A 57,671-nucleotide genomic window follows, 5' to 3' on the forward strand; every position below is an offset into this window, starting at 1 on the left:
ACCTCCATTGCCATGGGGCAGGCGACAGAAAGCGTGCAAACCAGCGCCACATGGACAACTGCGTCTTCTGAAGAGGACGGGTTTGCCAAAGGCATTGAACGGTTTGTGCTCGGAGAGGACTGATATCATGACCGGACAGAACACCCGCACTGGCAAGGTTGCCGTTTTTGCAGACAGAGAAGCCGCCACACGCCATCTGGCAGACTGGCTGTTGCAGGAGGCGCTGGCCAAAAAGGACGGGCCGTTCAGCATTGCCCTTTCCGGCGGCAGCACGCCGCAACTGCTGTACAGCATGATGGCGTCCGAGCCGTATGCCAGCCGCTTCCCCTGGGCGCGCATGGAATTCTTTCTGGGTGATGACCGCTTTCTGGCGCATGACCATGAAGACAGCAATTCCGGCATGCTCCAGCGCCTGTTGTTCTCCCATGTGCCGGTGCCAGCAGAAAATGTGCATCTCATCCCCACGGCTGGCACCGCGGAAGAGGCCGCCAAAGAATATGATGCCGAACTGAAAAAGTTTTACGGGGCCGACACGCTCCAGCCCGGCAAACCGCTGTTTGATGTCAATCTGCTCGGGCTGGGCAGCGATGGCCATACGGCCTCCCTGTTCCCCGGCCAGCCGGTGCTGAAGGAACGCACGGCATGGGTTTCCACCTGCGTGCCGCCCGTCGCTCCCTACACCCGCCTGACCATGACCTACCCGGCCATTGATGCCAGCCGCCATGTTGTCTTTCTGGTGGAAGGTGCGTCCAAGCGGGAGACCGTGGCCAAAGTCCGCGCGCAGGACCCCGCCTGCCCGGCCAGCGCCATTACCGCCATGGGGGATCTGACCTGGGTGCTGGACCGTGACGCCGCCCCCGCAGACGTATAAAACACGCACGGCCTGACCAGATCTGACCGATAAAAAACAAGAACAAGGAACAGCTCCATGACCGACAAAACACCAGACCCCGCCGCCAACCTGAAACAGCAAGCCGCCATCAAGGCCGCAGCACTGGTGCAGGACGGGATGGCTGTCGGTCTTGGAACAGGCTCCACAGCGTTTTTTGTCGTGGCGGAACTGGGCCGCCGCGTGCGGGAGGAAGGGCTGAAAATCTGCGCCATTCCCACCTCCGACGCCACGGAAGCACAGGCGCGGGAAGAAGGCATTCCGCTCACCACCTTTGGCGCACATCCGGAGCTGGACATCACCATTGATGGCGCGGATGAGATCGAGCCGCGCACGCTCAACCTCGTCAAAGGTCGCGGCGGCGCGCTGCTGCGGGAAAAAATTGTGGCCTCCGCCGCAAAGCAGTTTGTGATTGTGGCCGACAGCAGCAAGTATGTTGACCATCTGGGCATGCTCTGCCCGGTGCCGGTGGAAGTCATTCCCTTCGGCTGGGAGAACGTTGCCGTCCAGTTGGGCCGCATGGGCGCGCACGTCACCCCGCGTAAACACCGGGATGGGTCTTTTTATCTGACGGATGAAAAGAACCTGATCATGGATTGCGTGTTCGGCCCGATTGAAGACCCGCACAAGCTGGGCACGGACATCCACAGCCTTGTGGGTGTAGTGGAACACGGGCTGTTTATTGGCATGGCCACGCAGGCCATTACCGCAGGCCCTGAGGGCATTCGCGTCATTACCCCCACCGTGTCTGACGGGCTGATTGCCACCCCCGCGCTGGACCCGGCAGAGCCTGCCACCCGCGTGCCGCCCGTGCCGAACGAGAACGGCAGCAGCAAGACCGTCCTGCCGACGCAGCCTGTGGCGGAAGGCATTAAAAAGCGCCTACTGGTGATTATGGGCGTTTCAGGCTCCGGCAAAACCACCATAGCGGAAGGTCTGCGCAATGAGCTGGGCTGGCCTTTTCAGGAAGGGGATGACCTGCACCCCGCCGCCAATGTTGCCAAAATGGCCGCCAGCATCCCGCTGAATGATGAAGACCGCTGGCCCTGGCTGGCGCGTTGCCAGGAATGGCTGGCCGAGTGTGAACGGGCTGGCACAGGCGGGATTCTCACCTGCTCCGCACTCAAACATTCCTACCGGGATGTGCTGCGCAAAGGCGGGCTGGACCCCATCTTTATCTATCTGCACACAACGGAATCCGTTCTGCTGGAACGGCTGAAGCGCCGGCGGGGTCATTACATGCCCCCCACCCTGCTGCCCAGCCAGTTGCAGACACTGGAAGCACCCGGGACAGATGAGCATGCCCTCAGCATCTCCGCAGAGGCCAATCCGACTGAAACCATTGCGGAAATTCTGTCCTATCTGAAAACCGCCTGATTGAAGACAAAGGGGAACGCGCCGTGGGCCATAATTACGCAAAACCGCTGACATCTGGCCAGAAGATGGAACGGTTGCTCACGCGCATTCCCCCCTCATGGGCCATAAAGATGGAGCGCGTGACAGGCTCCGCCACATGGCGCGCCACAGTTCACGCACCGGAAGCCACCGAGGGCACGTGGAGTGACGCGCATCAGGACCCCGCGGATGCGCTGGAAGACGCATGGCGGCGCAACCGGACGGTGCTGGCTTAACGCACCCGCCCGCGTTTGCGGGGCTGGCCGGTGAGCGGGTTGATCTGCTCCCGGCGCGGCGGTTTGGGCGTGGCGTCCGGCACCACATGGCAGGGCACACCCTCCGCCCGGCGCGCTGCGGCAAAGCGTTCCGCGTGCGTTAATTGCGCGGCCTGATACAGCACTTTACCCCCCAGCATTACCTTGTGTTGTCGCACCGGTTCTTCCCTTTTCGTGTTCGGAGAGCCGCCATATTGCACCCGTGCCTTCTGTATTCTAACGTATATAATACGATCAGGTCCGGGATACTCATGCGCTCTCTCATGCTCCGTTGCAGACTGCTCTGCTCCTCATCCCTCATGCTCAGCCTGCTGGGCGTGGGGCTGGCTGTCCCTCTGGCTGTGTCCGGTCAGGCTGCCGCACAAGCAGCGCATCCGGCGGAAGGCCCCGGTGCGCACGTTGTCGCGCAGGCCGTAGCCACCATGCCGGCGGTGAATAATATCCCGGTCTACCCCCGCACGGTTACGGATATGAGTGGCACCAGCGTTGCGCTGGACAAAAGTGCCCTCAACATTGCGGACCTCTGGTTTGCCCATAACGAGATTACCGTCATGCTGGGCGGGGCGGAGCGCATCAAGGTCTCGGCAGACAAACCGGCGGACCTGCCCTGGCTGTTCAAGGTCGCCCCGATGCTGCGCTCGGCGGAAACCGGCATCCACCCGGACAGTGTGAACCCGGAAGACCTGCTGAACCGCCATATCGGGCTGGTGTTTGTGCCTACCCACGCCAAGGCGGAAGAGCTGCGCAAAACCGGCCTGCCCACGCTGGATGCGCATTACACCACGCTGCCGCAGATGCTCACCTCCGTGGACATGACCGCCGACGCCCTGGCCACGCCTTATGCGCATGAGATCGCCAGCGAATATCGCCAGAAGCTGGAGGCGTTACAGCAGATTCTGCATGCCCGCACCGCCTCTCTGCCCGCGTCTGCCCGCCCGCGTGTGCTGCATATTGCCCGCCTTAACCCCCTGCAGATTGACGGCACGGATACGCTGATTGATGCGTGGATTCAGGCGGCTGGCGGTCGGAATGCGGCGGCAGAAGTTTCCGGCAACCATCGCCCCGTCACGTTTGAGCAGATTGCGGCCTGGAACCCGGATATGATTGTCATCGGGGCCAATGCCGGAACGCTGGCGGCAGACGCACCGCTGCGCACCCTCTCAGCCTTCCAGAACGGCAAGGCCTGGACCAACCCACAAGGCGTGTTCCCGTGGGATCGCTACGGCTGTGAAGTCCTGCTTCAGCTGGAATGGGCTGCACAGCACTTCCAGCCAGAGATTTTCAAGGACATCGACCTGCGCCGGGACCTGAAAGCGTTCTACAAGCAGTTCTTCCGCTACACTCTGACGGATGACGACGTAACGCGGATTCTGGCAGGCCAGCCTCCCGCCACGCCCTGAGCATAGCCCCCGCGCCTGAGTGCGGATGGGGAACGCTGCGGGACTGACGCCGTTCTCTTACTGTTGGAATGAAATTAGCCCTTCCCTCCCGCAGGAGAAAACAGGCATTAGGGACAGCGTGAGACACCAGACAGACGCCCCTCTGCCTGTTTCAGCGCCGCCATGACCGGCTTGCTGGACCATATGCGCACCCACAACACGCCGCCCCGGCTTCTGGCGGCGCTCAGGGCGCTTGTCCGTAAAGATACTCTGTGGCTTATCGCACTGGCCGCCCTTGTTGGCGTGCTGGCGGGTGGTGTTGTCAGCCTGATGACCACCGCAACCTTCCTCGCACATCATCTGCTGGCCCCCGGGTCTGGCCGCCTGTCCGGGCTGACCACCGTCAACCCGGTGCGCGCCCTGCTGGTGCCCATGTGTGGCGGGCTGCTGCTGGGGCTGACCAGCCTGTATCTGGCCCGCAAAACCCGCTTCCGCCCGGCAGACCCGATTGAGGCCAACGCCCTGCACGGGGGCCGCATGTCCTTTCGGGACAGTCTGATTCTGGCCGGACAGACCATTCTCTCCAATGGCTGCGGGGCGTCACTGGGGCTGGAGGCCGGGTTCAGTCAGTTGGGTGCGGCCTTTGGCTCCCGCATCGGGCGGCAGTTGCGCATGCACCGGGCGGATGTGCGCCTGCTGGTCGGCTGCGGGGCCGCCGGGGCCATCGGGGCCGCGTTTGATGCGCCTCTGGCCGGGGCGTTCTATGCGTTTGAACTGATTATTGGCTCCTACACCTTTACCGCGCTGGCTCCGGTGGCGCTGGCTGCCATCTGCGGCATTGGCGTGGTGCATCTGACCGGCACCGTGCTGCCGCCCGTCTGGGTGGCCACACCGCAGGGCATCCCGCTTCTGGCGTATTTCCCCATTATCCTGCTGGGCATTTTTGCCGGACTGGTGGGGGTGATGCTGATGCGCGGCGTCACGCTGACGGAATACACCTTCCAGCGCCTGCCGATGCCGGTCTGGATGCGCCCCGCGCTGGGTGGCCTGCTGGTGGGTGGGCTGGCGCTGATTTCCCCCTCCGTGCTCTCCTCCGGCCACATGGCCATGCGGGCCGGACTGATCAGCTCGCCGCCCTTCATGCTCGCCCTCGGCCTGCTGGGACTTAAGGCGCTGGCCTCCGCCATTTCCATTGGCTCGGGCTTTCGCGGCGGGCTGTTTTTTGCCTCGCTGTATCTGGGAGTGCTGACGGGCGCGGTCTTTGCCGGAGCGCTCGCTCCGCTGGCCGTGCTGCCGGTTTCCGTCTGCACCATTGTAGGCATGTGCGCGCTGGCCGTGGCCGTTATTGGCGGCCCCATGACCATGATCTTTCTGGCGCTGGAGACGACCGGCAGCCTGCCGCTGACGGGCGCTGTGGTGGTCTCGGCCATTGTGTCCTCCATGACGGTGCGGCGGACCTTTGGCTACTCCTTCGCCACATGGCGCTTCCATTTGCGCGGGGAAAATATCCGCTCCGGCGTGGATGTGGGCTGGATGCGCACGCTGACGGTGGAGCGGATGATGCGCACGGAAGTCGCCACCTYCCCCGCCACGGAAACCGTGCAGGCTGCCCGCCTCGCCTTCCCCAACCAGACGCCGCGCTACATCATCCTGTGTGATGAACAGAACCATTATAAAGGACTGGTGGAAAACGTTCTGTTTCACGCCAGTCGCGTGCCGGAAACCACGCCACTGGCTGAGCTTGTGGCCCCCGATGATCTGGCGCTGACCCCGACCCTCTCACTCTCCACCGCCATTGATACGTTCGAGCGGCTGGCCCGCCCGGCACTGGCTGTGGTGGATGACGACAACCACATTCTCGGCCTGCTGAGCGAACGCTACGTGCTGCGCCGCTATGCGGAAGAACTGGAACGCACCCGGCGGGAACTGGCGGGGGAAAAATACCGGGTTTAACCGGGTGTGCACTTTGCACCATTTGACGCGTTGATGATTTCAGTCAGGAGAACCCTCTATGCCTCGCCCCGCTTCTCTGAAGACCCTGCTGCTGGCCTGCGCCCCGGCTGCTCTGGCCCTCGGGCTGGCTGGCCCCGCCCTGAGCGCCCCGACCGCTAAAACCGCACCTGCCACCACGCCCGCTTTAGATGCTGCCGCTCTGGCTGTGCGGGCTGAGCTGAAATCCGTCGGGGCTGCGCGCTTTACCGCCCCGGATTACAAGTCCGGTGTGGTGCGCCATATGGTGATGTTCACCTTCCGCCCCGGCACCACAGCGGCACAGCGCGCGGAGGTCACCCGGCGCTTTATAGCCCTCACCACCCTCTCCCGCAGGCCGGACGGCAAGACAGTCGTGACGTCCATTGAGACCGGGGCGCAGAACAGCGGGGAAAATGCAGACCTCGGTCTGGAGCAGGGCTATCTGGTCACCTTCCAGTCTGAAGGGGACAGGAACTTTTACGTCGGCCGCCCGATTGTCACCGAGGCAGGGCACTTTGACCCGGCGCATGATACCTTCAAAACCTTTGCCGGACCGTATCTGGCCAAGGTCGTGGTGTTTGACTTTACGCCCACCGCCCCGGCGGCCCCTTAAGCCGGCGGTCTTTCCCGCACGGAACGGGAGGCCGCACCAACGCAAACGCATATCTGTGATCTGGTATGGATACAGAACAGTGTTATAACACATCATCCTTTTTAAGCCTGATCCAGACGGAGCCTTTTCTTTATGACCGCCCCAGCCCAGACCCCGGCGAACCAGTCTCTTCTGGGCCGCCTGAAGGACATTGCCGGACACAGCCACGTGCTGACCAGCGAGGCCGAAACCTACCGCTTCCGCCATGGCTTCCGCTTTGGCGCGGGCAAGGTGCTGGCCGTGGTGCAGCCCGGCACGCTGGTGGAACTCTGGCGGGTGGCGCAGGCCTGTGTGGATGCGGGCAAGATTATCATCATGCAGGCCGCCAATACCGGCCTGACGGGTGGCTCCACGCCGGATGGGAATGATTATGACCGTGAGATCGTGCTCATCAGCACCCTCCGGCTGACCGGCGCGCATATGATTGGCGGCGGCAAGCAGGTTGTCTGCCTGCCCGGCGCCACGCTGTATGAACTGGAAAACATGCTGGGCGCCATTGGGCGGGAACCGCATTCCGTTATCGGTTCATCCTGCATTGGCGCGTCCGTTCTGGGCGGCATCAGCAACAACTCGGGCGGGGCGCTGGTGCAGCGTGGGCCGGCCTATACGGAAATGGCCGTGTTTGGTCAGGTGGGGGAAGACGGTAAGCTCCAGCTCGTCAACCATCTGGGCATCCAGCTTGGGAATGACCCGGAAGCCATTCTGAACAAGCTGCAGGCTGGCACGTTCTCCGATGCCGACATCGACTGGGATGCCGGCCGCGGGCATGACAACAACTACATCACTCACGTGCGCGATATTGATGCGGACACCCCCGCCCGCTTTAACGCGGACCCGGCCCGCTGGCATGAAGCCGCAGGCTGCGCGGGCAAGCTGGTGGTGTTTGCCGTGCGTCTGGACACCTTCCCCGCAGCAAAAGACCCGGCAGTGTTCTACATCGGTTCCAACAGCACGGACGAGCTGGAAGACCTCCGCCGCCATATGCTGACAGGGTTTGAAGAACTGCCAATTTCAGGCGAATACATCCACCGCGATGCGTTCAACATTGCCGAGAAATACGGCAAGGACACGTTTGCAGTCATCCGCAAATTCGGCACGAAATTCCTGCCGAAAATGTTCGCCATGAAGTCCCGCTTTGACATTTTTGCCAAACAGTTCGGCTTCCTGCCTGAAAACCTGAGTGACCGCATCATGCAGGCGCTCAGCGTGTTCATCCCCAACCAGCTGCCCAGCCGGATGCTGGAATATCGGGACAAGTTTGAACACCACCTGATGCTGAAAACCTCCGCCACGCTGGCAGGCCCGATGAAGGCCTATCTGGAGCAGTTCTTCAGCAAGGCGACCGGTGAATTCTTTGAATGCACGCCCGATGAAGGCTCCCGCGCCTTCCTGCACCGCTTTGCTGCTGCCGGTGCCGCTGTGCGCTACCGCGCCGTGCATCACCGTGAGGCGGAAGACATTGTGGCGCTGGACGTTGCCCTGCGCCGCAACGACCGCAACTGGTTTGAAAGACTGCCGAAAGAGATTGAAGACAAGATTATCGTCAAACTCTATTACGGCCACTTCCTGTGCCATGTGATGCATCAGGATTACGTCATCAAAAAAGGCTACAACGCCATGGCTGTGGAGCACAGCATGCTCCCCGGCCTGGACCAGCGCGGCGCGCGCTACCCGGCGGAACATAATGTGGGCCATCTCTATCAGGCCCCCGATGTCATGCTGGCGCATTACCGGGAGCTGGACCCCTGCAACTGCATGAACCCCGGCATTGGTCTGGCCACTAAAAAGAAGAACTGGGTGGCGGAGAGCGTCTAAAACGCGATAGAGAGGTCCGGCCCTTCCCTGTTACCGGACCTCTCGCTTTATGCTCCAGATCGACAGCCTCGTGTTCAACGCATGGGGACGCCAGTTTTTTAATCGTGCCAGCGTCAGCCTGCCCAACCCCTCCAAGGTCTCTCTTGTGGGGCGGAACGGGGTTGGGAAATCGACGCTGTTCAAGCTGATTAAAGGCGAGTTGCAGCCGGACTCCGGTGAAATTTCCATCCCCAAGGCTGCCCGCATTGCGGCGGTGGATCAGGAACATCCGGCCACGGATGTCACCTTGCTGGAAACCATTCTGGCAGCAGATCTGGAACGCGCCACGCTGATGGCCGAGCTGGAAACCGCCGAACCGGAGCGCATGGGCGATATCTGGATGCGGCTGATTGAAATTGATGCCGACAGCGCCCCCTCCCGCGCGGCGGAAATTCTGAACGGCCTTGGCTTCTCCACCGAAGATCTGGACCGCCCGATGGCGGAATTCTCCGGTGGCTGGCGGATGCGTGTGGCACTGGCCGCCGCCCTGTTCTCCGAGCCTGACCTGCTGCTGCTGGATGAACCGACCAACTATCTGGACCTTGAAGGCGCGCTCTGGCTGGAAGCCCGGCTGGAACGCTATCCGCATTGCGCGCTGATTATCAGCCATGACCGTGAACTGCTGAACAACTCAGTGGATTTCACGCTGCATGTCACGGAAGGCAAGCTGGAACTCTATACCGGCGGCTATGATTCCTTTGAGCATCAGCGGGCAGAAAAAATTCGCCTGCAAAGTGCCACGCGCGCCAAGCAGGAAGCCGAGCGGGCACATCTGCAATCCTTCGTGGATCGCTTTAAAGCCTCCGCCGCCAAGGCCGCGCAGGCCCAGAGCCGCGTGAAACGTCTGGCCAAGCTGACGCCGATTGAAACCACCATCGAGGCACAGGTTTCCCCCTTCATCCTGCCCTCTCCGCCCCGCCCGCTGGCCCCGCCGCTGCTGCGGCTGGAAAATGTGGAAGTGGGGTACGGGGATGACCCTGCCATTCTGAAAGACCTTGATCTGCGGCTGGACGTGGATGACCGCATCGGCCTGCTGGGCGTGAACGGGGCGGGTAAATCCACCTTTGCCAAGCTGGTGGCGGGTGCGCTGGAAGCACGCTCCGGCCGCGTGTCCCGCTCCGCGCGGCTGGAAGTAGGCTGGTTCCATCAGCATCAGATTGAAGCGCTGGACCCGCAGCAGACCCCGCTGGATATTATGCGGGAAGCACGGCCAACGGACAGTGACCAGTCTCACCGCTCCCGGCTGGCACAGTTTGGTATCCATTTTGAAAAGCAGGGCACTAAAGTGGAGGCGCTGTCCGGTGGGGAGCGCGCCCGCCTGCTGCTGAACATGGTCGCCATGGCCGCCCCGCATCTGCTGATTCTGGATGAACCGACCAACCATCTGGATATCGACAGCCGCCGCGCCCTGCTGGACGCGCTGAATGCGTATGAAGGCGCTGTGCTGCTGATTACCCATGATCGCTCACTGATGGAGCTGGTCGCGGACCGCCTGTGGCTGGCGGCAGACAACACCATTGTGCCGTTTGATGGCGATATGGACGACTACGCCCGCTTTGTGATTGAACGCGCCCGTGGCGGGACAGCTGCCCCCTCGCAGCGTGCTGCGAAGGACAAGCGAAACAAAAAAGAGAAAAAAGAGAAGAAGAAAAAGTCCTGAACAGGGCGTAGGACGGACCCTTGGCGCAGATTGCCATCTCCCCCAGCCTTGCGCTGGATGACGCGGAACTCTCCTTTACTTACATTCTGGCGTCCGGCCCCGGCGGCCAGAATGTGAACAAGGTCGCCACCGCAGCGCAGTTGCGGTTTGATGCTGCCAATTCGCCCTCCCTGCCCGAGCGGGTGCGCACCCGCCTGCTCACACTGGCAGGCAGCCGGGCCACGCGGGACGGGGTGATTGTCATCACTGCTCGCAATTACCGCACCCAGCAGCAGAACCGGGAAGACGCCACCCAGCGTCTGGCCGAACTGATCCGGCAGGCCGCGCATAAGCAGGCCTACCGGGTGCCTACCCGCCCCAGCAAAGGCGCACGCCAGCGGCGGCTGGACGGCAAATCCCGCCGCTCCAGCATCAAGCAGGGGCGCAGTAAGAAATTTGACGATTAGACATAGAACTTCTTTATTAGTCACATAATAAAAGTTTCTAGGGCTATAGTTCATATTGAAAATACGTTTGTTTATTTTGACATCCATCAAATAAAAAACACGATACGCACGCTATACCTTCTTTCAGCAAGACGATCTGTGATGTCGCTTGTCAAAAGGAGATGACGCACCATGCCGAAATCTGTCGTAAATCCCGAATTCCTTCCTGTGCTTGAAAAAATGCCGTCTTTTGATGGCCTTTCGGGCATGTCCCTGCCGGAAGTGCGGGAAACATTCCTGACCTCCGTGCGCCTTATAGAAGGCAAACCTCTGCCGGATGTGGAAGCACAGGAAGAGTATGTGCCCGGCCTGAATAACGCGCCGGATGTGCGTATTCTGACCTACAGCCCCCGCAAACCCGCACCCAGAGCGCCAGCCATGGTCTATATCCACGGCGGCGGCCTTGTGTCCGGCCACCCGGAAGTGGATGACCCAAAATGCCAGCAGCTGGCCAGCAAGATGGGCTTCAAGGTTTTTTCCGTCGATTACCGTCTGGCCCCGGAAGTGAAATATCCCGGCGCTATTGAAGATTGCTATGCTGTGCTGAAATGGGTGCACGAAAACGCCGACAAACTGGGCATTGACCGTGAAAAGGTTGTTGTGGCCGGGGAAAGCGCTGGTGGTGGGCTGAGCGCTGCCCTCTCTCTGATGGCGCGGGACAAGAAAGAGTACAAGCTGGCGTATCAGCTGCTCATCTACCCCATGCTGGATGACCGCACGGCCACGACGTCTGACCCCGCAGCAGACTTTGGCGAGTTTGTCTGGACCCGCTCCGCCAATAAATTTGCATGGCAGGCTTATCTGGGGAACGACGCCGGGGGCGCCAATACGCCCGCTTATGCCTCCGCCGTCCGTGCGAAGGATCTGACAGGGCTGCCCCCCACCTTTATTGGTGTCGGCTCCATGGACCTCTTCCTGTGTGAAGATCTGGATTACGCCAAACGGCTGATGGCCGCAGGTGTGCCAACAGAAGTCATGGTCGTGCCCGGGGCCTATCATGTGTTCGACATGTATGTGCCGGACGCCGAACTCTCCCGCCGCTTTGCTGATGCATACTGCGCGGGCCTGAAGCGGGTTCTGGGTCTGTAATCCCGCTGGCCAGGCGCTGGCGGAAAACCGGTGCCCGGCCTTCGCCTATCCCAGACGTGAAGTGCCCCCCTCTTTTGCCGGATTGAGAAATCGGGCTTCATGCTGCCTCATGGCTTTTCCTCCGCGAGGCGCATTGATGACAGCTTCCCACCGCCCCACTCAGTCCAGCACCATGACGGCCATTTGCTTTGCAGAGCCGGGCGGGCCGGACGTGCTGCATTGTGAAACACTCCCCATCCCACAGCCGGGGCGGGGCGAGGTGCTGGTACGCGTGCAGGCCGCAGGCGTAAACCGGCCAGACCTGATGCAGCGTGCCGGACTTTACCCCCCGCCGCCCGGAGCCAATCCGCGCCTTGGTCTGGAAATTGCCGGGGAGATTGTGGGCTGTGGTGCGCCGCTGGAAGGCACCCCCATGCCGGAAATTGGCAGCACCGTCTGCGCGCTGGCCAATGGTGGCGGCTATGCGGAATATTGTCTGGTGCCTGCCGGGCAATGTCTGCCCTGGCCCAAAGGGTATGATGCCGTGCAGGCCGCCTCCCTGCCGGAAACCTTTTTTACAGTGTGGTCCAACCTGTTCATGCCCGCCCCTCCGGCTGTGGGCCAGCGCGTGCTGATCCACGGCGGGAGCAGCGGCATTGGTGTGACGGCCATCCAGCTGGTACGGGCCTTTGGGGCCATTCCCTACGTTACGGCGGGCAGTGCTGAAAAATGCGCCCTGTGTGAAAAGCTCGGGGCCATTGCCATCAACTACCATGAGGAAGATTTTGCCGCCCGCCTGCGCGAGCTGACGGATGGCAACGGCGTCAACCTCATTCTGGATATGATCGGCGGCGCGTATTTTGACCGCAATATCAAAAGTCTGGCCATGGACGGGCGGCTGGTGATTATCGCCCTGCAAGGCGGAGCCAAGGCGGAACAGGCTGATCTGGCCCGCATCATGACCCGGCGGCTTATCGTCACCGGTAGCACCCTCCGCGGGCGGGATACCGCAACCAAAGCGCGCATTGCGCGGGAATTGCACGCGCAGGTTTGGCCCCTACTGGCCAGCGGCACCATCCGCCCGCGGATTGATACCGTGCTGCCCTTCTCCAAAGCCGCAGAAGCCCACCAGATGATGGAAGACAACAAACATCTGGGCCGCATTATTCTGGTGCCCGACCCAAAAGCCTGATGCGCGGCGGATGCGGGTCTGCTCATGGGGCCATGCCCGCACGGCCATTCCCCTCATGGGGCTTTTTTCGCTACAAGAAGAGATCTGATCCCTCTCTTTGAGAAGCTTCTCTTTTTATGGCCCCATCTTCCTCTCTTGCGGACAGGCTTGCTGATGTCCGCGCCCGCATCACCGCAGCAGCGCACGATGCCGGGCGAGACCCTGCCTCTGTCACTCTGGTGGCGGTCTCCAAATTCCACCCTGCCAGCAGCGTGCAGGAGGCCATTGCCGCAGGCCAGACGGTGTTTGGTGAAAACCGCGTGCAGGAAGCCGCCGCCAAATTCCCGCCCCTGCGGGAGCACAACCCGGCACTGCGCCTGCATCTGATCGGCGGCCTGCAAACCAACAAGGCCAAAGACGCCGTACGCATTGCAGATATGATTGAAAGCCTCGATCGCCCTGCGCTGGCCGATGCCCTCGCCCGCGCAGCGGACAGTGTGGGCCAGATGCCCGAACTGCTGATTGAAGTAAACACGGGCGACGAACCCCAGAAATTCGGCGTCCCGAAAGAAGAAGCCGACAGCTTTATCCGCACCTGCCGTCAGCGTTTTGGCACCAGTTTGCGGGGGCTGATGTGCATCCCGCCAGCGGAAGAAGATCCCGCCCCGCATTTCCGCCTGCTGCGCAGCATGGCGCATACGCACGGCCTGCCGGTGCTCTCCATGGGCATGTCCGCCGATTACCCGATTGCCATTGCCGAGGGCGCGACACTGGTGCGCGTGGGCACAGCCATTTTTGGCCCGCGCCCACCCACCACCTGACGGGCGGAGACCAGATAACTTGCAATTCCCCGGCTACACCCCCTATGCAAACGCCGGGACACATTTTCCCACGAGCGACGTGGAGCCAGAACTGACATGACAGACCCTGCTAAAACCCCCGGAACAGACCCGCAGTCTGGCACCCCACCCCACGCCGCGGCACAACCCGCTCCGGCTCAGGCTGAAAAGCCACAGATTACGGAGTTTGACGCCGACCACCCGCAACATGCTGCCGCCCCTGTGGGCTTTGCCGCTCTGCTGGGTGTGCTGGGCGTTGTGTATGGGGATATCGGGACCAGCCCGCTTTATGCCTTCCGCTCCACAGTGGAAGTGATTTCCGGGCACCATAACGTCGCCCCGTGGGAAATTATGGGGGTCGCCAGTCTTATTTTCTGGACGCTGATCCTCATCGTGACGGTCAAATACGTCATCCTGATCATGCGGGCCGACCATAATGGCGAGGGCGGCATTCTTGCCATCATGTCCCTCGCCCAGCGAATGGCGACCAACCCCAGGACCCGATGGGCACTTGGGCTGGTGGGCATTGTCGGGGCCTGTCTGTTCTTTGGGGATGGCATTATTACCCCGGCCATTTCGGTGCTTTCAGCCATTGAAGGGGTGGAAGTCAGCGTGCCTGCCGCGCATGACTTTGTGATCCCTATTGCCATTCTGGTCATTATCAGTCTGTTCAGCGTGCAGTGGATCGGCACCGGCAAGGTCGGGACCATTTTCGGGCCGGTCATGCTGCTATGGTTCGGCACGCTGGGGGCGCTGGGCGTTGTGCAGATCCTGCATCACCCCGGGGTTTTGATGGCGCTTTCCCCCACCTATGCGCTGGAATTTGTGTTCTATCACGGCCGGCTTTCGTTCCTCGCCCTTGGCTCCGTGGTGCTGTGCGTCACCGGGGCAGAGGCGCTCTATGCTGATATGGGTCATTTTGGCCGCGCGCCCATTCGCTACGCCTGGCTGTTCTTTGTGCTACCCATGCTGGTGCTGAACTATTTTGGCCAGGCCGCGCTGGTCATTGCTGACCCTAAAGCGCTGATAAACCCGTTCTTCCTGATGTGCCCGCACTGGATGCAGGGGCCGATGGTGGTGCTTTCCACCTTCGCTACCGTTATTGCCAGTCAGGCCGGGATTTCGGGCGGCTTCTCTATCTGCCGTCAGCTTATCCAGCTTGGCTACATGCCGCGCCTGCGCATTACCCACACCAATGCGGAAGAAGAAGGCCAGATCTATCTGCCGGACTTCAACCGCTTTCTGGCCGTTGGGGCCGTGCTGCTGGTTGTGGCCTTCCGCAGTTCCGACGCTCTGGCCTCGGCTTACGGCATTGCCGTGACAGGCACCTTTATCTGCACCTCCATTCTGGCCATTGTGGTATTCCGCAAACATTTCAACTGGCCTGTCTGGCAGGTGGCACTTGTGTTTGGCGGCTTCCTGACGCTGGACAGCACCTTCTTTGCCGCCAACGCGCTGAAGATCCCTGATGGCGGCTGGGTGCCGGTGCTGCTAGGCTGTGTGCTGACCCTGATGATGACCACATGGAAAAAGGGCCGTGGCCTGATTGTGGCCCGCCAGCGGCAGGACAGCCTGCCCATGGGCTCCTTCATTGCGCGTCTGCCGCAGTCCCGCATTATCCGGGTGCCGGGCATGGCCGTGTTCATGACGGGCACACCGGACTTTGTGCCGCCCTGCCTGCTGCATAACCTGCGCCACAACAAGATCCTGCATGACCACGTTCTGTTTGTAACCGTGCAGAACCTTGACCAGCCGGAAGCCGACCGTGGCCACCGCGTGGCGGTGGAAGAACTGGCCCCCAATATCTACCGCGTCATCCTGCGGTACGGCTTTATGGAAATGCCGAACATCCCGCGCGCGCTGGAAGACCTGAAGTCCAATGGGGTGGATTTTGACGCCCTGCAGGCCTCTTACTTCACATCCCGCGAACTCATTACCCGCTCCTCCGTGCCGCGTATCTCGCACTGGCGGATGTCCCTGTTCCTGTTCATGGCGCGCAACGCCACCTCCAGCATGGAATTCTTCCGTATTCCGCCGGACCGCGTGGTGCAGCTGGGCGTGAAGGTGGCCATCTGACCGCCCTCGCACCTTCAAGCGCCGAGCCTCTCGCGCTCTACATCCACTGGCCGTTCTGTCTGGCCAAATGCCCGTACTGTGACTTCAACTCACACGTGCGGGAACGGATGCCGGAGGCTCGCTTTGCCGCCGCCCTGCGCACGGAACTGGCGCATGAGGCCGCGCGGCTGGGCCGCCGCAAACTCGGCTCCATCTTCTTTGGCGGAGGCACGCCCTCCCTGATGGCTCCCGAGAGTGTGGCCGCGCTGATTGCCGATGCCACAACGCTTTTCGAGCCGCTGCCCACCCTTGAAATCACGCTGGAAGCCAACCCGACCAGCGTAGAATCTGGCCGCCTGAGCGCCTTCCGGCAGGCGGGAGTGAACCGGGTTTCGCTGGGTATTCAGGCGCTGGATGATGCCTCGCTCAAGTTTCTGGGCCGAGAACATTCAGCCAAACAGGCCCTCGCGGCGCTGGAAATTGCCCGGGGTCTGTTCCCCCGCATTACGTTTGACCTGATTTACGCCCGACCCGGCCAGACGCTGGCGGACTGGCAGGCGGAGCTGGATACCGCACTCAGTCTGGTGGCGGACCATGTCTCGCTCTATCAGCTGACCATTGAACCCGGCACCAAGTTTGAAGCCCTGTATCGCACCGGCGCGTTCACCCTGCCCGATGAAGACACCGCAGCCCGCCTGTATCAGGAAACCAGCGAGGTTACCGCCCGGCACGGTCTGGCAGGGTATGAAGTCTCTAATTACGCCCGCCCCGGCAGTGAAAGCCGCCATAACCTGACTTACTGGCGCTATGGCGATTATCTGGGCCTCGGCCCCGGCGCGCACGGGCGCGTCACGCAAGGCGACGCCCTGTTTGCCACCCGCCGCCACCGTGCGCCGGAACCGTGGGCCGATCTGGTGGAACGCACCGGCACCGGCCAGACCTCGCAGGATGCGCTGGACCCGACGGACCGTGCGCGGGAAATGCTGCTGATGGGCCTGCGCGTCACAGAAGGCATCAACGCCCACCGCTTTACCGCCCGCACCGGCCTGAGCCTGCAGGACGCGCTGGACCCGGTTATTCTGGAAGCCGCTCTTGAAGAAGGCTATCTGGAGCAAACCGCCGAAACCCTCCGCGCCACCCCGGAAGGCCGCCTGCGGCTGGAAGCCCTGCTGGGCGCGCTGGTGCTGTAAGCAGTTCTGCTATTTTTTACACAGCAACTCATGAACAGAGATGACCTGAGATAAGATGATCACCAGAATTCCCCAGAAAGAAAAATCATAAATGCATCTATAGGTTTCACAGATGATGATAAAAATCACAGAAACCAAACAAAAAATAAGAAAAGTCAAAGACCATTTATATCTGGAATTTCCCATTCTCTATAATCCTATCCAATCACTACAATGATGTAATACTTTCCCGCATTTTCAAATGCCACACGAATGCCAGCGTCTGCTATGCCATCCAGGGACTACGTGGCAATGGTTTAAAATACCCGACCTTTATCCACTGCGAATTAAATTTTTACCCAGCCATATTCCCTTCCCATTCCATTTAACGATACGCTTGCGGCATGTTACCCACCCGGGTGCCGTTCTTAACCAACCGAGGCTTTTCATGCGCCAGCGTCCCCCCACCCATCGCCCTCTTCTGCGGCTGACTTCCGCCCTTGCCGCAACGCTGGCCGTGCTGTGCGCCGCCCCCCATGCCCGTGCGGACGAGAAAACCGACGCCCCGGAACTGGTGATTGAAGATAATGACTTTCTCGGTCCGGGCGGGTCAGACATTCAGTCCACCATTCCGCTGCTGGCCAACCCGCATATCAAGGTTCTGGGCTTTACCGTTTGCGCGGGGGATGACTGGGAGAATGCGGAATCCGCCCACCTGCGCCGCTTTCTGGAAATTGCCCACCGTGAGGATATTCCGGTGGCCGATGGCGCTGTGTATCCGCTGATCAACAGCGTGGAACTCATGCGCCTGCGGGAGAAGCAATATGGTGCCATTCCGTGGAAAGGCGCATGGGGTGGCCCCGGCTCCATGGACAATGTGCCCTCCATCCAGCCGCCGCTGCCCAAATTTACAGAAGGCGCGCCCAAAACCCCCGCCATTGCAGAACCGGCGGCCATGTTCCTGATCCGCATGGTGCATGCGCACCCGCATCAGGTGACAATTTATGAAGCAGGCCCGATGACCAATCTGGCACTGGCCATCCGTCTGGACCCAACGTTTGCCGCCACGGCCAAGCAGCTGGTGTTTATGGGTGGGCTGATTGACACCAGCATGATGTCCATCACCGGCAGCGCGAACTTTGCGTCTGATTTTAACATGATTTTTGACCCGGAAGCCGCCCACATCACGCTGACCGCCGCATGGCCGTCCATCACGGTAGTGGGGAATGTTTCCAACGATATCATGATGACAAAGCCCTACATGGCCCGCATTGCCAGCAAGAACACGCCGGTGACGAGCTATATGAGCCGCAATTTCTCACCGCTACCGCTGTGGGATGAAATGGCTGCTGCCATTGCGGCTGATCCGTCACTCGTGAAACAGTCCGTCAAAGCCTATATGGATGTGGAAACCGCCAAGGGCTACAGCTACGGCCACGCGCATGTCTGGCCCAAAAATCTGGCCCCGGTCGCCATGGGCGTGCGGGAAGTAACACTGGTGCAGAAAATTGATGCTGAGAAGTTTCAGGAAAACTTCGTGAAGCAGGCGCAGGGTCTGTAAAGCCCTTCCCTTCACGCCGGCAGGGTGTGCTGGCAAGCCCCACACCCTGCCGCCTTGCCAGCCGGATTTTCAAAATCCGCTCGACTTGCTGTAGGCTGGCAGCATGCTCAACCTCATCAAGCTGGTTGTCGGTGTCAGTTCGGTTGAAGAACTGGCAGAACGGCAGAAAGACCCTCATAACACCCGGCAGCACCCGCAGCACAGCGCGCGCCTTCCGGTGGTGCATACCCGCACCTTTCCGCGCCAGATTGAGGAAATCCTGCAGGGTGGCTCTCTCTATCGGGTTATCAGCGGTTTGATTCAGTGCCGCCAGCAGGTGCTGGACCTGCAAACCGAAACGCGGGCAGATGGCACACAGGGCACACTCATCCTGCTCTCCCCAGAGATCATCCGGGTTGAGCCCCGCGCCATGCGCCCTTTTCAGGGATGGCGTTACCTGAAACCTGCCGATGCCCCACCAGATCTTTCCGGCACACAAAGCTCAAACCTGCCGCCCCATTTGCAGAAAGAGCTGACGCTGCTGGGGCTGTAAAAAGGCATAAAAAAAACCCCTTCTTGCGAAGGGGTTTTTTCAAGCACGGTAAACCGGAAAACTTAGAAGTCCATGCCTGCCTGCAGCAGGAAGGAACGACCGGCATACCAACCGCCATAGGTGGAGTCACTGCTGTTGCTGGCAGCGTTCACCAGGAACGGAGGCTGTTTGTCGGTCAGGTTCTGGATTTCAAACTGGAAATTCCAACGCTTCAGCTTGTAGTTGAACGTCAGGTCCTGCAGCACCATTGCCGGGGTCTTAACGCGGCCGTACCCATCAGACTTGTAGATGGTGTAGGTGCCATCGTTCCAGTGCATCCCACTGATGTACTGCATCATGTAGGTTACGCTGAAGTTGTTATGGTGCCAGGTGAGTGACGCATAGTCACGCACTGTCGGGTTGGACGTCCCCTGTGCCTGATAGGTGATGGACCCCAGATAGTTGTAGTGCTCACCACCCGGAACGGCCTGCTGCTTGTAGCTAACCAGACGCTGGAAGTTGTTTTCCACCATAAACCAGTCGGCTTCAGAAACACGGAAGCGATAGCTCAGATCCCAGTCCACACCACTGGTTGTCAAAGCGCCAAGGTTGGCGTTCAGAGCGGAAACCGTGTTGATCTGGCCATTGCTGAGGCGGTTAATGTTCTGGCACATCGTCGGGCTGGAACCAGTGTAGCAACCGTCAAGCACATACTGCGTGGACAGGGCGCTGATCGTGTTTGACACACGATAATGCCAGAAAGACGCACTGGTGCTCAGACCCGGAATCCAATGCGGCGTAAAGGTCGCGCCAAAGGTGTAAGTCCGCCCCACTTCAGGCTGCAACTTGGAGTTACCACCGTTGAGTGTCGCCACCTGACCGGAACCAGCCTGCTGGAAGCTTGCAGGATTGACACCTTGCTTCAGGCAGTTGGCCATAACTGCAGCCTGACGGCCACCGTAGCTAGTAATCTGCGTCATGTCGCACGGATCATTCGCGCCGTTATAGCTCATGAGCGTGCCGCCATACAGTTCGGACACGCTAGGCTGACGGAAAGAGGTCCCCAGTGTGCCACGGAAGGCCACATCCCGCGTAGGCGCCCAGTTGATACCGGCTTTCCAGTTATAGGTACTGCCAAACGTATTATAGCTGGAATAACGACCCTGCCCGTCAATAGACAGGTTTTTAGCAAATGGCACATTGTGCAGCAGGGTCAGATTACCCTCAAGATAAGCTTCTGATACATTGAAGCCACCACCAGTCGGCAGCACGGTGTTTGTCAGAGAGCCACCCTGCGCAATGAGCGGATCGGGATGATAGCTCATCTGCTCGCCACGATGTTCCATACCCAGCGCGATACCCAGATTACCACCGCCCTTGTACGGCATTTTCACAACCTTATCGTTGTGGATGCGGGCGTTGAAGTCACGCATGGTGTACTGTGAGTGATCGTGCTCGGTATAGTTGGCATACTTGGCAGCTTCAGGTGACAGAGTGCTCAGCGCGCTGGACTGCACACACCCGGCATAACCCACGCAGGAATTCGGGTTATACATCAGGTCAGAGTTGGAATCACCGGGGTTAATAGCGTCCAGTCCCCATTCCCGCAGCAGTTTGTTGTAGTCACCCACACCAGATGTCTGGAAGGTGGACATGGTGGATCCGTAAGTGAAGGATGCATCATACATCCAGCCCGCGATGATTTCGCCGCTTGCACCGACCTTAGCTGTCAGACTGTCGACTGCACTTTCGCTTTTACGATTTCCGAATTCCCCCATACGGCGGTACATCTGCAGTTCTTCACCAGATGTGTTTCCAGGATAATCAGCCGGAATCATAATCGCGCTAGGCAGACTAGACGGTGCCACACTGCCTGTTGCAGGCATGGGTGCCATCTGTGTCCAGGATGTCTTGTGGCTGTACATCACGTTGGAATACAGCGTGAAGTGCTTGTTGAAGTCATAATGGGCATCGCCCATCAGGCTCGCATTCTGCGTGTTGGTCAGCAGCGAGGTATCGTTATTGTAGTTATACCGGCTGGATTTGCTGTACGGGGACAATCCCCCCGCATTATTACTATTATAGAGCGCAGCCCCCGTATTGGGATCAAAAAATGCGCCGCTTGTAGAAATAACGGATCCAAAGGCAGGGTTGAGACTGTCTGTCGTCTGGGGGTTACGAGACCAGGCACGATCTTTCATCATCACACCGCCGACAGTGTCATACTGCCCCATAACCGTGATATTCCCGCGGTCATGGTCGAAATTAAACCCTTTATAGGCGGAAATCAGGCCAGTCTTGTTATCACCACGCTGGGTGATATCCCCACGCAGGTTAACACCCCCGGTATTGATGTTGTGACGCATCTTAATGTTGATCACACCAGACACGGCATCAGCACCGTACAGTTCCGACCCACCATCTTTCAAAATTTCGATAGACTGAATCGCCATCACGGGGATGGTGTTCATGTCCACGCAGGAGCCACCGCTCATCCCGGTCTGGGTCATGCGCTTGCCATCAACCAGCACCAGAACGCGGCTGCTGCCCAGGTTACGCAGATCCGTACAGCCGACGCCTGCGCCACCGTTGGTATCTGCGTTCCCCTGACCGCTGGAACCAATGGACGGCATACGCTGCAGGAAGTCACCCACATTGGTAACACCTGTCTGCTGGATCTCTCTGGACGTGATGATCTGCACCGGGTTCGGGCTGGTGTTACGGCCCTGCCGCAGGTAAGAACCCGTCACTTCCACAGTCTCGGTGCCGCCGGCAGATGAACCCGTGCCACGGGCCTGCTGAATGGTTTTAGCAGAAGAGGTTGTTGCCGGCTTGCCTGCAACTTTCTTCGCCGTGACCTTCTTGGCAGGGGTGCTGGTGGGTGTTGTGCTTTCTACAGCAGGAGAGGTTGCGGTCGCAGCCTGAGCAAAAACAGGTGCACCCGCAGCAAAAACCGGCAACGCATAAAGGAGGGAGAAAGAGAGCGGCAGGCGCTTCTTTCTGCGATCAGTATGGGACATAGGTGTTTCCTGCGCGATATTACATTTTGATTACGTTAGTATCTCCGAATTAAGAAACAGCTCTGCGCGTGTCACGCTTAAATTTCGATACAAAAACCTTTTCTCGAAATATGCGGCATTAAAAACACACCACTATCGTAACGATGTCACTTTGTTTCCGAAACCAGACTCAAATCGATCAAAAATATCTTTTGATTCAATGTTTTCTTTCCGAAAAGAAAAATCGTTTTGAATCCATTCTTTCTGTCACCCAGATGCCACAGAGCTTTCTTGACTCGCTCCTCCCGCGCCCCCTAACCGTGAAAGTAAGAGCCCTCTGGCACGGTGGAATTCTGGCGCGCTCCGGGGGCATTCGAGGAGAAAAAGAATGATCCGTCGCCCCTGGCTTTACGCCGCGACAGCCGCAACCTGCCTCGCGGGCTGGAGCACAGCCGCCACTGCGGCCTCCCTGCCGGCGTCCAACCCGTTTGCCGCAGAAAGCACCCTGCCCTACCACGCCCCGCGCTTTGATCTGATCAAGGACACGGACTACCAGCCCGCGCTTGAGCAGGGCATGGCCGAGCAGGCAGAAGAAATGGAGCGAATCGCCAACAGTTCCGAACCGGCGACGTTTGAAAACACCATTTCTGCCATGGAACGCTCCGGCCGCCTGCTGGACCGCACGCTGGAAACCTTCAGCGGTGTGTATTCCGCCAACACTAATCCTGTTCTTGATAAAGTGCAGGAAGTGGTCGGGCCGAAACTGTCCGCGCATGAAGACAGCATTTTCCTCAATCCCAAACTGTTTGCACGCATCCAGTATCTGCACGCCCGCAAGGACACGCTGGGGCTGAATGCAGAACAGAAGCAGGCTCTGGACGTCTATTACCAGAACTTCGTGCAGGCTGGCGCTCAGCTCTCTGATGATGACAAAGCCAAGCTGCGCGACCTGAACACCCGCCTGTCCAAGCTGGAAACCGTGTTCCAGCAGAAGCTGCTGGCAGGCACCAAAGCCTCCGCTCTGGTCGTGTCGGACAAAGCCAAACTGGCAGGTCTGGATGCCGCCGCCATTACGGCTGCGCAGACGGCTGCCACCGAGCGCAAGCTGGATGGCAAATGGCTCCTGCCGCTGCAGAACACCACGCAGCAGCCCGCCATGGAAACCCTGACGGACCGTGAAACCCGTCAGGCCCTGTTCGAGCAGTCCTGGACCCGCGTGGAAAAAGGCGGTGACGGCGATACGCGCGACACCATTGCCACCATCGCCCAGCTGCGCGCCCAGAAAGCCGCTCTGTTTGGCTACAAGAACTACGCCGCCTATGTGCTGGCAGACCAGATGGCCAAAACGCCGGAAGCCGTCCACAGCTTTATTGCGCAGATTGTCCCGGCCCTTGCTGCGGAACAGAAGCGTGAAGCCGCCGACATCCAGAAGACCATTGCCAAAAGCGGTGCGTCCTTTGAGCTCAAGCCGTGGGACTGGCCCTACTATGCCGGTCAGGTCCGCAAGGCGCGCCTCAATTTTGATGAAAATCAGGTCAAACCCTATTTCGAGCTGAACACCGTTCTGCAGGATGGCGTCTTTTTTGCCGCCAACAGCCTGTATGGCGTCACCTTCAAGCGTCGCACGGACATTCCGACCTACAACTCGGATGTCATGGTGTTTGAAGTCTTCGATAAAGACGGGTCCGAACTCGGCCTGATCTATTTCGATTACTTCCAGCGCGATAACAAGAACGGCGGCGCATGGATGTCCAACTTTGTGGCGCAGTCTGCTCTGCTGGGCACCAAGCCTGTTGTGTACAACGTGGCCAACTTCACCAAACCGGCTCCGGGCGAACCCGCGCTGATCAGCTTTGATGATGTGACCACCATGTTCCATGAATTCGGGCATGCGCTGCACGGCCTGTTTGCCAAACAGACCTACCCGATTATCTCCGGCACCTCCGTGGCGCGGGACTTTGTGGAATTCCCCTCCCAGTTCAACGAACACTGGGCGCTGAACGCCCCGGTGCTGGCCCACTATGCCCGCCATTACAAAACCGGCGCACCGATGCCGGAAAATCTGGTAGCGCTGCTGAAAAAGGCAGCCACCTTCAATCAGGGTTACCGTCTGGGTGAAGTCGTGAGTGCGGCAGAGCTGGATATGGACTGGCACAGCCTTGGTGCCGATGCGCCGAAGCAGGATGTGGATGTGTTTGAAAAATCCGCTCTGAGCAAAATGGGGCTGGAAACAGATCTGGTGCCGCCGCGCTACCGCTCCAGCTACTTCCTGCACATCTGGTCCAACGGCTATTCAGCCGGGTATTATGCTTACCTGTGGACGGAAATGCTGGATGATGACACGTTCGCATGGTTCGAGAAAAACGGTGGCCTGACCCGCAAGAATGGCGAACGCTTCCGTGACATGATCCTCTCCCGCGGCCATACGCAGGATTACGGCCCGATGTTCCGCGCCTTCTATGGCAAGGACCCGGACATTGGCCCGATGCTGACGTTCCGTGGCCTGAACGGTTCCAAAAACTAAGGCCCTGCCCTCAGGGTGTCTCCGGGCACCCGCCTGAGTATTTTTAAGCGGCGGTTATTCTGCGCTTTGCGGAATAACCGCCGTTCCTGTGTACGGACCTTCGCAGAACGTGATACGCCCCAGTGTGAGGTCACACCGCGCATAGCCTCCACGCTCCTGCCGGACCACAGCGCGCCCGGTATAAAGCCCGTAACAGAAGCGCGCTGTGCCGAGCGTGACATCACACAGATGGTAAGCGCCCTCCTGTGGCAGAATAGCCCGCCCGCTATAGGGGCCATCACAGAATGCCGGACGCCCGGTTGTCAGGTCACACCGGGCGATGCCTCCGGGGGTCTTCATGGTACCGCCCGCATCATTTCTCTCGGCCGCCAGACCGGCCTCCCCACACGCACACGCCCCACACAGCGCTATGCACACCACAAGCCGATAGAGCGGGCGTTTTCGTTCCTTTCGTGTGCGCTGCATGGCTTTCTCTCCCAACCGGTTAATGTCCCCTCCGTAGCGTAGCCTGTGCGGGCTGACCATAACGATGCGGTTCTGCCCTTATTCTCCGGCACAACGGCCCTTCCCGTGCCGACCGACCAAACACGGCACATCTTCCCCAACTGTCTGACGGATCCGGGCAAGGCCGCACCTGGGCCGGGAGAAGCCCACCGTTCCCGGCTTTTCTGCGGCCCCTTTTCGCGCTCCATAAAAAAAATCAAAAAATCTGAAAATCTTGCTTGACGGTCCCCGAAAACCCCTCTAGATCAAGGCCCAACGCAGCCTCTTGTCCCGTTCGTCTAGAGGCCTAGGACACCGCCCTTTCACGGCGGCAACACGGGTTCGAATCCCGTACGGGACGCCATATCTTCTCTGAAGATACACTGGCTAGTTTACTAAAAATTCCAGAATTAAAGCGACGATTTTAGATCCATGAAAATGGACCGAAAAGCCGCACGCTTTTTACTCAGGCCTTTCGCCTGATGTGCAAAAAGCCTGAATTTCTCTGGGTTTCTCAGCGTTTTCCACTTCGCTTTGTTCACAAAACGACGTCTGCCGCCTTACGCAAGAATAATCCCGGCAATCGCAGCGCTCATAAAATTGGAAAGCATCCCTGCCAGCACCGCACGGGCGCTGATCTGGGCCAGTTCTGCGCGGCGCTCGGGGCACTGGCTCCCAAAGGCGGCAACAAGAATGCCAATGGAACTCAAATTGGCAAAGCCGCAGAGTGCAAACGTCGCAATCGCTCCACTGCGTGCAGAAAGCGCCCCATTCTGCAGCGACGGGCCGAGATGCAGATAAGCGACAAATTCGTTAATAACGAGCTTCAGCCCCAGCACAGAGCCAACAATCGTGCATTCCCCGGCAGGCACCCCCAGCAGCCAGGCTATGGGGGAAAACAGCAGGCCAAAGAGATATTCCAGCGAGAGGAAAGGCTTGTGAATAGCCTGCCCCAACGCCTGAAACCCACTATTGATCAGAGCAATCAGCCCAATAAAGGCCACCAGTGTTGCCGCCACGGCGACGGCCGTTTTGGTGCCTTTCAAAGCGCCTTCGGTAATGGTTTCAAAAAAGGCCTGATTATAGGAGGAGCGCCCGGCGGCCAGCGTATCCACCGCACTACCGGCTGCGCGAGGAGCGAGGATCTTTGCAAACATCATCCCGCCCGGAATGGCCATGAAAGACGCCGCCACCAGATAATGCGCAGGCACCCCTAACCCGACATAGCCAACCAGCGTTGCGCCGGAAACGGAGGCCACACCGCTACACAGCACACTGAACAGTTCCGTCGGGGCCATGGTCCGCAGGTAAGGGCCTAACGCAACCGGCAGCTCACTCTGGCCGATAAAAATGGTGATGACCGCGCCAAAAGATTCAACCGGCGAGGTGCCCAGAATTTTTTGCAGGATCTTTCCTGTTGTGCGGGCAAAAATCTGCATGACGCCGACATGAAACAGGATGGCAATCAGCGCGCTGACATACACCAGCGAGGGCAGCACCCTAAAGGCAAAGACAAAGCCATCATTCGGGAAGACGGTCGCCATTTTGTCACTGGCCAGTGCGCCAAAAAGGAAACGCGCCCCCTCATCCCCGCAGGAGAGGATTTTTGTCACGCCCTCGGACAGAGACCACAAAATCTGCTGCCCCACAGGCACACGCAGGACAAGCAGACCAATCGCAATCTGCGCCAGCAGGCAGCTCAGAACCGTGCGGAGGCTGATATTTTTACGGTCTTTTGAAAACAAAACCGCAATACCCAGAAGCAGGAGAATACCGAGGCATCCACGACTATGCACTGAATGATCCTTCTCTCAAGGTCTGCATTTCCACACTTCCTGAGCCCATGATGACAAAAAACGTGCCTGCTTTGCGTGCGTGCAACAGGCTTTTACAGATGCGCACCCGCAGCAGCCCATTGGGGAACAAGGAACTGCGCAGGGCAGTTATCCTGCATCTGAGGACTACTGAGGAAAGCATCCGTTTTTGGGAATGTGTCCAGAGAAGCGGGTTTGAGGGTGAACCAGATCTGAGAGAGAACGGCCTCCCCCTGCGGCGTCTTGTTACACTGGAACTGCACACCCCGTTCCGGCAGAGGGCCGGTATCTGCTTCAATCTGGCTGGTCAGCTCGGCTTTTGTAACGCGCGTGCCAGCCTCGGCATTCAGATGCTGTGCTGAGGGAAGCTCTGCAAACCGATCCCGCAGGCGGGACGCGACGGAGAAAAACTGCTCTCCCTCCATCCCGAAACACTGCACATGCTTAGTGTATTCATGCGCCACCAGACTGGAATGCGTATGGGCCATCACCTCTGACAGACGATGCGACAAGCCCTCAGAAAGCGATGGCGATGCAGACGCCGTATCCCCATCATACAGGCTGCACCCTTTGCGCCACCATGTCGTCACGGGTACCTGCGCTCGTATCAGGTCAGACGGACGGGACGCCCAAAGCCCATGCAACCCGATAAGCGGCGTTTGAGGTTGATCGGCCTGACAGCTGTTCCCTTCCGGCCCGGTGCAGAAGCCCGGTTGCCATGTGAGGGCAAGGGTATAATGCCCAAAATCTCCATGCCGGGGCGCTGTGAGCGAGAGATCCCCTGCCCCACCCGCAGGCGGTGCGGAAGGATGCTGAGCACACCCGGACAGCAGAAAACAGGCAGCCATCATGCCGGAAAAAAGAAACTGTACTGCCCGCATAATCTGTTTGATCCTTGCGCAGAAAGGGGAAAGGAAAAAGCGCTATCCTGCTGATGTGCAAAGCTATTAGTGTTGCTTACATCGTGTGCGGTGTCTATGATTTTTATAATGGAAACGTATTGTTTCTCATAAATTGTATAACACTCTGCGCCAGCCAGAACAGCAGCACGACCATCTGAACAGGGAAGACTTTATGACGGAAACTCAGGATTACCCCAAGGTTTACCTTGGTGGAGACCTTGTCTTCAGGAAAAACGCACAACAGCTTTTCACAGCCTTTAAAGAGATCTGTCTGGCCGTCCGCCTGCACGGTGTCTCGCCTTTTGATGGTCAGGATGAGGTCGAAGCCCTGCCGCCCGGCAAAGACACCAGCCTGCTGATAGCCCGGCTGGATCGCGGCCTGATGGATGAGTGTGACGCCGCCCTTTTCTGCATCGATCCCTTTCGCCGCGCTGCGGATATGGACCCCGGCACCGCCGTGGAAATTGGCTATATGGCCGCCCAGAACAAGCCGATGGCTGGCTACACGGTGGATGGCCGCTTTTACCATGAAAAAGTGCAGACCTATTTTGAGCAGGCCTGGCACACACCGCTAACAGAAGAGCGCCCGCACAACGGGGCCAGAGTACGCTGGCTGGATGCGGACAGCATGATCGTACACTCGGAAGGCCTGTTACAAAACGCCATGGTAGAAGGATTCATCCGGCAGGCGGGCGGCGACATCGCGATTGCGGATGATATCCTGAGTGCGTTCCGTGCTGCCGCCTCCGATCTGGCCGGCCTGATTTATGGCGCTGCTGAGAAAAAGGACGCATCTCATGGATGAGAAAACCGTAGCAACCCTGACGCAGAAAGCGCTGGCGGCCCGCAGCAATGCCTACGCGCCCTATTCTCGTTTCCTCGTGGGCGCTGCCTTAATCACAGAAGACGGTCAGGTTTTTTCCGGCTGTAATGTTGAGAACGCTGCCTACCCGGAAGGCGTGTGTGCGGAAGCCGGGGCGATTTCCGCCATGGTGGCCGCAGGCGGGTCCCGCAAGATTGCGACGATTATGGTCGCCGGCAAAGGGCCTGCCCCCTGTTTGCCGTGTGGTGGGTGCCGCCAGAAAATCCGTGAATTTGCAACACAGCGAACCTGCGTTCTGGTTGTGGATGAAAACGGCACGGAGTTGTTTAAAGACGACCTTCATGCCCTCCTGCCCCACTCTTTCGGTCCTGAAAACCTTGAGACTGGCACAGACGAAAACCCGGCCTGACGCGCATTATCAGACAGACTTTTGCAGGAACTCCACATGAAGATTATTATCGATACCGACCCCGGACAGGATGATGCCCTGACCATCCTTCTGGCCCTCGCCAGCCCGGAAATAGAACTTCTGGGTGTGACGACAGTTGCCGGGAACGTGCCCGTTGCGCAAACGACTGAAAACGCCCTCAAGACTCTTGATCTTGCAGGACGCACGGATATTCCCGTGCATGCAGGTGCGGATCGCCCCCTCATTCGTCCGGGTGTGACGGCAACGCATGTGCACGGCAAAACAGGGTTTGAAGGGGTTGATCTGCCCCCGCCGAGCCGGGAAGCAACACCGGGCCATGCGGTTGATTTTATCATCCGCACGGTGATGGAAAACCCGCCGGGTGCCATTACACTTTGCACAATCGGACCTCTGACCAACATTGCCCTCGCTCTGGCCAAAGAGCCTGCATTGCGTGAACGCATTGGGCAGATTGTCATGATGAGTTGCGCATTTTCCGAAGTGGGAAATATTACCCCCACCGGGGAATTCAATATTTATGTGGACCCGCATGCTGCACGCATGGTGTTTGAATCCGGTGTGAAAATTGTGGTATTCCCGCTGGATGTCACGCATCAGCTCCATACCAGCAAGGCGCGGCTTGACCGTATTGAAGCGATCCCCAACCGGATTGGCCCGATTGTGGCCGCATGGCTGCGGTTTGAAAAACGTTTTGAAGCCACAAAATACGGTACGGACGGCGGCCCGCTGCATGACCCCAACACCGTGCTCTGGCTCCTTAAACCCGAACTCTACCGTGGCCGTCAGGTCAATGTCGAAATTGAGACCGACAGTGCGCTGACCTTAGGCATGAGCGTAGTAGACTGGTGGGGCATCACCGATAAAAAGAAAAATGCCTTGTTCATGCGCGAAGTTGACGTAGACGGCGTGTATGATCTGATTGTCGAACGTTTGTCTGCTCTGTAACAAGGCTCTGACCGGAGCATAAACCACGCTCCGGCCAGCCTTATCAAACGCCTGACACGATCACCAAAAAATGCAAAGCATGCCTCACGGCGCTGTTGTGGTAACTGAGGGAATGTGCGTGCGGTAGCGGTCCCAATGCGCGACGAGTTCAGCAATGACCGGTGCACCGGCACGTTCATTGTTATCAAAAGCGACCACCTGCCCCGGCCCTTCGTCTCCCATAGACTTCGTGATGGACATATGGGGCGGGGGCATGCTGAAATTGCTGCCTGAACGCAAAACCATGATCCTCTGAGGGTCAATCACACCAAACCGCGCAAGCAAGCGCATTTCTACCTGATTGGTCTGACTTTCCTCATTGGTCATAACAAACTGACCCTGATTTCTGGTCCACAGACGCACCCAGTCCTCCGCCCATGTATTACGCTGCGCCCCATGCCAGTAGCGGAGCGCACCTAAGGTTTCACCTTCCAGAATGGCAGGCGGCTTCTGGGCATTGGGATACCCGGCCCACTGCGCCCGGCGCTCAGCCAGAGCAGGATCATCCCGCAAAGGCGCAGTGCGGCTCATGATATAAGCCCAATGCTCCAAACCCCTGTTGAGCGGATAGGCTTTTGTGAGTTCCTCCACATCCGTCACAGACCCATAATGATTGGGGTCACTGGGGAGCGTATTGGGTTTATCGGCACCAATCGCATACAGGCCATAAGGCCAGTCTTTGGGGATTGTGCGATCATCTATTTCCCGCAGCGCATCTCCATCCACAACCCAGCGGGCCCATGCAACACTCCCTGCTGAGGCCACATTCGGATTGACCCCGGAAATCCCTGTAAAAATCCAGTATGTATGATGAAGATCAAAATGCCGATCAAGCGCCAGAGCAGCAAGATCTGTCACACCATCTTTTAAAACAAGACCATACACACCGTCTTTGTTGCTCCGCAGAATCTGTGTGGGAATCCCCGTAACGGGCACGCGTTTATCCAGATGCAAACGCTCTACCCAGAACTGATATTCACCCGGAGCATCTCCGGTGTCCGCACCATTTTCCCAGCCAGCAACCACAATCACCTTTGGTTCCAGACGTGGCGCAGCGGTTGCCGCAAAGTAAGGCACCAGAGCAGTGGCCATCACCAGACTACCGCATAAGGCAAGAGCTTTAATTTTTCGCTTCAGGACCATGACATGCCTTTTAGTAAACCTTATCATCCAAAATAGAATGGCAGCATGCCAAAGAGCCTGACATGCCGCCGCTTAACTGCATTAAAATGCGAGAGAGACCGTCCCCGTCATATTAAAGCGCGGGTACAGATAATAGGTAGGCGAACCACTTGCAGAAATTGCGCTGCCATAAACCCCTTTTGCGGCATGCGCATTGTTGGTGAGGCCATAGGCACCTGTCCGCACAAAGCTACCCGTTATATTGTTAAAGTTCAGGCGGAATTTCGGGGATTTAACAAACCCAAAGCTGGGGAAATGATAGCCAACTGTAATGGAGTCCGTGAAATATCCCGGAATTTTCTCATCATTCATGAAGGTTGTGTATTGGGATGAAGTATAATGAACCGCAAAATTACCAAAGAATTTTCCATCATCATACGTCAGACCAATATTGGCCAGAACATGCGGTGCCATAACCGCTCGCTTGCCTTTGGTAGGAAGGTTATCGGCAACGGTCACCCCGTTCAGCAGGCCTGTGGCGGGCAGATTGGAATCCATTGTCGCGTGCAGATACTCAACAGACGCATAGGGGCTGAAATGATAAATCGGATGCGCCGCAATCATTGCATCAAACCCACGCGCGGTCTGGTTCCCTGCATTGATGGTCGTGCTGATCGCCTGATTATTCACATACACGCTGGTGGCAACCAGACGATTGGTGATGGAGTAATTGAAAAAGCTCATGTCAGCCATCAGATACTTATTATCAAACCGCCAGCCTAACTCTTCCTTGATCAGATATTGCGGCTTTGCATTATAAGGATTCCCGACATAGCTCCCTGTCTGCGCATCAAAAACGGAGGACAGTGAGCCGGGGTCCGGCATGCGGTAATCGCCTTCCGCATTCACATAGATCTGGTTGTGCTGATCAATCTTGTAGCCAATCCCCAACTGAGGCAGGGGCACAACGGTGTTTTCTTCTGTGCGTGGTGCGTGGCTGGCATAATTTTTACTCCAGCGGTTGATCATGGACACTTTGAAGCCCGCATTGACTTCCAGCCTGTTGTCCAGATAACGCGCAACATCCCGCACAAAGAGAGAGTGGTTATACCACCCGGAATCACCCTGATATGGCATATACCGGGATCCGTTTTGATAAAGCCCTGTCCCGGCCGCATAAGGGAAGTTCTTGTTCCCGTCTTCTGTTGCGATGGAATACAGATTGTTGACCTGGTTATCCTGATAATCAAACCAGTAGCCCAGAGACAGCGTATTATGGCGATCAATCTTATAGCTCAGTTCTGCCACAGCCCCGGCGTGCGGGCGATACACGCTATAGGTTGAGGTTGTCGGCACGCTCCCGCTCAGCTTTTCCCCATTCGGGCCAAGTGTGACCGAATTTGCGGAGGCATTAAAAAGAGAGCCATTGTAAGAATAACCGCCGTTATAAACATAGTACGGCTTGAAATCGAACGTAAACTTCCTGGGCAGAACAACGTGGACGGGCGCAGTGATAAAGAACTGGTCCCACATATTCCCCACCAGCCCGGAATAGCGGGACGGGTTGGCTGGATTATATTCGGACGTGTAGGAAAATGAGCCACGCCCATTTTTCTTATCAAAGAATTGCTGGGATGTTGGATAAAGCGGCATTGCCGTAAACTGATGGTTCCAGCTGGCAAACAGATTTATGAAAGACCCGTTATCAAAATCCTTACGCGCTCCAAAATCCAGATGCCGCCGTTCATTCGTGCCTGGGCCAATCCAGTTACGCGCATGTTCGTGCGAGAAAGACATATAGCCCCGCACACCACTATTCCCAATATCCCCGCTGTTCACGCGCAAAAATTCGCGCGAGAGGTTATTGCTGCCGTAAGAAAAATCCATCATCCCGCCAAATTTATGATCTGGTGCGATGGTACCTGCATCCATCACACCAGCAGCGGCAGACGTAACAGGAAGATTGATTTCAGCGGACCCGGGCGTGATGCTGACATGGTCAAGGTTTTCTGAATCCACATTCTGGTTCAGATAATATGCCGTTGCCACAGGCACACCGTTGAGCAGAATGCCCATATCAGAATCTGTCAGACTGCGGATATTAATTGCCCCGCCCAGAATGCCAGAGGAGTCATTGGTTGAGACACTGACACTCGGCAGATTTTTAACCAGATCCAGCGCCGTATTTGTCGGACTCTGCATGGCAATAAAACGCTTTGTCACCGTTTGGACAGCATGAGGCGCTGTTTCACGCCGCATCATGCCGCCCCCTCCGGCACGTTTCACAGCAACGTCCACATTTTCACCCACCTGGCTTCGGACCGGTCCTGAGGCCCGGCGAGGAGGCGCATCATGGCCAGCACCCTGTTTAGACTGGACACCAGACGTACGTCCTTTGGGGGCAGAATGATGAGACGGCGCAGCATAGCTGAAATCATGGAACATAACGGTGCTGCCCAGAATAGCAGCAAGAAACCGCCCGTGATGCGTTTTGATAGAAGCCATGATACTGCCCTTGAGAAACTGACCGTGTAGAGGTTCTGGTGAGGTGAACATTAAGAAAGAGGACGCTGCGGGAAGGTCAGTCATTTTGTGCGAATAAGCCTGTTTCACCACATGCGGAAAACGCTGGCTTTTCATAAACCGACGCCATTCTTTAGTTCGTTTTCGTAATAAGTTTTATTATTCAATGTATCCTCATGGGTGGAGCAAGAACAAAAATTGCACTTCATCATCCTCAATTTGAGGGATGGAGAAGAGGGCCGAAAATACACATAACCTCTGCCAATGAAAATCTTCTTCATAGGCAGAGGGGCACGTTACAAAAACTGGTCTGTATGTAAGAGTTTAGTGCTGCGCACCCAGCCATATATGCAGCTGGGACTGAGCCGCCTGCATGGCCTCCTTACGCGCTCCGATTTCACTTAGAGCTTTTGCGGTGGCAATTTTACCACCCGTCGTTTTGCTGGAAGACGGGTCCGCTTCAAGCGCACGCGCTACGTCCGGATTATCAGAATAGGCAGCAATAGCCGCCAGAAATCCATCCTGAGACCAGGGAGCGAGATGCGTCCTGATCTCTGCCTCATGCTGTTTGACCAGCTGCCAGACCAGATCCGGGTTTTCACTCTCATCCGCCACACGGCCCAGCGCCATGGCAATCCGGCCATTGGGAATAGCACCGCTGTAAGCCAGCGTGACGTTTTTCTCAATCAGAGCCGGATTTGTCGCCGCGGCAAGCGCATTGAACAGACGCAGCTTGACCTCTGTTGCCTGCGTGGTACGGACTTTCTCTGCCATGGCAGCATAAGTTTTTTCATCCGCATGCGTCATGGCAATACGCGCCACAACACCCACCAGATCAGGCTTTAAAGAGGCCGGGTCAGCCTGCCAGCGGGCAAAGCGCTTCCCTGCTTCCGCCACGACGGCCGGATCTTCAAACCTGCCGAGTACAGAAATAACGGACGGACGCAGCATGGTATCCAGCACGTTTTCATCTGCTTTCTGATCCCAGCCCTGACGCGCCAGAACGGGTGTCAGCTGCTTACGGGCATAGGCACGGAAGGTTGCGCGGTCCGGGCTGCCTTTCAGATACTGGTCCAGCGTTTCAAACCGGCCAATAATTTCTTCAAGAACAGCAATATCGCTTTCCTGCGCGGAAAGCAGGCTGTCCGCCAGATCCATATAAGCAGAAAGCGGGGCCTGCCCGGAACGGAAAAGGGCAAACTGATCCCCCAGCAGATTGGCTCTATCCACCGGCGCAAAATGTGGTGCGTTTTTCAGCAGAGATGCAAAGGCCGGCGCGCTGTACTGCACACGATAATACCCGCTTTCCCCCAGATTCAGCTTGAGCGGCGCATCACACCCTGCAACGCTGAGCGTCTGCGGTGCTTTACCCAGAACCAGCTTTTGCGTTGCCAGACCCGGGCCACCCGCCACAACAGGCACCATCCATGTCTGGGCCGCCGGATGCGGGTCATGAATGGTAAAGCGGCTTTGTGTCAGGGTATAAACCGTTTTCCCGGCTTTACAGGCAGACGCCACATTGACCAGCGGGATACCAGGCTGTTCGGTAAAGCTGCGAGCGACAGGCCCAACATCCAGACCTGATGTTTTGGACAGCGCCTGCCACAAATCCTGACTGGTGGTGCTGTTATAGGCGTGGGACTTCATGTAAAGACGCATCCCATCACGGAAATGGTCTTCACCCAGCCAGCCTTCCAGCATGCGGATAACCAGTTCACCCTTACCGTAACTGATGCTGTCAAAAGCCGAGTTGGCTTCACTCACATTATGAATGGTCTGCTGAATCGGGTGCGTGGACGGCAGGGCGTCAGTGCCCATGGTTTCCTCACGCGTTTCATGCTGGCGCGGCCAGATGTCCCAGTCCGGGTTCATCTTGTCCGTCGCTTTGATCTCCATCCAGGAGGCAAAGCCTTCGTTCAGCCAGATATTGTCCCACCAGCCCATGGTGACGAGGTCACCCGACCACTGATGCGCCATTTCATGCGCGACAACTTCATAAATCAGCTCACGCGTACGCGGTGTGCTGTTTTTGGGGTCAAACAGCAGGACGTTGTCGATATAGGTTAGCAAACCCCAGTTTTCCATCGCTCCGGCCTGATAGTTACCGGGAATGGCCACCATGTCCATTTTGGGAAGAGGATATTTCACGCCAAAATAGCTGTTATAATAAGGAAGAATTTTTTCCGAGGCATGCAGGGCATACTCTCCCTGCCCCTCCAGACCGGACGGTGCATAGACCGCCAGCGGCGTACCATCCGCCTGCCCCTGCACGGACTTCATATCCCCCGCAACGAGGGCCAGCAGATAGGTGGACATCCGCGGCGTTGTAGCAAAGGAGACGCGCTTCTGGCTCGTGCCCTCCGGCGTGCTCTGCATAACCGGCATATTGCTGACGGCAACAGCCTCTTTTGGCAGCGTGACATTTAGCTGGAAGGTCGCCTTAAAGGCTGGCTCATCCCAGCCGGGGAACATGCGGCGGGCATCGGCCACCTCAAACTGCGTGACCAGCATCCGCTTTGTCTCGCCGGAAGGAGCTGTATAGTCATCCACATAAATGCCGTTCGGCGTCTTCAGGATCGGCCCGGAATAGGTGATGACAAGCGTATGCGCGCCTTTGCTGACCTTTGCCGGAAAATGCAGGGTTGCGGTCTCGGCTGCATCGTCCTGCGTGATGGTGGCTTTCACACCGTTATCCAGAACAGCCTCGGCCAGATGCAGGCCTGCCTGATTGAGTGTGACATCCTCTGTAGGCGTGCGCACATCAACCTGAATAGTTTCCTGCCCGGTCAGTTTCAGGTTATCTATATCCGTTGAGATATTGATACCGTAAGAGACAGGCACAACAGTTTTCGGCAACTGCCCCGCCGCCCGCTGGAAGGAGAACACCTGTTCCGCACAGACCGGGGCGGCCAGCGGCAGCCCTGCCAGCAGGGTTGTCAAAGTCAGAAGCCTACGCATGCACTACCTCTCCTAAAAATCCGTTTATCTTTACGAAATCATTTTGACTTCGGATTATTCCGATCCTACTATCTTAATATATTCACCATTCCGTCAACGGCGGCGGGGTGGCACGGCGCCTTATCCAAAGGCAGAGACGGCACACAGGGCGAATCAACGGCGGTTCGCTGGCTCATGGGAGCGATGGTTTTCCGCGCAGAACTGGCGGACCATCTGGAAGACGTTCTGTGGATAAAGGGTTCCTCAAAGCCGGCCATACCCCGACGCTCATCGCCGCTTTCCTGTATTTTGATGTCTCCTTCATGGTCTGGGTTCTGCTCGGGCCGCTGGGCATTTCCATCGCGCATGACCTGCACCTGAATGCAGGCCAGAAAGGTCTGCTGGTCGCCACCCCGGTTCTGGCCGGCGCAGGCTTGCGCGTGCTGGCCGGCGCGCTGGTGGATGTGTTCGGCCCCCGCCGGGTCGCCATTGGCGCGCAGATCAGCGTTATTCTTGGCCTGTGGCTGACATGGCTTCTGGCCCCGCACACCTACGCCAGCATGTTCTGGGTCGCACTTGTGCTAGGGATTGCCGGAGCCTCCTTCGCCATTGCGCTGCCACTGGCTTCTGTATGGTACCCGCCGCGCTATCAGGGCACTGCGCTGGGCATTGCCGGGGCGGGGAATTCCGGCACGGCCCTTGCCTCCCTGTTCGCCCCCGGTCTGGCCGCCATGCTGGGCTGGCTGAACGTGCTGGGGCTGGCCACCATACCGTTGATGGTCGTGCTGATTGCCTTCCTCTTTCTGGCACGGGAGCCTGCTGCCCGCCCCACCATGCCCAGCCTTGCCGCGTGGGGGCCGATCCTGAAATCCGGCGGCTGCTGGGCGCTGATGTTTTTCTACAGCGTCACCTTTGGCGGCTTTGTCGGGCTGGCTGCCTTCCTGACCATTTACTTCAATGACCAGTATCACCTGCCCCCCGCCATTGCCGGGGCCTGCACTGCTTTTGTGGTGTTTGCCGGGTCCTTCATCCGCCCGGTTGGCGGGGCCATGGCGGACCGCGTGGGCGGTACAAAGGCGCTGATGCTGCTCTACGGGCTCGCCGGGATCATCTTCCTGCTGATCGCGACCGGCCTGCCGTCTGTCTATCTGGCATTCGGCGCATTCTTTCTGGGCATGCTCACACTGGGGCTTGGCAACGGGGCCGTGTTCCAGCTGGTACCCATCCGCTTTCCGCAGCAGGTGGGCATTCTGACAGGACTTGTGGGCATGGCTGGCGGTGTAGGCGGGTTTTACCTTGCCTCGTCCCTCGGGGCCGCCCGCCAGATGACGGGCTCTTACGGGCCCGGCTTTTTAACCTTCGCACTTGTCTGTCTCGTTGCTTGCGGGTGCGTCACGGCGTGTCATCGCCGTTGGACGGAGAACGCACAATGAGACGTGTTACAGGCAGCCTTGTTCTGAGTGTCGCCCTCACCGGCACAGCCTGGGCAGACAACCAGAAGCAGCACAAAGCGCAAAAGCCAGTCCCACCGGCAGCAGCCACACCGCTGGCCCCCGTGGTGCCTGTGCCTGTTCTGGCTATCCCGGACAAAAAGGCAATGCTCAAAGGCTCTCTCTATCACCCGGACTGGCAGATTTTTAACGCCGGGAACAACGCGGCTTCCGGCTTTGGCGTGGTGAATGGTTATGGCCAGACCCGGTGGTCGGAAGACTGGAGCGATCTGGCCCGCACGCCTTCCAGCATTCGGAAAAATGACTGGTTCAATCGCCTGAAATATGTGCGGCTGAATGACAGCGGCAGCATCTGGATGAGCTTTAGCGGCGAAGAGCGCCTGCGCTATATTTTTGAAAATCAGCCCATGCAGGGGCAGGCTGGCAAAACCGATGCCAGCCGTGTCCTGTTGCGCAACCAGTATGGAGCGGACCTGCATCTGGGTGACCATGTGCGCGCCTATGCGGAATTTCTGTATGGCGTAGCAGGCGGGTCCAATACTTACGGCTACCAGACCGGCACCCAGCGTGAAAGTCTGGACCTCCAGCAAGGGCTTCTGGAAGTCAAAGGGCGACTGCTCGGCGCACAGATGGGTGTGATTGGTGGCCGACAGGTCTTTCTGGATGCTCCGGTTTCCATGCAATCCCCGCGCGATCTGACCAACGTGCAGCAAACATGGGACGGCTTCCGTGGCTATGCTGTCTGGAACCGGTTCCGGCTTGACCTGTTCGACTTCATGCAGACCAACAAGCTGCCGCAAAAGGTTTTTGCAGACGGCACCAATTACAATGCCCGCCTGTATGGGGCCTACAGCTCCACAGCTCTGCCCTCCTTCAAATTCATGGGGCAGAAAAGCCAGATGTTCGCGGATCTGTTTTTCCTCGGCTATCTGTATGGCGGAGCAGCAGCCTCCATCCCCACAGCAACGACTGGCGGCACCCAGAAAGGTTCCACCCGCCGGGACAATGTGGGCATGCGGCTGTGGGGCAATGTCGGGCCTTTCAGCACCAGTCTGACCGGTATTTTTCAGGGCGGTGAATTCCGCCCGGCCAAAACTACCCAGAGCACCCGCTCTGTGCGCGCTTATGCCGTGAATGGCAGCATCACGTACACACGCTCCGACTGGGCTGGCAAGCCGGGCTTTGGTGTGCAGGGGGATCTGTTCTCCGGCGGGTCTGACCGCAGTCAGGGCGGTGCCGTCGGCACGTTTGCCACGCCGTTTGTGCCGCTGCCCTATTACAATGACCTCTCGCTCTCTCTGACCTCACAAAATCTGATTGGTGTTGGCCCCATCGCCAACTTTACCATGCTCCCTACCCTGCATCTCAAGCTGCATGTGCCCGTCTTCTGGCGTGCCAGCACGCAGGACGCCATTTATGGCGGGAACGGAAAAATCTATAGCTGGCGCAATAATCTGCATGGCGGCTTTACGGGTGTGATGCCCTACACCCAGCTGTCCTGGAATTTTGCACCGCACTGGGCGTGGACGCACGATATTGAAGGCATCCTGCTCTCCCGCGGGATGCGGGATGTCGGCGCCAAAGAGGGCGCGCTTTACATGCAGACGCTCGAATTCAAGTTTTAAAGGCAGGGGAGAAAACCCATGACCACCAAAGACAACATCATTATTGTCGGCAACGGCATGGTTGGCCATTACTGTGCGGAACAACTCGTCATGCACGGCCTGCACGAAACCCACCAGATTCACGTCTTTGGTGAAGAACGACACCACGCTTATGACCGTGTGCATCTGACCGACTACATGACCGGGCAGGATGCACTGGCCCTGCGGCTGCATCAGGAAGATTTCCATACCGCACACGGCATTACGCTGCACCTGAACAGCCGTATTACTGACATTGACCGTGCGGCAAAAACCGTCACGACAGAAAACGGGAGCCTACCCTACACCACACTCATTCTCGCAACCGGATCTACGCCGTTTGTGCCGCCTGTTCCGGGCAATACCGGCACCGCCGGGCTGGTCTATCGCACATTGGAAGATCTGGACCTGATCCGCGCTGCTGCCGAAGGGGCACAGCATGGCACAGTGATTGGCGGCGGACTGCTGGGGCTGGAAGCGGCCAATGCACTCAAGGTGCTGGGGCTGAATGTCAGTGTGATCCAGCTTGGCACGCATCTGATGTCCGCGCAGCTGGATGAAGAGGGCGGACGCTCCCTGAAAAAGCGAATTGAGGCGCTCGGCATTGATGTGCGCGTCCTGCACCAGACGCAGGAGATCGTGCCCGGCACCACGCACCGCCATAAACTGATTTTTGCTGATGGTTCCTCGCTGGAAACAGACATGGTTGTCTTTTCCGCAGGGATCAAACCGCAAGATCTTCTGGGCCGCGCCTGCGGGCTGGAGATCGGCCCGCGTGGCGGTATTGTCGTGGATAACCAGTGTCGCACGTCCGACCCGAATATTTTTGCCGTTGGCGAATGCGCCTTGTGGGAAGGTCAGGTTTTCGGCCTCGTCGCTCCCGGTTATACCATGGCCCGCACCGTGGCCGCGCTGCTGGCCGGGGATGCAGAAGCCGCCTTTACCGGCGCGGACATGTCCACAAAACTGAAGCTGCAAGGGGTGGATGTCGGCTCGATCGGCGACGCCCACGGGCGGGAACCGGGCTGCACCAGCTATCGCTTTATTGGTGAGGCAGACGGCTCCTACCGTCGCCTTGTGCTTTCAGCGGATGGTAGCCGCGTGACCGGCGCTGTACTGGTCGGCGATAACTCCTACTACGACACCATTTTTCAGTATGTGCAGAACGAAATTGCACCCCCGGCTGACCCGGCAGTGCTGATCCTGCCACGTGGGGAAGGTGCGGAACTGCTTGGCGCAGACGCCCTGCCGGATACCGCAACCATCTGCTCCTGCCATAACGTAACCAAAGGGGCGATCAGCACTGCCATTGAGCAGGGCTGCACGGACCTCGCCACGCTCAAGAAAGATACAAAAGCCAGCACTGGCTGCGGCGGATGTTCCGCGCTGCTGAAAAGCGTTTTTGAAACAGAACTGACCGCACGCGGCATTACGGTTGACCACAGCCTGTGCGAACATTTCTCCTACACCCGGCAGGAACTCTATTCCCTCGTCCGCGTGCATAATATCCGCAGTTTTGAAGACCTGATGGCCCAGTACGGCAATGGCGGTCTGGGCTGCGATATCTGTAAACCGGCAGTCGGCTCCATTCTGGCCTCTGCCTGGAACAAACCCATTACAGACCCGCTCTATATCCCGCTGCAGGATACGAACGACACGTTCATGGGCAACATGCAGAAGAACGGTACCTATTCCGTTGTCCCGCGTATTGCCGGGGGTGAAATTACGCCAGACAAGCTGATTGTTCTGGGGCAGGTTGCCAAAAAATATAACCTCTACACCAAGATTACCGGCGGCCAGCGCGTAGACCTGTTTGGCGCACAGCTGCACCAGCTCCCTGATATCTGGCGGGAACTGCTGGATGCTGGTTTTGAAACGGGGCATGCCTACGGTAAATCCACCCGCACGGTAAAATCCTGCGTCGGCAGCACATGGTGCCGTTATGGCGTGCAGGATAGTGTGGGCAAGGCGCTGGATCTGGAAAACCGCTATAAAGGCCTTCGGTCTCCGCACAAGCTGAAATTTGCAGTCTCCGGCTGCACGCGGGAATGTGCGGAAGCCCAGAGCAAGGACGTTGGTGTGATTGCCACGGAAAATGGCTGGAACCTGTATGTGTGCGGCAATGGCGGCATGCGCCCGCGTCATGCGGAACTGTTTGCAACGGACCTCGATGCGGAAACACTGGTCAAATATATTGACCGTTTCCTGATGTTTTATATCCGCACCGCAGATAAACTCCAGCGCACCTCCGTCTGGCGTGAAAATCTGGAAGGCGGGCTTGAGTATCTGCAAGATGTGATCATCCACGACAGTCTCGGCATCTGTGACGAACTGGAACAGCAGATGCAGCTTGTTGTAGATACCTATCAGTGCGAATGGAAAAACGCTCTGACGGATGAAGAAAAGCTCAAACGCTTCCGCACCTTTGTGAATGATGCGCGCCCAGACCCGAATATTCGCACCGTGCCGGAGCGCGATCAGGTCAAACCCGCGGATAATCAACCGGAGCTGCCGATCTCCGCAGGCCCGGCAGACTGGACTGACCTGTGCGCGCAAAGTGACCTTGTACCCCGCTCCGGCGTGGTTGCGCTCTATAACACCACGCAGATCGCCCTGTTCTATCTGCCTGACGATCAGGGTGAAGACCGGGTTTTTGCCGTGGATAATCATGACCCCTTCTCCCACGCCAATGTGCTGGGGCGTGGTTTGATGGGGGATATCCACGGGCAGCCGGTTGTAGCCTCCCCACTTTACAAGCAGCACTTCAATCTGGAGAACGGCACCTGTCTGGAAGATGCATCCAAATCCATCCACGCCTGGGATGCCCGGCTGCATAAGGGCCGTGTAGAAATCCGTGCCCGTAAAGTGACCGCCCCGGTGGAAGCCGCCATGGCGTAACCCGCATGGCCTGCGCGGAAGAAATCCGGTCTGTCTGCCCGTATTGCGGTGTCGGTTGTGGCATTGTGATGGAGGTGGAAGACAAGAAAATTGTCCGGGTGCGGGGGGATACCGCGCACCCGGCCAATGGCGGACGGCTCTGCACCAAAGGCAGCTCGTGCGACAAACCGGTCACGTCCCCCGCCCGACTGGACTGCGCCCTGCTTCGGCCAGACCGCGCAACACCGCCGACCCCCGTTTCCATGGACGCCGCGATTACGGAAACAGCCCGACGGCTGCGTCATATTCTTGAGACCGATGGACCGGACGCCATTGCGCTTTACGTGTCCGGCCAGATGTCCATGGAGGCTCAATACCTCGCCAACAAGCTGGTGAAAGGCTACCTCCGCACACGGCATATTGAATCCAATTCCCGCCTGTGCATGGCAGCCGCTGGCACGGGGTATAAACTCTCCCTCGGCGCGGATGCGCCCCCCGGCTCTTACGAAGACTTTGACTGCACCAATCTGTTTTTCGTCATCGGGGCGAATATGGCGGATTGTCACCCCATCCTGTTCCTGCGCCTGATGGACCGCAAACGGACCGGTGCAAAACTGATTGTGGTGGACCCACGCCGCACTGCCACAGCGGACAAAGCCGATCTCTTCCTGCAAATCCGCCCCGGCACGGACCTCGCGCTGCTCAATGGCTTGCTGCACCTTCTGGTGGAACATGGTACGCTTGATACGGACTTTATCGCCACCAGCACCACCGGCTGGGAGGACATGCCTGCTTTTCTGGCTGATTACACGCCAGAGCGCGTCGCCAGTCTGACGGGCCTTGCGGAAGACGATATCCGCACCGCCGCTCGCTGGATTGCTGAAGCGGGCGAATGGCTCTCTTTGTGGACCATGGGGCTCAACCAGAGCACCTCCGGCGCATGGCATACCAACGCCTTGTGCAATTTGCATCTGGCCACTGGCGCTATTTGCAAACCGGGGGCCGGGCCATTCTCCCTCACCGGCCAACCCAACGCCATGGGCGGGCGGGAAATGGGCTATATGGGTCCCGGCCTGCCCGGCCAGCGCAGCGCGCTCTCGGCGCAGGACCGTGCGTTTTGTGAAGAACAATGGCACCTGCCCCCCGGCACCATCAGGGATGCAAATAGTGACGGTGCCATCGCCTTGTTTCAGGACATGGCGGAAGGGCACATCAAAGCCTGCTGGATTATCTGCACCAATCCCGTCGCCACCGTGCCCCGGCGCGGCAGGGTTCAGGCCGCGCTTGAAAAAGCCGAGCTTATCATTGTGCAGGATGCCTACGCAGATACGGAAACCGGCCCCTATGCCGATATCCTGCTCCCCGGTGCGCTGTGGGTGGAAGGTGATGGCGTGCAGATCAATTCCGACCGCACCATGACCCTTGCCCGTCAGGCTGTGCCCCCTCCGGGGGATGCCATGCCGGACTGGCAGATTATTGCCCGCGTGGCCTGCGCCATGGGGTTTGCGGAAGGGTTCTCCTTCACGTCCGCTGCCGAAGTGTTTTCTGAGGCCTGTCGTTTTGCAAACCCTCTGACGGGTTATGATATTTCCGGCGTCAGCCACGCCCGCCTGAAAGATGGTCCTGTGCAATGGCCCGTTCCGGCAGGCGATACAGCCCCCCGCCACCCCATCCGCTACCGCCCCAACCCGGACGCGCCGCCTGTGTTTGCCACACCCTCCGGTAAAGCGGTGTTCTTTGCGCGGCCATGGATGCCACGGGACGATGAGCCGGATGAAGACTATCCCTTCCTGCTCAACACCGGCCGCCTGCAACATCAGTGGCACACGCTGACCAAGACAGGCCGGGTCGAGCAGCTCAACAAACTCAACCCCGGTCCTTTCCTTGAACTCACCCCGGATGACGCCAAACGTCTTGGCATTAGCGAAAATGATACGGTTGAAATCCGCTCCCGTCGCGGGAGCGCCACACTCCCGGCTCGTATTTCCCGGCGCATCACCCCCGGCACCTGCTTTGCGCCCTTCCACTGGAATGACCGGTTTGGCAAGGCGCTTTGCATCAACGCCGTCACGCCCGATGCGATTGACCCCGTCTCTCTCCAGCCCGGCATCAAACACTGCGCTGTCTCCCTGACGCGTGTTCAGACTGCCGCCCCTCCCGCACAGGAAAGCACAGAGACCATGCCCACTGAGCAGCTTGCCCGCCATCTGGGTCTCAGCACACAGAAAGCACCTGATTTTACCGGGGAAAGTCTTGGCTGGCTCATCGGTTTTCTGGATGGTCTGCGCATGGCCCCGCCAGAGAACAGCGTGCCGGTAGTGCCACCCTCCGCCCCGCTTTCTGATACACAGAGGGCACACCTCAATGGGCTACTGGCCGGGCTGTATTCCCGCACGCCGGTTGCAACAGCGGCCCTTCCATCCACGGATGCCGCTGCGCCCACTCTCACTCTCTGGTGGGCTTCGCAGACGGGCCGCACGGAAGCACTGGCCGCGCAAACCGCGCTCTGGCTGCGGGAAAATGGACATCCCGTGCGTCTGGCCGAACTGAGCGCGTGTGACCCGGCCACACTCTCCGGCACGGCGCTCTTCCTTGTCTCCACCTTTGGCGATGGCGACCCACCGGACAGTGCTGCTCCGTTCTGGGAAGCTCTCAAAGAACAGGACCTCACCTTGCCTGCCCTCCGCTATGCAGTGCTGGCGCTGGGGGATTCCTCTTACGCTAGCTTCTGCGGGTTTGGTCGCGCGCTGGATGAACGGCTGAGCGCCCTCGGCGGCATCCCCCTCCTGCCCCGCATGGACTGTGAACCGGATTATGAGGACGCTGTAGAAGACTGGCGCCCCCATCTGCTGGCCGCTCTGGGCGGCCCGGCTCCATCTGAAACCAGCCCTGCCCTGCTCGCCCCGGCTCTGGCCCCCGGCATCACCCGCACCACGCCGGCACTGGCCCGTCTCGCCAGCGTCACCCGCCTGACCGGTAATAACCCCGATAAGGAAACATGCCACATTGCACTGGATATTTCCGGCACAGGCGTAACCTATAAAGCAGGCGATGCGCTGGGCGTCTGGCCGCGCAATAATGAAAGCGTTGTGCAGCAGGTTCTGGCCGCCCTGCAGGTGCCCGAAGACACCATGCTGACGCTCCGCCACCACGGCCCCACCCCGCTGGGCGAAGCTTTGCGTCGCTGGTTTGATCTCTCCCGCCCGTCTGCAAAGCTGCTGGAACGTCTGGGCCGCACGGAAAGCGGCTATCTGCCAGACCTCATCGCAACCCTGCCTACCCCCGTGGCACCGGAGGATCTGCCGGCACTCTTCCGGTTGATGCAGCCGCGGCTCTATTCCATTTCTTCCTCCCCCACAGTCTACCCGGACAGCGTGCATCTGACCGTGGGTGTGAACACCTCCCCTTACCCCGGTGTCTCCTCCACATGGCTGGCAGGACTGAACGTGGGTGACGCTGTGCCCGTTTTTGTGCAGCCCACAACGCACTTCCATCTGCCTGCGGACGAGACTGTGCCCGTTATCATGGTCGGGCCGGGCACTGGCATTGCGCCCTTCCGGGCATTTTTGCAGGAACGGGCTGCTAAGAAGGCCTCCGGCCCGAACTGGCTGTTCTTTGGGGAACGACATGAACTTACCGGCTTTTATTACCGCGAAGAACTGGAAGCCTTTATGGCGGAAGGCTGCCTGACGCGGCTGGACACTGCGTTCTCGCGCGATCAGCCTGAACGCATTTATGTGCAGGACCGCATGGAAGAACACGGCGCCATGCTTTGGGACTGGCTGAACCGGGGCGCGTATGTCTACATCTGTGGGGACGCCGCCCGCATGGCGCGGGATGTTGACGGTGCCCTGAAAAGGATTGTCGCACGACATGGATCAATGACAAGCGAGCAGGCAGACGCTTTTATGGCGGGCCTGACCCGTAGCGGTCGTTATCTGCGGGATGTGTATTGAACGAAAGGAGGACGGACCGCATGAAAGTCCTTCTGGCTGATGAAAACTCTCACCGTGCTGGCGCTCTGGCCCGCCTGCTGGAGGCCGAGGCAACGCTGGACGTCATTCTGGTTGAAGACGACACCAGCCTGATTGATGCCGTGCGCCGCCATGCACCGGATATTGTGCTGGTGGATATCAGCCGCGCCGACCGCGATGCGCTGGACAGCGTGCGCGCCCTCTCCGCCTCCGGGCTGGAACGGCCTGTCGCCCTGTTTGTGGATGAAGATGACGAAAGCCTGATGGAAGATGCCTTTGCCGCAGGCGTCTGTTCCTACAATGTGCTGGATGCGCCCGTTACAAACGTCAAACCCCTGCTGCGCGCCGCCATTGCTCTGTATCGTCGCTTTCGGGATACCAATGCGGAACTTCTTGCGGCCCGAAAAACACTTTCAGAACGTGAGACCATAGACCGTGCCAAATTCCTGTTTATGAAGCAGGAACGTTGTAAGGAAGATGAAGCCTATCGCTGGTTCCGCAAACAGGCCATGCAACAGGCGCGAAAAATTATTGATGTTGCCTCAGATTATCTTGCTCACCAGAACAGGAACCCGAAAGAATGAGCACCTCCTGCCGCATTGGCCTGCTGCAACTGGCGGATAGTGCCCCTGTGCTTGTGGCCCGCAGCATGGGCATTTTCACCCGGCACGGGCTGGATGTTGAGGCCGTGGTGGTGCCCTCCTGGGCCAATATTGCGGATGGGCTGGTCTGGAACGGGCTGGATGGCGCGCTGATGTTCCCACCGCTGGCTATTATGACGGCTCTTGGCCAGCGCGGGCGGGCTATTGGTTTGCGTCCGGGCTTTCCGGTTAGCCGTGGTGGCAACACAATTGTGCTGCGCGGGCAGAAAGTCGATCACACGCAGTGGGCTGCGCAAGCGGATAAACACCGGGCTTTTGACAACTGGAAAAATGCTTTAGGCCGCAAGCCGCGCCTTGGTGTGGTTCACCTCTATTCTACACACTACCTTATTCTGTCCCGCTTTCTTAAAAGCCTCTCCATCTCCCATGATACGGAAACCGAAATTGTCATCATGCCACCAGCCCGCATGATTCAGGCTCTTGCCGCTGGTGAGATTGACGGATTTTGCGCAGGGCCACCATGGGGTGCAGATGCACATCTGAAAGATCTGGCATTTATTGTGGCAGGCTCTGCGTCCATTGCACCCGGTCATCTGGAAAAAATGCTGGTGCTGAAAGAACTCTGGAAAAGCCAGAACCCGGACGGGCCCGCCAGGCTACGGGCTGCTCTGACCGAGGCCATTGCCCTGTGTAATGACCCGGCCCACGCACCCGAGATTACGCACCTGCTCAGCAGGCCGCTCAACGCCAACGGGCTGGGCCTGCCGGAAGAGGCTGTGAAAGCCGTGATGCCCGGCTCCCGCGCCATGGCAGACGCCATGAGGTTTGGCGAGCAGAACGGGCACATGGGGGCCTCCTGCGGCTGGATGATTGAAGACATGCAAAACGAGGGCTGGCTACCCTCGACCATGCTGGAAACCCTGCGCACATTGGGCTGGTACGATTGCTAAACAGTCCTTGCGGCGGCATCTTATTTTGGTCGTCTTTTTGTCAGAACTGAAATAAAAAGATAATTCTCATTTTTGTGCATTCCAGAGCCAGAAATCTGTGCTTAAAAACGATTCTCAATAGATCGTTTATTTTTCTATCATTTCATTTCTGACCGCATGAAATGACGTGATGCGTAGCGTGCTACGTTTGGTTACTGGATGCCCGCAAGAAGACAATGGAACAATTATGCGGTGTTACCCTGCATGGAGACCTGCAGGAACGGTATGTAGACTGGAGACTGCCCCTCCCGCTGAGCAAAAAGAGGCAGCAGCGTCTGGAGATTATCCGCAACGCGGGTGTTCTGTTTATCCATGTGCCCAAAAATGCCGGAACAGCCATCTCTCAGGAGCTTTACGGCTGTAGCATGCGGCATGAAAGCATCCGGTATTATCAGAAGCACGCGCCAGATGTTGTGCGCACCATGCCCAGCTTTGCCTTGTGGCGGGACCCGGTTGAACGCTTCCTCTCCTCTTATGACTTCATCCGGAATGGCGGTGGCAGCCATGTCAGCCTGCATCCCGGCTTTGCGGAACGCTATGCAGACCTAACCACTCTGGACCGCATGATTGAGTATGTGGAAGGTACAACCTCCATCTATCAGCTGGACCATGTCCTGCGCCCGCAATACTGGTATCTGACCGACCGCCACGGCGACATGGCCGTGAAAATGCTGTTTGATCTCAAGGATATTGACCGGATCTATCCGTTTGTTCCGGGTCTGCATGCGGGCGAGATCAAGAAAATCAACACCACACAGCGTTTCACTACAGAGCTCAGACCCCTCCAGAAAGAGAAAATCATGGAGCTCTATAAGGAGGATTATAAAATCCGGCGCTCGATCATGCAGGTTGATACGCTTCCTGAAAAATACCGTGCCCCACAAACAATGAGCGCACCGCGCAGCACAGCGCCCGGTTTCTATCCAGCCCTGAACACCAGCGTGTGACCGACGCCTGTAAACCAAGGCTAATTTATGGCCGGCACAAGGTTTACATGCGGCCTCAAGCAAATATGAGCGGGTTTTTTACCTTATTCATCCTATAATATTTATCGTATATTTTTATTATTTTTCATATTTGACATATTACATTTATTTTCAGCTTTGCCCCTTTTAGTAAAAAAAATTCCTCTTATGTTTCTTCCCAGACAGGCGAGAGAGTCTTTTTCTCCCGCTCTGCATAAAGGGTTTTATGATGATGAAAAAAGCTATTCTCCTCGCCGCTGCTCTGGGTGTTGTGGCACCTGTTGTGTCTCATGCGGAAGAACACAAGCACCACCACAACCAGAACAGCGACAACGGCAATTCTGACAACCAGAATAGCAATGATGGTGAAGAAAACGGCAACCGCCGCCATGGTGGTGAGCATCGCGGCCATCGCGGCGGCTCTTCTTCCAACTCTGATAATCAGAACAATCAGGGTGACAACCAGAACTAATCTGGTTCTGACCGCATGAAACAGAAAGGCACTTCTCCGGAGGTGCCTTTTTGCATGCTGCCCGGTTTTTCCCTTGCGTTCCTTTATAAAAGCAGCGTCTTAATAGACGGATTCATGAGGCCTGACTGATACGAGAACAGCACATTTGTCTTCACATCCCACCTCCCCTTCGCCGACACCATCAGAAGCGCACGCTGCCATGACAGATACCCCGCAGGCTATCCATATCCTGATTGTGGAAGATGACCCCGAAATTTGCGGGTTATTGCAGCGCTACCTTCAGCGGCTGGGTTATGAGGTCTCTACAGCCCTTAACCGCGCAGGCATTGATGCCGCAGAAAAGCGCTGCCCTGTTGACCTCACCCTGCTCGACCTCATGCTGCCGGAGGAAGATGGCCGCACGCTGTGCCAGCATCTCCGCAAGACCTCCGCCACGCGCATCATCATGGTCAGCGCGCTGAATGATATTCATGACCGCATTTCCGGACTGGATCTGGGCGCGGATGACTATGTCTCCAAACCGTTTGACCTGGAAGAACTGGCCGCGCGCATCCGCGCTGTACTGAGACGCGCTCAGCCTGAAGCCGCCCAGCCTGAAACCCAGGGCGTTCAGCATTACCGCTTCGATAACTGGCTGTTTGAACCCGCTAAACGCGCGCTCTACGGCAAAACAGGCATCCGCGTGGCGCTGACAGGGTCAGAAACAGATTTGCTGTTAGTCTTCTGCCAGAACGCTCACCATGTGTTTAACCGGACAGAGCTACTGGCCCGCATCCATGGTGATGAGAAGAATGTGGACCCCCGCGCCATTGACCTGCTGATCAGCCGCCTGCGTCGCAAATTGTCGCATGAAGGGCGGCAGCTGGAACTGATCCGCACCATTCGCGGGGGCGGGTATATTTTCGACCCTGACGACGGCAACACATGAAGAAATTTCCGCGGCTCTACCCCCGCACCATCTATGGCCAGATGGTCATGCTGGTGTCCGTGTGCATGTTTCTCACGCTGAGCATTACGTCTTTTTTGCTGTATGCGTTCCGGCCTCTGGTGCCGCCACTGCCAGCCGGACCGTGGACAAATATTCTGGCGATTGAAACCGGAATTGAGGCCCTGCAAGCCGCCCCACCCCAGATCCGGGAAGCCATTGCCCAGAAAATATCCGGCAATGAAATCACGTTTATTGTCGGCCAGCCTGCCCCCTGCGTGGCGGTACCAACCGACCACATCACGGACTTTCTGCAACGCATGCTGGTCTACCGGGGCAATGTGACCCGTCACGCCTTGCGCGCCAAAAGCTGTGCGCCGCATGACGCCGGCATGCCGATCTCCTATCTCTATCTACCGCGCGATAACATCAGCATTCTGGTCTCCAACACTCCCAACCATCATCTTGGCCACATGCTGCGCTGGACCATGCCGCTCACGGTGTCTCTGGTATCTTTGCTGACCATCACGCTCTCGCTCACATTCTGGAGCATCTGGCATATCAGCCGCCCTTTGCGGAACATTGCGACGCAGGCGGATGCATTTGGGTATGACATTGCGCCAGACCCACTGCCCGAGCACGGCCCGACAGAAGTACGGCGCCTCACGCATGCCTTTAATCGCATGCAGGCCCGCATTGCGGCCTCGGCGGAAGAACGCACACGGATGCTCATTGCCATCGGGCATGATCTGCGCACTCCGCTCACCCGCCTGTTCATGCGGCTGGAACTGGGCGGAGAGGAAGCCTCCCCCGCCGCCATGAAGCATGATCTCACCCTGATGAAAAAAATGCTGAATGGGGCGCTGCATTTCCTGCGGGAGCAGACAGATGCCGAAAAAGCAGAAGCGATTGACCTCGCCTCCCTGCTGGAAAGCCTGTGCCATGAATTCAATGTGGTGGGCCATACCATTCACTATACCGGCCCCACGCAGTTAATCTGCATCTGCCAGACCACGGCGCTGGAACGCGCCATTAGCAATCTGATTGAAAACGGCCTGAAATATGGGACGGAAGTTAGAATTACCCTGCGCACCGAAGGACGCCGCGCGCTGATTGATATCAGCGATAACGGCCCCGGAATTCCAGCTAACCTGCTTGCCTCCGCACGCCTGCCCTTCTACCGGCTGGACCCGGCCCGGGCCTCGGATGGCGGGCTGGGACTGGGGCTCTCCATTGCCGATGCCATTATCMCCCGCCACAATGGCCAGCTGTTGCTCAGCAATATTGAGCCACATGGCCTGCGCGCCCATATCTCACTCCCACTCGGCACGCTTCCGGCAGCCTGATAGCTGAAAGCGTGGCCCGTCGACGTCAGGCCGTTCCGACATCCTTCACGGACGCATCAGCCTGTCCCTTCACCCAGTACCCTGATGCCTTGATCCATTGCAGCGGCACCTTGCGGGTTTCCAGAAGATACTGGCGCACGGCTTTTGCCACACGGGCTTCTGCTCCAACCCAGACAAAGGTCCCGTCTTCTATACTTACTGTATCGAGGGTTTTCAGGATATCCTGCGCCTGATCTGCCGCATCCATCGGGCGATGAACCCAATGGGCGCTATGCCGGGCTAACGTGGTAAAAGTCTGCTCATCCTCAACACCCGGCACGGCAATCACCGTTGTCACACTGGCCTGTGCGGGCAGTTCTTCAACACGCCGACCAATGGCTGGAAGAGCGGTTTCATCGCCAATCAGCAGCCAGCGATCAACCGGGCCAGCAATAACCTGCGAGCCTTTGGGGCCGCCAATCTCCAGTGTATCGCCCAGCTGCGCCGCCCGCGCCCATGCTGCGGCAGGCCCTCCCTCATGATTAACAAAATCCAGAACCAGCAGGCCTTTTTCAGCATCATACTGGCGGGGCGTGTAATCCCGACGTGTCATGACGCCATCCAGACCGGGAATAAAAATCTTGATATGATCGTCTGGTGAGGCGCTCACAAACCCGACCAGATCATTCCCGGTCAGAGTAATGCGGATCATATGCGGGGTCAGGCGCTCAACTGCCTCCACACGCAGACTGCGCCGCTGAAGTTCGTGACGCACACGCTGGATTTCAGGAGCGCGGCCTTCGTATCCTGAGACTTGAGTCGTCGTCATACTCTTTTCCTTACTCTCTATAAAACAGGATGTGCCTGCTATCGCGGCACAATTAGTATCTTACGATATGGCTTATGATATAAGTCTCGTCAAGAGTATCCTGTTATGAGGTGGAACGCCACGCGTCGGGCAGGCAGTCGCATCACTCTAATATTTTTAGGAAAAATGCAGTCAGACCACCAGATATACTCGAACGACCTGATAATTCCTTATCACACAACAAGGAGATATCCGGACGGAGACTGACTCCACCCGGATGGCAGGTTATTTCTGCTGCGTGGGTACCGCATTTGTTGCCGGAACAATCGCCGCACTTGTCTGGGGCACCTGCGCGGGCGTTCCAGAAGGTACTGTCGCCGGGGTTACGGCCAGGACTTTTACGGGAAGTGTCGTGCCCGGCGCTACCGTAGGCATTGTGGGGGCCGCGCCGGAAATGGCATCCGTCGAAGAGGCAGGAGCCGGTGCGACTGAAGCTGGTGGCTGTTTGGCAGGCTGCGGCTGGATGAAGGCAGATGTTCTCCAGAAATTAGGCGGTGAGCCACTTGGCACAGCCCGACGGACACAGCCGCGCACAACGCTGGAACAGACGCCATCTGTGCCGACCAGCATGTCATCATCCCCGCTATAGTACACGTCCCGCACTTTACCATCGACGATGCGGAAATCGGCAATGCAGCTATTGCCATCCCCGCCCCCCACATCTCTGACAATATTCACAACGGACTGTACCGGGATCAATGTAGAGGTTGTCGCAGTGCCAATATTGCGGCCACGCTGGTATTCAAAAATTTTAACGTGATCATCAATGGTCTGCGTTTTGGTTGGAATCCCCGCGCATGCCTGAACATCCTGCTCCGTCATGCCAATCATGGTGACCTGAGCCTTATGCGCTGTGCGGGACGCATAATACCCGCACCCGCCCAGGCCCAGCAGCATGGAACCTACAGAAACATGCATAACAGACCTGGCAACAAGGCGCATAACAGCAGTGTTAGTCACGAACAACATCATCTCCATTTCGACCTCAGAATGCACGATCTAACGAATTTCCCGCCGACTGCCAACCTGAACGCAGGGCATACAAGACCATCCGCTTCTGCTGGTGCGCTGATATGACACAGCCGAACAGTCAGAACTGAACACACTTCCGCATTGCTCGTGAGGTACGTCGTAACGCTTTTTATTTTGTCATAACATGCACCTTATGCAGAATTTTCTTATTTTCATATTTTTGAAAATATGATGCTTTTATATCATTATTTATAAAGAGAACTCTGATTTTCTGTTCATAATTTTACTAAGTTTTCTTTGCAGTGCACGTCACCTTATCAAAAAAAACTGGCCTATCTCAAAGCCCTGTCTCTTTTAAGAAACCATGCCACACCCCAACCGCATAAAAGAAATTTTAGCGCCTCCCCCTCACCTCATATCCGACATGAAAAAGCATTCCGCGAAACATGTCATAACAAATCCTAAAAAACTGTTTTTCTCTTTATAAACCGTTAAAATTTTATGAAAAATTATGCCGTCTTCTCATAGTGATTTTCCATACACGTACATTGCTTGACAAACCCACCCTCTGACGATCATCTGAACACCGTCAATTTGAATATTTTGATGTTAAGAAAATAAGTTTCCATTCTGAAAGGGTTATTCATGCGCTTAAACCGCCTTCTTATGGCTGGCACCTGTCTTCTGGCAGGTCTGAGCCTTCCCCCTCTGGCCTCCACCGGCCATGCTGCTACCACGCAGACAGCCGGCCAGCCCGGCACGATGACGGCCTCAGCCCCTCTGCCCGCAGCCTTGAGCCTGCCGGATGCCGGGCGCGCTCTGCGCATTACCTATCTGTCCACCAACGGGATTACCGGCAAGGGACTGGTTCCGGTGACTGAGGAAGTCATCCTGCCCGCAGGCAAGGCTCCTCCGGGTGGCTGGCCAATTGTGGCCTGGGCGCATGGCACCAGTGGGGTAGCGGACCATTGCGCCCCCTCCTGCAATCCGTGGTCCGAGCGTAATCGCAAGTATATGTCTGCATGGATGAAGCGCGGCTTTGCTGTTGTGGGCACCGATTATCAGGGCTTGGGCTCACCGGGCATCCACGCTTACCTGAACACGCGTGTAGAAGCCTACAGCGTGCTGGATGGTGTGCGGGCAGCCCTGTCCTCCGTGCCCGGCCTGCAAAACAAAATTATGATTGTTGGCCAGTCTCAGGGTGGCGGTGCAGCGTTTGCTTCTGCGTCCTACGCGCCGGACTATGCGCCAGAGCTGAATATCCGCGGAACCGTAGCAACAGGCGCGCCCTATGTGTCACAGGAACTACTCCAGCAGATGACCTCATCTGGCGCACAGGAAACAGGCTTTAACCCGGTTATTGTTTACACGCTTTATCTGGCGCAGGGGCTGAGTGGTTACGATTCCAGCTTCAAACCGGAAACCGTCTTTACCGACAAAGCGATGCCCGCTTATCAGGCAGCAGCTAATCTGTGCGTGCATCCGCTGACAGACAAAGCGCGGACCGAGGGGCTCAACTTCAGCAACGCCCTCAAACCCGGTTATCAGCAAGCTTTGGCTCCGGCGCTGGTCGCCATGGCTTATCCGACCATGAAGCTAAAGCAGCCGCTGTTTGTCGGCACAGGCGAAGTCGATCAGGATGTACCGCCGCCACTTCAGCTTGGTCTGGTCAAAGCCGCATGCGCGGCCGGAACGGTGGTACAGGCGCATATTTATAAAGGCCTGAACCATGATCAGACAGTGAATGCATCCCTGCCGGATTCAGAGGCTTTTACAAAAGCAGTCATGTCCGACCAGCCACTGACGCCGCAGTGCACACCAATACCTGAATAAAGCCACATCCAGACTGCGTGGCAGGAAGAGTTCTCCCTGCCACGCAGTCTGAGTATTCAGGCTTGCGCCTTAAACGCCTCAGTCCGCTCCGGGCTCGCTTCCGCCAGAGCCTTGCGCACACCGGCGGCATCAAAATCTCCGCAATAAACCGGCGTTCCGGGCTGCTGACGCCAGGACTCTGCAAGGCTCCCAGCATCCACCGGGTCAAAACCCAGTTGATCAACAAGCGCCATCACCTGTTTTTTTGCCGAGGCATCGTCCCCGGCAACCGGCAATGCAATACGCCCTGCAGCACCATGCGGTTTTCCGTTTTCCAGAAGATGCTGCGCGTAGATGTTGTTAAATACCTTGATGACAGGTCGGCCAATCTGCCCGGACATCCAGACACTTTCCGGCATACCATCTTCAATCGCAGCGATCCGGCCATCACGCTCACGCGGGTAATAATTCCCGGTGTCCACAATCACCACATCTGCAGGGACATGCTCGAAGACAGACCGCCCCAATACCGGAATATTCTTTTCGGGGATGGTGACAATAATCAGGCCGACATCCTTCACCGCGTCCGCAACAGTAACGGCTTTTGCGCCGCTCTCACGCGCCAGATCCCCTAATGTCTGGGGTCCGTGGGAATTGGCAATTTTGACTTCATGCCCAACAGCCACCAGCCGACGGGCCAGTGTGCCGCCAATATGACCTGCGCCAATAATACCGATTTTCATGCTTCTGGCTCCTTCTGTTCTCAGCAATCCTTTCTAAATATGGGGTGCGTTTGCACTCAGAACAGAGGAGAGAGTGTTTAATGCCGCCCATCCCTGAAAACTGATTGGTGAGCGCCCCGCGTCGACCATAGCGCGTATCAAACGGCGTGGCATAAAACGGTGTGTTGTAGCGCAGGGTTTCTATGCGGAAGAACGATATGGAAACAGTTTTCCGCACAACAGAGGATTTTGATCCGGAAGAGTATTGGGAACGCTTGGGTAAAACTGACCTTAAGGGGAAGCCTGCCGAAGTGCAGACAGACTTCCCGAATTCCTTTTCAGGATAAGGTTAGTTCTTCTTTCTCATCAGGATATTTTGTCAGAATTTCATAGCCTGTTTCCGTTACAAGCACGGTATCGGAATGGCGGAAACCGGCTTGACCACTTATGTAAATACCCGGCTCAATACTGAACAACATTCCCGGCTCAATCATATTATCTTCACCAATCGCCAGGAAAGGGGCTTCATGACTGGTGACACCAAAGCTGTGCCCTGTGCGGTGCAGGTGGGTGTCATATCCGGCCTTTTTCGCAATTTCCTGACAAGCCGCATCAATTTCCGAACCAACTGCGCCCGGCTTCAGCATGGAATACGCTTTATGACGCATTTCCATCATGGTATCGAAAGGCTTATGCGCCTCTTCTGGCACGTGTTCCAGAAAGAACGTCCGCTCAATCTCTGCGCCATAGCCGTTAATTTTTCCGGCAACCAGCCCGAGAAAAGGGCCACCCGGTTCACACGGAGCGGTCAGGCAGGAGAAGTTGTGCGGGTCATCCGTATAGGCTGGCGGCTGGATCAGTCCCGCCGCGTGGGTGGACATCACGTTATAATTCGGGGCTTCCGTCAGGCAGCGCTGATAGAAATACGGCGTAACACCTGCAATGGCATGCGCCACCATCGTGCCGTTTTTGACTGCGCCCAGCATCATGCCGAGCGCCTTGGTCATGACATCACTGGTCCAGGCGATGCGGGAAATTTCATGCGGAGACTTAATTTCCCGCACCGCGTCAATCACATTCAGAACCTGTGTCGGGTTGCTGACCAGAGCACTCAGGTAAGCCGGGCATGCGCCCTCAATCCCGATCGTGCCCTGTGCCGGCAGCACATCCTGCAGGCGGTCAGACCAGCGCGTGCCAGCCATTGCGGGGAATTCCGCATACTCCACCAGTTTCAGCTCATCCCCCACCTTGTGGCGCTCCACATGGCTCTTTCCAGACGAGGGATAATGAACGTGACCTCAGTCGGGGTCATGACCAGCACAAATGGCCGCTCATGCACGAAATTTGCAAAATTTGTCAGGTAATAAACGTTATCGGGGCTGAACGAGATGTAAGCAGAAAAACCCGCTTTTTCCATCTTCTCCCGAACCTTTTTGATCCGTTCGGCAATTTCCTGACTGGAAACCTGATGAGCACTCAAAGATGGCATCGTCACGTTATACCCTTTCTGGCGTTCAGACCGCCCTTCCCGCAGGAAGACCGCCCCGGAAGCTTGTATAACAAACAATACGTCCTACTTGTTTATGAGTCGTCAAGGCA

General features: G+C 57.7%; 46 protein-coding genes, 1 tRNA gene and 1 pseudogene (1 of these 48 only partly in view). 35 read left to right on the forward strand and 13 right to left on the reverse strand.

Features of this window, described 5'->3' with window-relative positions; translation table 11 throughout:
- From KP703_RS07470 to KP703_RS07485, 5 genes and pseudogenes are all read left to right on the forward strand, one after another.
- On the forward strand, nt 1-123 hold the 3' end of the coding sequence (locus KP703_RS07470; protein ID WP_215754344.1) for a Cof-type HAD-IIB family hydrolase. 696 nt of this gene lie to the left of the window's left edge; 123 of the gene's 819 nt are visible here — the last part of the coding sequence; its start codon lies beyond the left edge, outside the window; the stop codon is at nt 121-123.
- 4 nt (nt 124-127) lie between these two features.
- Entirely contained in the window at nt 128-871 is a 744-nt protein-coding gene (pgl, locus tag KP703_RS07475; RefSeq protein WP_215754345.1) for a 6-phosphogluconolactonase, read from the forward strand.
- 57 nt (nt 872-928) lie between these two features.
- Nucleotides 929-1,630, forward strand: a pseudogene (gene rpiA / locus KP703_RS07480) (ribose-5-phosphate isomerase RpiA); the annotation flags it as partial.
- 153 nt (nt 1,631-1,783) lie between these two features.
- Complete coding sequence (locus KP703_RS15605; protein WP_252353916.1) at nt 1,784-2,266, forward strand: gluconokinase; 483 nt, start codon at nt 1,784-1,786, stop codon at nt 2,264-2,266.
- A 23-nt stretch (nt 2,267-2,289) separates the two neighbouring features.
- A complete protein-coding gene (locus KP703_RS07485; protein ID WP_062272215.1) occupies nt 2,290-2,520 on the forward strand; it encodes a hypothetical protein in 231 nt (76 codons plus the stop codon).
- Here KP703_RS07485 and KP703_RS07490 read toward each other — a convergent pair.
- Nucleotides 2,517-2,717 carry a hypothetical protein gene (locus KP703_RS07490; protein WP_215754346.1) on the reverse strand — a complete coding sequence of 67 codons (201 nt, stop codon included), beginning with the start codon at nt 2,715-2,717 and terminating at the stop codon, nt 2,517-2,519. The genes KP703_RS07485 and KP703_RS07490 overlap by 4 nt on opposite strands.
- Before the next feature lie 105 nt (nt 2,718-2,822).
- On the opposite strand from KP703_RS07490, the gene KP703_RS07495 reads away from it, so the two are divergent.
- The 13 genes from KP703_RS07495 (at nt 2,823) to KP703_RS07555 (ending at nt 18,955) form a co-directional block, all read left to right on the forward strand.
- Nucleotides 2,823-3,959 carry an ABC transporter substrate-binding protein gene (locus KP703_RS07495; protein WP_252353900.1) on the forward strand — a complete coding sequence of 379 codons (1,137 nt, stop codon included), beginning with the start codon at nt 2,823-2,825 and terminating at the stop codon, nt 3,957-3,959.
- A gap of 162 nt (nt 3,960-4,121) precedes the next feature.
- Entirely contained in the window at nt 4,122-5,891 is a 1,770-nt protein-coding gene (locus KP703_RS07500; protein WP_215754347.1) for a chloride channel protein, read from the forward strand.
- 58 nt (nt 5,892-5,949) lie between these two features.
- Complete coding sequence (locus KP703_RS07505; RefSeq protein WP_215754348.1) at nt 5,950-6,522, forward strand: Dabb family protein; 573 nt, start codon at nt 5,950-5,952, stop codon at nt 6,520-6,522.
- A gap of 132 nt (nt 6,523-6,654) precedes the next feature.
- Nucleotides 6,655-8,376: a D-lactate dehydrogenase gene (gene dld / locus KP703_RS07510; protein WP_215754349.1), complete on the forward strand. Its 1,722-nt coding sequence runs from the start codon at nt 6,655-6,657 to the stop codon at nt 8,374-8,376.
- Between the two features lie 49 nt (nt 8,377-8,425).
- Nucleotides 8,426-10,075: an ABC-F family ATP-binding cassette domain-containing protein gene (locus KP703_RS07515; RefSeq protein WP_215754350.1), complete on the forward strand. Its 1,650-nt coding sequence runs from the start codon at nt 8,426-8,428 to the stop codon at nt 10,073-10,075.
- Nucleotides 10,076-10,095: 20 nt separating this feature from the next.
- Nucleotides 10,096-10,521: an alternative ribosome rescue aminoacyl-tRNA hydrolase ArfB gene (gene arfB, locus KP703_RS07520; protein ID WP_252353901.1), complete on the forward strand. Its 426-nt coding sequence runs from the start codon at nt 10,096-10,098 to the stop codon at nt 10,519-10,521.
- A gap of 171 nt (nt 10,522-10,692) precedes the next feature.
- Nucleotides 10,693-11,649 (forward strand): alpha/beta hydrolase, encoded by a 957-nt coding sequence (locus tag KP703_RS07525; protein WP_215754351.1) that lies wholly within the window; start codon nt 10,693-10,695, stop codon nt 11,647-11,649.
- Between the two features lie 136 nt (nt 11,650-11,785).
- On the forward strand, nt 11,786-12,820 hold the full coding sequence (locus tag KP703_RS07530; RefSeq protein WP_252353902.1) for an NAD(P)H-quinone oxidoreductase: 1,035 nt from the start codon (nt 11,786-11,788) through the stop codon (nt 12,818-12,820).
- A 116-nt stretch (nt 12,821-12,936) separates the two neighbouring features.
- On the forward strand, nt 12,937-13,620 hold the full coding sequence (locus KP703_RS07535) for a YggS family pyridoxal phosphate-dependent enzyme (RefSeq protein WP_215754352.1): 684 nt from the start codon (nt 12,937-12,939) through the stop codon (nt 13,618-13,620).
- Between the two features lie 96 nt (nt 13,621-13,716).
- Nucleotides 13,717-15,714: a potassium transporter Kup gene (locus tag KP703_RS07540; RefSeq protein ID WP_062143355.1), complete on the forward strand. Its 1,998-nt coding sequence runs from the start codon at nt 13,717-13,719 to the stop codon at nt 15,712-15,714.
- Entirely contained in the window at nt 15,711-16,883 is a 1,173-nt protein-coding gene (hemW, locus tag KP703_RS07545; protein WP_215754396.1) for a radical SAM family heme chaperone HemW, read from the forward strand. The genes KP703_RS07540 and hemW overlap by 4 nt, the downstream gene beginning before the upstream one ends.
- A gap of 427 nt (nt 16,884-17,310) precedes the next feature.
- Nucleotides 17,311-18,423: a nucleoside hydrolase gene (locus KP703_RS07550; RefSeq protein ID WP_215754353.1), complete on the forward strand. Its 1,113-nt coding sequence runs from the start codon at nt 17,311-17,313 to the stop codon at nt 18,421-18,423.
- A gap of 103 nt (nt 18,424-18,526) precedes the next feature.
- Nucleotides 18,527-18,955: a DUF1489 family protein gene (locus KP703_RS07555; RefSeq protein ID WP_215754354.1), complete on the forward strand. Its 429-nt coding sequence runs from the start codon at nt 18,527-18,529 to the stop codon at nt 18,953-18,955.
- A 62-nt stretch (nt 18,956-19,017) separates the two neighbouring features.
- Here KP703_RS07555 and KP703_RS07560 read toward each other — a convergent pair whose 3' ends face one another.
- Nucleotides 19,018-21,954 carry a TonB-dependent receptor domain-containing protein gene (locus KP703_RS07560; protein WP_252353903.1) on the reverse strand — a complete coding sequence of 979 codons (2,937 nt, stop codon included), beginning with the start codon at nt 21,952-21,954 and terminating at the stop codon, nt 19,018-19,020.
- 367 nt (nt 21,955-22,321) lie between these two features.
- Here KP703_RS07560 and KP703_RS07565 point away from each other — a divergent pair, with 367 nt between their 5' ends.
- Nucleotides 22,322-24,457 carry a M3 family metallopeptidase gene (locus KP703_RS07565; RefSeq protein ID WP_215754355.1) on the forward strand — a complete coding sequence of 712 codons (2,136 nt, stop codon included), beginning with the start codon at nt 22,322-22,324 and terminating at the stop codon, nt 24,455-24,457.
- Between the two features lie 54 nt (nt 24,458-24,511).
- On the opposite strand, the gene KP703_RS15610 is transcribed toward KP703_RS07565, so the two are convergent.
- Nucleotides 24,512-24,982, reverse strand: coding sequence for a hypothetical protein (locus KP703_RS15610; RefSeq protein ID WP_252353904.1), 471 nt, complete (start codon nt 24,980-24,982; stop codon nt 24,512-24,514).
- A gap of 246 nt (nt 24,983-25,228) precedes the next feature.
- Between KP703_RS15610 and KP703_RS07575 the strand changes: the two genes are divergently transcribed.
- A tRNA-Glu gene (locus KP703_RS07575) sits at nt 25,229-25,304 on the forward strand.
- A gap of 196 nt (nt 25,305-25,500) precedes the next feature.
- Here KP703_RS07575 and KP703_RS07580 read toward each other — a convergent pair.
- Nucleotides 25,501-26,736, reverse strand: coding sequence for a NupC/NupG family nucleoside CNT transporter (locus KP703_RS07580; protein ID WP_062143614.1), 1,236 nt, complete (start codon nt 26,734-26,736; stop codon nt 25,501-25,503).
- 92 nt (nt 26,737-26,828) lie between these two features.
- The gene (locus tag KP703_RS07585; RefSeq protein ID WP_215754356.1) at nt 26,829-27,635 is read right to left on the reverse strand and encodes a ribonuclease T2 family protein; all 807 of its coding nucleotides are present in this window, start codon (nt 27,633-27,635) and stop codon (nt 26,829-26,831) included.
- Between the two features lie 193 nt (nt 27,636-27,828).
- Here KP703_RS07585 and KP703_RS07590 point away from each other — a divergent pair, with 193 nt between their 5' ends.
- The 3 genes from KP703_RS07590 to KP703_RS07600 are packed head-to-tail and all read left to right on the forward strand — an operon-like array spanning nt 27,829 to nt 29,854.
- Nucleotides 27,829-28,461 carry a nucleoside 2-deoxyribosyltransferase gene (locus KP703_RS07590; protein WP_215754357.1) on the forward strand — a complete coding sequence of 211 codons (633 nt, stop codon included), beginning with the start codon at nt 27,829-27,831 and terminating at the stop codon, nt 28,459-28,461.
- On the forward strand, nt 28,454-28,888 hold the full coding sequence (gene cdd, locus KP703_RS07595) for a cytidine deaminase (protein ID WP_215754358.1): 435 nt from the start codon (nt 28,454-28,456) through the stop codon (nt 28,886-28,888). The genes KP703_RS07590 and cdd overlap by 8 nt, the downstream gene beginning before the upstream one ends.
- Nucleotides 28,889-28,924: 36 nt before the next feature.
- Nucleotides 28,925-29,854 (forward strand): nucleoside hydrolase, encoded by a 930-nt coding sequence (locus tag KP703_RS07600; protein ID WP_215754359.1) that lies wholly within the window; start codon nt 28,925-28,927, stop codon nt 29,852-29,854.
- Between the two features lie 84 nt (nt 29,855-29,938).
- Here KP703_RS07600 and KP703_RS07605 read toward each other — a convergent pair whose 3' ends face one another.
- From KP703_RS07605 to KP703_RS07615, 3 genes are all read right to left on the reverse strand, one after another.
- The gene (locus tag KP703_RS07605) at nt 29,939-31,036 is read right to left on the reverse strand and encodes a purine nucleoside permease (RefSeq protein ID WP_373687451.1); all 1,098 of its coding nucleotides are present in this window, start codon (nt 31,034-31,036) and stop codon (nt 29,939-29,941) included.
- Nucleotides 31,037-31,117: 81 nt separating this feature from the next.
- Nucleotides 31,118-33,520, reverse strand: a complete 2,403-nt coding sequence (locus tag KP703_RS07610) for a TonB-dependent receptor (protein ID WP_252353905.1) — start codon at nt 33,518-33,520, stop codon at nt 31,118-31,120.
- Nucleotides 33,521-33,862: 342 nt separating this feature from the next.
- Nucleotides 33,863-36,496 (reverse strand): M1 family metallopeptidase, encoded by a 2,634-nt coding sequence (locus KP703_RS07615; protein WP_215754360.1) that lies wholly within the window; start codon nt 36,494-36,496, stop codon nt 33,863-33,865.
- A 227-nt stretch (nt 36,497-36,723) separates the two neighbouring features.
- Here KP703_RS07615 and KP703_RS07620 point away from each other — a divergent pair, with 227 nt between their 5' ends.
- The 10 genes from KP703_RS07620 (at nt 36,724) to KP703_RS07665 (ending at nt 51,719) form a co-directional block, all read left to right on the forward strand.
- The gene (locus tag KP703_RS07620) at nt 36,724-37,908 is read left to right on the forward strand and encodes a nitrate/nitrite transporter (protein WP_215754361.1); all 1,185 of its coding nucleotides are present in this window, start codon (nt 36,724-36,726) and stop codon (nt 37,906-37,908) included.
- Nucleotides 37,905-39,551: an alginate export family protein gene (locus KP703_RS07625; RefSeq protein ID WP_215754362.1), complete on the forward strand. Its 1,647-nt coding sequence runs from the start codon at nt 37,905-37,907 to the stop codon at nt 39,549-39,551. The genes KP703_RS07620 and KP703_RS07625 overlap by 4 nt, the downstream gene beginning before the upstream one ends.
- 18 nt (nt 39,552-39,569) lie before the next feature.
- Nucleotides 39,570-42,467 carry a nitrite reductase large subunit NirB gene (gene nirB / locus KP703_RS07630; RefSeq protein ID WP_215754363.1) on the forward strand — a complete coding sequence of 966 codons (2,898 nt, stop codon included), beginning with the start codon at nt 39,570-39,572 and terminating at the stop codon, nt 42,465-42,467.
- Nucleotides 42,468-42,472: 5 nt separating this feature from the next.
- The gene (locus tag KP703_RS07635) at nt 42,473-46,402 is read left to right on the forward strand and encodes a bifunctional nitrate reductase/sulfite reductase flavoprotein subunit alpha (protein ID WP_215754364.1); all 3,930 of its coding nucleotides are present in this window, start codon (nt 42,473-42,475) and stop codon (nt 46,400-46,402) included.
- A 20-nt stretch (nt 46,403-46,422) separates the two neighbouring features.
- The gene (locus tag KP703_RS07640; RefSeq protein ID WP_062273482.1) at nt 46,423-47,004 is read left to right on the forward strand and encodes an ANTAR domain-containing response regulator; all 582 of its coding nucleotides are present in this window, start codon (nt 46,423-46,425) and stop codon (nt 47,002-47,004) included.
- A complete protein-coding gene (locus KP703_RS07645) occupies nt 47,001-47,972 on the forward strand; it encodes a CmpA/NrtA family ABC transporter substrate-binding protein (protein ID WP_062143724.1) in 972 nt (323 codons plus the stop codon). The genes KP703_RS07640 and KP703_RS07645 overlap by 4 nt, the downstream gene beginning before the upstream one ends.
- Before the next feature lie 215 nt (nt 47,973-48,187).
- Entirely contained in the window at nt 48,188-48,958 is a 771-nt protein-coding gene (locus tag KP703_RS07650) for a sulfotransferase family 2 domain-containing protein (RefSeq protein WP_215754365.1), read from the forward strand.
- Between the two features lie 244 nt (nt 48,959-49,202).
- Complete coding sequence (locus tag KP703_RS07655; protein ID WP_215754366.1) at nt 49,203-49,448, forward strand: hypothetical protein; 246 nt, start codon at nt 49,203-49,205, stop codon at nt 49,446-49,448.
- A gap of 199 nt (nt 49,449-49,647) precedes the next feature.
- The gene (locus tag KP703_RS07660; RefSeq protein WP_215754367.1) at nt 49,648-50,376 is read left to right on the forward strand and encodes a response regulator transcription factor; all 729 of its coding nucleotides are present in this window, start codon (nt 49,648-49,650) and stop codon (nt 50,374-50,376) included.
- Nucleotides 50,373-51,719, forward strand: a complete 1,347-nt coding sequence (locus KP703_RS07665; RefSeq protein WP_252353906.1) for an ATP-binding protein — start codon at nt 50,373-50,375, stop codon at nt 51,717-51,719. Before KP703_RS07660 ends, KP703_RS07665 begins: the two co-directional genes overlap by 4 nt.
- Before the next feature lie 25 nt (nt 51,720-51,744).
- Here KP703_RS07665 and KP703_RS07670 read toward each other — a convergent pair whose 3' ends face one another.
- Together KP703_RS07670 and KP703_RS07675 are read right to left on the reverse strand one after the other, a co-directional pair.
- On the reverse strand, nt 51,745-52,527 hold the full coding sequence (locus KP703_RS07670) for a siderophore-interacting protein (protein WP_215754368.1): 783 nt from the start codon (nt 52,525-52,527) through the stop codon (nt 51,745-51,747).
- 264 nt (nt 52,528-52,791) lie between these two features.
- Nucleotides 52,792-53,484, reverse strand: a complete 693-nt coding sequence (locus tag KP703_RS07675; protein ID WP_215754369.1) for a hypothetical protein — start codon at nt 53,482-53,484, stop codon at nt 52,792-52,794.
- Between the two features lie 699 nt (nt 53,485-54,183).
- Between KP703_RS07675 and KP703_RS07680 the strand changes: the two genes are divergently transcribed.
- Nucleotides 54,184-55,371, forward strand: coding sequence for a lipase family protein (locus KP703_RS07680; RefSeq protein ID WP_215754370.1), 1,188 nt, complete (start codon nt 54,184-54,186; stop codon nt 55,369-55,371).
- A 56-nt stretch (nt 55,372-55,427) separates the two neighbouring features.
- Here KP703_RS07680 and KP703_RS07685 read toward each other — a convergent pair whose 3' ends face one another.
- Nucleotides 55,428-56,093 carry an NADPH-dependent F420 reductase gene (locus tag KP703_RS07685; protein ID WP_215754371.1) on the reverse strand — a complete coding sequence of 222 codons (666 nt, stop codon included), beginning with the start codon at nt 56,091-56,093 and terminating at the stop codon, nt 55,428-55,430.
- A gap of 197 nt (nt 56,094-56,290) precedes the next feature.
- Here KP703_RS07685 and KP703_RS15785 point away from each other — a divergent pair, with 197 nt between their 5' ends.
- Complete coding sequence (locus KP703_RS15785) at nt 56,291-56,419, forward strand: hypothetical protein (protein ID WP_256441387.1); 129 nt, start codon at nt 56,291-56,293, stop codon at nt 56,417-56,419.
- On the opposite strand, the gene KP703_RS15845 is transcribed toward KP703_RS15785, so the two are convergent.
- Complete coding sequence (locus tag KP703_RS15845) at nt 56,411-57,334, reverse strand: M24 family metallopeptidase (protein WP_373687452.1); 924 nt, start codon at nt 57,332-57,334, stop codon at nt 56,411-56,413. The genes KP703_RS15785 and KP703_RS15845 overlap by 9 nt on opposite strands.
- A complete protein-coding gene (locus KP703_RS15620; RefSeq protein ID WP_252353907.1) occupies nt 57,304-57,639 on the reverse strand; it encodes an aminopeptidase P family N-terminal domain-containing protein in 336 nt (111 codons plus the stop codon). Before KP703_RS15620 ends, KP703_RS15845 begins: the two co-directional genes overlap by 31 nt.
- Between the last annotated feature and the right edge of the window lie 32 nt (nt 57,640-57,671).

Source organism: Acetobacter sp. P5B1, from assembly GCF_018811985.1.
In the GTDB taxonomy this organism is placed as follows: Bacteria; Pseudomonadota; Alphaproteobacteria; order Acetobacterales; family Acetobacteraceae; genus Acetobacter; species Acetobacter cerevisiae.

Coding starts and splice junctions, on each gene's coding strand:
- pgl (WP_215754345.1), top strand. CDS start 128: ATGACCGGACAGAACACCCGCACTGGCAAGGTTGCCGTTTTTGCAGAC.
- KP703_RS15605 (WP_252353916.1), top strand. CDS start 1,784: ATGGGCGTTTCAGGCTCCGGCAAAACCACCATAGCGGAAGGTCTGCGC.
- KP703_RS07495 (WP_252353900.1), top strand. CDS start 2,823: ATGCTCCGTTGCAGACTGCTCTGCTCCTCATCCCTCATGCTCAGCCTG.
- KP703_RS07505 (WP_215754348.1), top strand. CDS start 5,950: ATGCCTCGCCCCGCTTCTCTGAAGACCCTGCTGCTGGCCTGCGCCCCG.
- dld (WP_215754349.1), top strand. CDS start 6,655: ATGACCGCCCCAGCCCAGACCCCGGCGAACCAGTCTCTTCTGGGCCGC.
- KP703_RS07515 (WP_215754350.1), top strand. CDS start 8,426: ATGCTCCAGATCGACAGCCTCGTGTTCAACGCATGGGGACGCCAGTTT.
- KP703_RS07525 (WP_215754351.1), top strand. CDS start 10,693: ATGCCGAAATCTGTCGTAAATCCCGAATTCCTTCCTGTGCTTGAAAAA.
- KP703_RS07530 (WP_252353902.1), top strand. CDS start 11,786: ATGACAGCTTCCCACCGCCCCACTCAGTCCAGCACCATGACGGCCATT.
- KP703_RS07535 (WP_215754352.1), top strand. CDS start 12,937: ATGGCCCCATCTTCCTCTCTTGCGGACAGGCTTGCTGATGTCCGCGCC.
- KP703_RS07540 (WP_062143355.1), top strand. CDS start 13,717: ATGACAGACCCTGCTAAAACCCCCGGAACAGACCCGCAGTCTGGCACC.
- KP703_RS07550 (WP_215754353.1), top strand. CDS start 17,311: ATGCGCCAGCGTCCCCCCACCCATCGCCCTCTTCTGCGGCTGACTTCC.
- KP703_RS07555 (WP_215754354.1), top strand. CDS start 18,527: ATGCTCAACCTCATCAAGCTGGTTGTCGGTGTCAGTTCGGTTGAAGAA.
- KP703_RS07560 (WP_252353903.1), bottom strand. CDS start 21,954: ATGTCCCATACTGATCGCAGAAAGAAGCGCCTGCCGCTCTCTTTCTCC.
- KP703_RS07565 (WP_215754355.1), top strand. CDS start 22,322: ATGATCCGTCGCCCCTGGCTTTACGCCGCGACAGCCGCAACCTGCCTC.
- KP703_RS15610 (WP_252353904.1), bottom strand. CDS start 24,982: ATGGTCAGCCCGCACAGGCTACGCTACGGAGGGGACATTAACCGGTTG.
- KP703_RS07585 (WP_215754356.1), bottom strand. CDS start 27,635: ATGCGGGCAGTACAGTTTCTTTTTTCCGGCATGATGGCTGCCTGTTTT.
- KP703_RS07590 (WP_215754357.1), top strand. CDS start 27,829: ATGACGGAAACTCAGGATTACCCCAAGGTTTACCTTGGTGGAGACCTT.
- cdd (WP_215754358.1), top strand. CDS start 28,454: ATGGATGAGAAAACCGTAGCAACCCTGACGCAGAAAGCGCTGGCGGCC.
- KP703_RS07600 (WP_215754359.1), top strand. CDS start 28,925: ATGAAGATTATTATCGATACCGACCCCGGACAGGATGATGCCCTGACC.
- KP703_RS07605 (WP_373687451.1), bottom strand. CDS start 31,036: ATGGTCCTGAAGCGAAAAATTAAAGCTCTTGCCTTATGCGGTAGTCTG.
- KP703_RS07610 (WP_252353905.1), bottom strand. CDS start 33,520: ATGGCTTCTATCAAAACGCATCACGGGCGGTTTCTTGCTGCTATTCTG.
- KP703_RS07615 (WP_215754360.1), bottom strand. CDS start 36,496: ATGCGTAGGCTTCTGACTTTGACAACCCTGCTGGCAGGGCTGCCGCTG.
- KP703_RS07625 (WP_215754362.1), top strand. CDS start 37,905: ATGAGACGTGTTACAGGCAGCCTTGTTCTGAGTGTCGCCCTCACCGGC.
- nirB (WP_215754363.1), top strand. CDS start 39,570: ATGACCACCAAAGACAACATCATTATTGTCGGCAACGGCATGGTTGGC.
- KP703_RS07635 (WP_215754364.1), top strand. CDS start 42,473: ATGGCCTGCGCGGAAGAAATCCGGTCTGTCTGCCCGTATTGCGGTGTC.
- KP703_RS07640 (WP_062273482.1), top strand. CDS start 46,423: ATGAAAGTCCTTCTGGCTGATGAAAACTCTCACCGTGCTGGCGCTCTG.
- KP703_RS07645 (WP_062143724.1), top strand. CDS start 47,001: ATGAGCACCTCCTGCCGCATTGGCCTGCTGCAACTGGCGGATAGTGCC.
- KP703_RS07650 (WP_215754365.1), top strand. CDS start 48,188: ATGGAACAATTATGCGGTGTTACCCTGCATGGAGACCTGCAGGAACGG.
- KP703_RS07655 (WP_215754366.1), top strand. CDS start 49,203: ATGATGATGAAAAAAGCTATTCTCCTCGCCGCTGCTCTGGGTGTTGTG.
- KP703_RS07660 (WP_215754367.1), top strand. CDS start 49,648: ATGACAGATACCCCGCAGGCTATCCATATCCTGATTGTGGAAGATGAC.
- KP703_RS07670 (WP_215754368.1), bottom strand. CDS start 52,527: ATGACGACGACTCAAGTCTCAGGATACGAAGGCCGCGCTCCTGAAATC.
- KP703_RS07675 (WP_215754369.1), bottom strand. CDS start 53,484: ATGCATGTTTCTGTAGGTTCCATGCTGCTGGGCCTGGGCGGGTGCGGG.
- KP703_RS07680 (WP_215754370.1), top strand. CDS start 54,184: ATGCGCTTAAACCGCCTTCTTATGGCTGGCACCTGTCTTCTGGCAGGT.
- KP703_RS07685 (WP_215754371.1), bottom strand. CDS start 56,093: ATGAAAATCGGTATTATTGGCGCAGGTCATATTGGCGGCACACTGGCC.
- KP703_RS15785 (WP_256441387.1), top strand. CDS start 56,291: ATGGAAACAGTTTTCCGCACAACAGAGGATTTTGATCCGGAAGAGTAT.